Annotated in this window: 58 protein-coding genes, 3 tRNA genes and 1 pseudogene (2 of these 62 only partly in view); 36 read left to right on the top strand and 26 right to left on the bottom strand. The window is 67.8% G+C overall.

Annotated elements, in window-relative coordinates:
• Both ACLM5J_RS10525 and ACLM5J_RS10520 read right to left on the bottom strand, forming a co-directional pair.
• Window positions 1-157: the beginning of a crotonase/enoyl-CoA hydratase family protein gene (locus ACLM5J_RS10525; RefSeq protein ID WP_413656362.1), read on the bottom strand. Its footprint begins 755 nt before the window's first position; only the first 157 of its 912 coding nucleotides appear in the window; it begins with the start codon at window positions 155-157; the stop codon falls past the left edge of the window.
• Window positions 158-162: 5 nt separating this feature from the next.
• Entirely contained in the window at window positions 163-969 is an 807-nt protein-coding gene (locus ACLM5J_RS10520; protein ID WP_413656361.1) for an enoyl-CoA hydratase/isomerase family protein, read from the bottom strand.
• 128 nt (window positions 970-1097) lie between these two features.
• On the opposite strand from ACLM5J_RS10520, the gene ACLM5J_RS10515 reads away from it, so the two are divergent.
• From ACLM5J_RS10515 to recO, 5 genes are all read left to right on the top strand, one after another.
• Entirely contained in the window at window positions 1098-1736 is a 639-nt protein-coding gene (locus tag ACLM5J_RS10515) for a TetR/AcrR family transcriptional regulator (protein ID WP_413656360.1), read from the top strand.
• A gap of 78 nt (window positions 1737-1814) precedes the next feature.
• Complete coding sequence (locus ACLM5J_RS10510) at window positions 1815-2885, top strand: phosphotransferase family protein (RefSeq protein WP_413656359.1); 1071 nt, start codon at window positions 1815-1817, stop codon at window positions 2883-2885.
• A gap of 13 nt (window positions 2886-2898) precedes the next feature.
• Entirely contained in the window at window positions 2899-4158 is a 1260-nt protein-coding gene (locus ACLM5J_RS10505) for an acyl-CoA dehydrogenase family protein (RefSeq protein WP_413656358.1), read from the top strand.
• Complete coding sequence (locus ACLM5J_RS10500) at window positions 4155-4910, top strand: SDR family NAD(P)-dependent oxidoreductase (protein ID WP_413656357.1); 756 nt, start codon at window positions 4155-4157, stop codon at window positions 4908-4910. The genes ACLM5J_RS10505 and ACLM5J_RS10500 overlap by 4 nt, the downstream gene beginning before the upstream one ends.
• A gap of 35 nt (window positions 4911-4945) precedes the next feature.
• Entirely contained in the window at window positions 4946-5686 is a 741-nt protein-coding gene (gene recO, locus ACLM5J_RS10495) for a DNA repair protein RecO (RefSeq protein WP_413656356.1), read from the top strand.
• Window positions 5687-5689: 3 nt separating this feature from the next.
• Here the strand turns inward: recO and ACLM5J_RS10490 are convergent, their stop codons facing one another.
• Window positions 5690-6154, bottom strand: a complete 465-nt coding sequence (locus ACLM5J_RS10490) for a MarR family winged helix-turn-helix transcriptional regulator (RefSeq protein WP_413656355.1) — start codon at window positions 6152-6154, stop codon at window positions 5690-5692.
• A gap of 47 nt (window positions 6155-6201) precedes the next feature.
• On the opposite strand from ACLM5J_RS10490, the gene ACLM5J_RS10485 reads away from it, so the two are divergent.
• Window positions 6202-6966, top strand: a complete 765-nt coding sequence (locus tag ACLM5J_RS10485; protein WP_413656354.1) for an isoprenyl transferase — start codon at window positions 6202-6204, stop codon at window positions 6964-6966.
• A 22-nt stretch (window positions 6967-6988) separates the two neighbouring features.
• Here ACLM5J_RS10485 and ACLM5J_RS10480 read toward each other — a convergent pair whose 3' ends face one another.
• Genes ACLM5J_RS10480 through ACLM5J_RS10465 form a run of 4 tightly spaced genes read right to left on the bottom strand, consistent with a single transcriptional unit; the run spans window position 6989 to window position 10203 of the window.
• Complete coding sequence (locus ACLM5J_RS10480) at window positions 6989-7405, bottom strand: Fur family transcriptional regulator (protein ID WP_413656353.1); 417 nt, start codon at window positions 7403-7405, stop codon at window positions 6989-6991.
• Window positions 7392-8393, bottom strand: coding sequence for a metal ABC transporter permease (locus tag ACLM5J_RS10475; protein ID WP_413656352.1), 1002 nt, complete (start codon window positions 8391-8393; stop codon window positions 7392-7394). The genes ACLM5J_RS10480 and ACLM5J_RS10475 overlap by 14 nt, the downstream gene beginning before the upstream one ends.
• A complete protein-coding gene (locus ACLM5J_RS10470; RefSeq protein ID WP_413656351.1) occupies window positions 8390-9214 on the bottom strand; it encodes a metal ABC transporter ATP-binding protein in 825 nt (274 codons plus the stop codon). The genes ACLM5J_RS10475 and ACLM5J_RS10470 overlap by 4 nt, the downstream gene beginning before the upstream one ends.
• Window positions 9208-10203: a metal ABC transporter substrate-binding protein gene (locus tag ACLM5J_RS10465; protein ID WP_413656350.1), complete on the bottom strand. Its 996-nt coding sequence runs from the start codon at window positions 10201-10203 to the stop codon at window positions 9208-9210. Before ACLM5J_RS10465 ends, ACLM5J_RS10470 begins: the two co-directional genes overlap by 7 nt.
• Window positions 10204-10395: 192 nt before the next feature.
• On the opposite strand from ACLM5J_RS10465, the gene ACLM5J_RS10460 reads away from it, so the two are divergent.
• From ACLM5J_RS10460 to ACLM5J_RS10435, 6 genes are all read left to right on the top strand, one after another.
• The gene (locus tag ACLM5J_RS10460; RefSeq protein WP_413656349.1) at window positions 10396-10710 is read left to right on the top strand and encodes a DMT family transporter; all 315 of its coding nucleotides are present in this window, start codon (window positions 10396-10398) and stop codon (window positions 10708-10710) included.
• Between the two features lie 69 nt (window positions 10711-10779).
• Entirely contained in the window at window positions 10780-12192 is a 1413-nt protein-coding gene (locus ACLM5J_RS10455; protein ID WP_413656348.1) for a glycine--tRNA ligase, read from the top strand.
• 34 nt (window positions 12193-12226) lie between these two features.
• The gene (locus ACLM5J_RS10450) at window positions 12227-12901 is read left to right on the top strand and encodes a hypothetical protein (RefSeq protein WP_413656347.1); all 675 of its coding nucleotides are present in this window, start codon (window positions 12227-12229) and stop codon (window positions 12899-12901) included.
• 57 nt (window positions 12902-12958) lie between these two features.
• Window positions 12959-14089, top strand: a complete 1131-nt coding sequence (gene dusB / locus ACLM5J_RS10445; protein WP_413656346.1) for a tRNA dihydrouridine synthase DusB — start codon at window positions 12959-12961, stop codon at window positions 14087-14089.
• A 124-nt stretch (window positions 14090-14213) separates the two neighbouring features.
• A complete protein-coding gene (locus ACLM5J_RS10440; protein WP_413656345.1) occupies window positions 14214-15077 on the top strand; it encodes a hypothetical protein in 864 nt (287 codons plus the stop codon).
• Between the two features lie 64 nt (window positions 15078-15141).
• Window positions 15142-15372, top strand: a complete 231-nt coding sequence (locus ACLM5J_RS10435; RefSeq protein ID WP_413656344.1) for a FitA-like ribbon-helix-helix domain-containing protein — start codon at window positions 15142-15144, stop codon at window positions 15370-15372.
• 281 nt (window positions 15373-15653) lie between these two features.
• On the opposite strand, the gene ACLM5J_RS10430 is transcribed toward ACLM5J_RS10435, so the two are convergent.
• Complete coding sequence (locus ACLM5J_RS10430; protein ID WP_413656343.1) at window positions 15654-16835, bottom strand: acyltransferase family protein; 1182 nt, start codon at window positions 16833-16835, stop codon at window positions 15654-15656.
• A gap of 84 nt (window positions 16836-16919) precedes the next feature.
• Between ACLM5J_RS10430 and ACLM5J_RS10425 the strand changes: the two genes are divergently transcribed.
• From ACLM5J_RS10425 to ACLM5J_RS10400, 6 genes are all read left to right on the top strand, one after another.
• Window positions 16920-18164: a deoxyguanosinetriphosphate triphosphohydrolase gene (locus tag ACLM5J_RS10425; protein WP_413656342.1), complete on the top strand. Its 1245-nt coding sequence runs from the start codon at window positions 16920-16922 to the stop codon at window positions 18162-18164.
• A 9-nt stretch (window positions 18165-18173) separates the two neighbouring features.
• Entirely contained in the window at window positions 18174-20093 is a 1920-nt protein-coding gene (dnaG, locus tag ACLM5J_RS10420) for a DNA primase (protein WP_413656341.1), read from the top strand.
• A complete protein-coding gene (locus tag ACLM5J_RS10415; protein ID WP_413656340.1) occupies window positions 20090-20614 on the top strand; it encodes a hypothetical protein in 525 nt (174 codons plus the stop codon). The genes dnaG and ACLM5J_RS10415 overlap by 4 nt, the downstream gene beginning before the upstream one ends.
• A 68-nt stretch (window positions 20615-20682) precedes the next feature.
• Window positions 20683-20755: transfer RNA gene (locus tag ACLM5J_RS10410), tRNA-Asn, on the top strand.
• A gap of 173 nt (window positions 20756-20928) precedes the next feature.
• A complete protein-coding gene (locus ACLM5J_RS10405; protein ID WP_413656339.1) occupies window positions 20929-21249 on the top strand; it encodes a nucleotide pyrophosphohydrolase in 321 nt (106 codons plus the stop codon).
• Complete coding sequence (locus tag ACLM5J_RS10400; RefSeq protein ID WP_413656338.1) at window positions 21236-22993, top strand: DNA/RNA helicase domain-containing protein; 1758 nt, start codon at window positions 21236-21238, stop codon at window positions 22991-22993. The genes ACLM5J_RS10405 and ACLM5J_RS10400 overlap by 14 nt, the downstream gene beginning before the upstream one ends.
• A gap of 72 nt (window positions 22994-23065) precedes the next feature.
• Here ACLM5J_RS10400 and ACLM5J_RS10395 read toward each other — a convergent pair whose 3' ends face one another.
• Window positions 23066-23794 (bottom strand): alpha/beta fold hydrolase, encoded by a 729-nt coding sequence (locus ACLM5J_RS10395; protein WP_413656337.1) that lies wholly within the window; start codon window positions 23792-23794, stop codon window positions 23066-23068.
• Between the two features lie 73 nt (window positions 23795-23867).
• Between ACLM5J_RS10395 and ACLM5J_RS10390 the strand changes: the two are divergent.
• From ACLM5J_RS10390 to ACLM5J_RS10370, 5 genes and pseudogenes are all read left to right on the top strand, one after another.
• Window positions 23868-24041 (top strand): annotated as a pseudogene (locus tag ACLM5J_RS10390) (helix-turn-helix transcriptional regulator); the annotation flags it as partial.
• Window positions 24042-24406: 365 nt separating this feature from the next.
• Window positions 24407-24562, top strand: a complete 156-nt coding sequence (locus ACLM5J_RS10385) for a hypothetical protein (protein ID WP_413656439.1) — start codon at window positions 24407-24409, stop codon at window positions 24560-24562.
• An 83-nt stretch (window positions 24563-24645) separates the two neighbouring features.
• Window positions 24646-25167: a helix-turn-helix transcriptional regulator gene (locus ACLM5J_RS10380; RefSeq protein ID WP_413656336.1), complete on the top strand. Its 522-nt coding sequence runs from the start codon at window positions 24646-24648 to the stop codon at window positions 25165-25167.
• Window positions 25167-25811, top strand: a complete 645-nt coding sequence (locus ACLM5J_RS10375; protein WP_413656335.1) for a nucleotidyl transferase AbiEii/AbiGii toxin family protein — start codon at window positions 25167-25169, stop codon at window positions 25809-25811. The genes ACLM5J_RS10380 and ACLM5J_RS10375 overlap by 1 nt, the downstream gene beginning before the upstream one ends.
• Window positions 25812-25919: 108 nt before the next feature.
• Complete coding sequence (locus ACLM5J_RS10370) at window positions 25920-26678, top strand: class I SAM-dependent methyltransferase (protein WP_413656334.1); 759 nt, start codon at window positions 25920-25922, stop codon at window positions 26676-26678.
• Window position 26679: 1 nt separating this feature from the next.
• Here the strand turns inward: ACLM5J_RS10370 and ACLM5J_RS10365 are convergent, their stop codons facing one another.
• Window positions 26680-27681: a hypothetical protein gene (locus tag ACLM5J_RS10365; protein WP_413656333.1), complete on the bottom strand. Its 1002-nt coding sequence runs from the start codon at window positions 27679-27681 to the stop codon at window positions 26680-26682.
• Entirely contained in the window at window positions 27678-28169 is a 492-nt protein-coding gene (locus ACLM5J_RS10360) for a sigma-70 family RNA polymerase sigma factor (protein WP_413656332.1), read from the bottom strand. The genes ACLM5J_RS10365 and ACLM5J_RS10360 overlap by 4 nt, the downstream gene beginning before the upstream one ends.
• Window positions 28170-28328: 159 nt before the next feature.
• Here ACLM5J_RS10360 and ACLM5J_RS10355 point away from each other — a divergent pair, with 159 nt between their 5' ends.
• A complete protein-coding gene (locus tag ACLM5J_RS10355; protein ID WP_413656331.1) occupies window positions 28329-28859 on the top strand; it encodes a hypothetical protein in 531 nt (176 codons plus the stop codon).
• Complete coding sequence (locus ACLM5J_RS10350) at window positions 28859-30037, top strand: hypothetical protein (protein ID WP_413656330.1); 1179 nt, start codon at window positions 28859-28861, stop codon at window positions 30035-30037. The genes ACLM5J_RS10355 and ACLM5J_RS10350 overlap by 1 nt, the downstream gene beginning before the upstream one ends.
• Window positions 30038-30303: 266 nt before the next feature.
• On the opposite strand, the gene ACLM5J_RS10345 is transcribed toward ACLM5J_RS10350, so the two are convergent.
• Complete coding sequence (locus ACLM5J_RS10345; protein ID WP_413656329.1) at window positions 30304-30603, bottom strand: GIY-YIG nuclease family protein; 300 nt, start codon at window positions 30601-30603, stop codon at window positions 30304-30306.
• Between the two features lie 93 nt (window positions 30604-30696).
• Window positions 30697-31353, bottom strand: coding sequence for a hypothetical protein (locus tag ACLM5J_RS10340; protein WP_413656328.1), 657 nt, complete (start codon window positions 31351-31353; stop codon window positions 30697-30699).
• Between the two features lie 269 nt (window positions 31354-31622).
• On the opposite strand from ACLM5J_RS10340, the gene ACLM5J_RS10335 reads away from it, so the two are divergent.
• Both ACLM5J_RS10335 and ACLM5J_RS10330 read left to right on the top strand, forming a co-directional pair.
• Window positions 31623-32366, top strand: a complete 744-nt coding sequence (locus ACLM5J_RS10335) for a PIG-L deacetylase family protein (protein WP_413656327.1) — start codon at window positions 31623-31625, stop codon at window positions 32364-32366.
• Between the two features lie 90 nt (window positions 32367-32456).
• Complete coding sequence (locus tag ACLM5J_RS10330; RefSeq protein WP_413656326.1) at window positions 32457-32915, top strand: pyridoxamine 5'-phosphate oxidase family protein; 459 nt, start codon at window positions 32457-32459, stop codon at window positions 32913-32915.
• 8 nt (window positions 32916-32923) lie between these two features.
• On the opposite strand, the gene ACLM5J_RS10325 is transcribed toward ACLM5J_RS10330, so the two are convergent.
• A tRNA-Ile gene (locus tag ACLM5J_RS10325) sits at window positions 32924-32997 on the bottom strand.
• A 127-nt stretch (window positions 32998-33124) separates the two neighbouring features.
• On the opposite strand from ACLM5J_RS10325, the gene ACLM5J_RS10320 reads away from it, so the two are divergent.
• Window positions 33125-33376, top strand: a complete 252-nt coding sequence (locus ACLM5J_RS10320; protein ID WP_413656325.1) for a GlsB/YeaQ/YmgE family stress response membrane protein — start codon at window positions 33125-33127, stop codon at window positions 33374-33376.
• 20 nt (window positions 33377-33396) lie between these two features.
• Here ACLM5J_RS10320 and ACLM5J_RS10315 read toward each other — a convergent pair whose 3' ends face one another.
• Together ACLM5J_RS10315 and ACLM5J_RS10310 are read right to left on the bottom strand one after the other, a co-directional pair.
• Window positions 33397-34773 carry a protein kinase domain-containing protein gene (locus ACLM5J_RS10315; protein WP_413656324.1) on the bottom strand — a complete coding sequence of 459 codons (1377 nt, stop codon included), beginning with the start codon at window positions 34771-34773 and terminating at the stop codon, window positions 33397-33399.
• A gap of 58 nt (window positions 34774-34831) precedes the next feature.
• The gene (locus ACLM5J_RS10310) at window positions 34832-35359 is read right to left on the bottom strand and encodes a hypothetical protein (protein WP_413656323.1); all 528 of its coding nucleotides are present in this window, start codon (window positions 35357-35359) and stop codon (window positions 34832-34834) included.
• Between the two features lie 48 nt (window positions 35360-35407).
• Here ACLM5J_RS10310 and ACLM5J_RS10305 point away from each other — a divergent pair, with 48 nt between their 5' ends.
• From ACLM5J_RS10305 to ACLM5J_RS10295, 3 genes are all read left to right on the top strand, one after another.
• Window positions 35408-36214, top strand: a complete 807-nt coding sequence (locus ACLM5J_RS10305; protein ID WP_413656322.1) for a PP2C family protein-serine/threonine phosphatase — start codon at window positions 35408-35410, stop codon at window positions 36212-36214.
• 238 nt (window positions 36215-36452) lie between these two features.
• Window positions 36453-36980 carry a DUF3145 domain-containing protein gene (locus ACLM5J_RS10300; RefSeq protein ID WP_413656321.1) on the top strand — a complete coding sequence of 176 codons (528 nt, stop codon included), beginning with the start codon at window positions 36453-36455 and terminating at the stop codon, window positions 36978-36980.
• Between the two features lie 89 nt (window positions 36981-37069).
• A complete protein-coding gene (locus ACLM5J_RS10295) occupies window positions 37070-38119 on the top strand; it encodes an alpha/beta hydrolase family protein (protein ID WP_413656320.1) in 1050 nt (349 codons plus the stop codon).
• A 9-nt stretch (window positions 38120-38128) separates the two neighbouring features.
• On the opposite strand, the gene ACLM5J_RS10290 is transcribed toward ACLM5J_RS10295, so the two are convergent.
• The 8 genes from ACLM5J_RS10290 to aceE all read right to left on the bottom strand — a co-directional run bounded on the left by ACLM5J_RS10290 (window position 38129) and on the right by aceE (window position 48631).
• Window positions 38129-39013, bottom strand: coding sequence for a crotonase/enoyl-CoA hydratase family protein (locus ACLM5J_RS10290; protein ID WP_413656319.1), 885 nt, complete (start codon window positions 39011-39013; stop codon window positions 38129-38131).
• Window positions 39014-39191: 178 nt separating this feature from the next.
• Complete coding sequence (locus tag ACLM5J_RS10285; RefSeq protein WP_413656318.1) at window positions 39192-40607, bottom strand: acyl-CoA carboxylase subunit beta; 1416 nt, start codon at window positions 40605-40607, stop codon at window positions 39192-39194.
• Entirely contained in the window at window positions 40607-41860 is a 1254-nt protein-coding gene (locus tag ACLM5J_RS10280) for a beta-ketoacyl-[acyl-carrier-protein] synthase family protein (RefSeq protein WP_413656317.1), read from the bottom strand. Before ACLM5J_RS10280 ends, ACLM5J_RS10285 begins: the two co-directional genes overlap by 1 nt.
• A gap of 55 nt (window positions 41861-41915) precedes the next feature.
• Window positions 41916-42161 carry an acyl carrier protein gene (locus ACLM5J_RS10275; protein ID WP_413656316.1) on the bottom strand — a complete coding sequence of 82 codons (246 nt, stop codon included), beginning with the start codon at window positions 42159-42161 and terminating at the stop codon, window positions 41916-41918.
• A 53-nt stretch (window positions 42162-42214) separates the two neighbouring features.
• Window positions 42215-43198: a beta-ketoacyl-ACP synthase III gene (locus tag ACLM5J_RS10270; protein WP_413656315.1), complete on the bottom strand. Its 984-nt coding sequence runs from the start codon at window positions 43196-43198 to the stop codon at window positions 42215-42217.
• Entirely contained in the window at window positions 43195-44382 is a 1188-nt protein-coding gene (locus tag ACLM5J_RS10265) for an acyltransferase domain-containing protein (RefSeq protein WP_413656314.1), read from the bottom strand. The genes ACLM5J_RS10270 and ACLM5J_RS10265 overlap by 4 nt, the downstream gene beginning before the upstream one ends.
• Window positions 44383-44475: 93 nt before the next feature.
• On the bottom strand, window positions 44476-45714 hold the full coding sequence (locus tag ACLM5J_RS10260) for a PucR family transcriptional regulator (RefSeq protein ID WP_413656313.1): 1239 nt from the start codon (window positions 45712-45714) through the stop codon (window positions 44476-44478).
• A gap of 151 nt (window positions 45715-45865) precedes the next feature.
• Window positions 45866-48631, bottom strand: a complete 2766-nt coding sequence (aceE, locus tag ACLM5J_RS10255) for a pyruvate dehydrogenase (acetyl-transferring), homodimeric type (RefSeq protein ID WP_413656312.1) — start codon at window positions 48629-48631, stop codon at window positions 45866-45868.
• A gap of 141 nt (window positions 48632-48772) precedes the next feature.
• Between aceE and ACLM5J_RS10250 the strand changes: the two genes are divergently transcribed.
• Both ACLM5J_RS10250 and ACLM5J_RS10245 read left to right on the top strand, forming a co-directional pair.
• Window positions 48773-49204 (top strand): DUF3052 domain-containing protein, encoded by a 432-nt coding sequence (locus ACLM5J_RS10250; protein WP_413656311.1) that lies wholly within the window; start codon window positions 48773-48775, stop codon window positions 49202-49204.
• 42 nt (window positions 49205-49246) lie between these two features.
• Window positions 49247-50857: an AMP-binding protein gene (locus tag ACLM5J_RS10245; protein ID WP_413656310.1), complete on the top strand. Its 1611-nt coding sequence runs from the start codon at window positions 49247-49249 to the stop codon at window positions 50855-50857.
• Window positions 50858-50874: 17 nt separating this feature from the next.
• Here the strand turns inward: ACLM5J_RS10245 and ACLM5J_RS10240 are convergent, their stop codons facing one another.
• Complete coding sequence (locus tag ACLM5J_RS10240; RefSeq protein WP_413656309.1) at window positions 50875-51693, bottom strand: septum formation family protein; 819 nt, start codon at window positions 51691-51693, stop codon at window positions 50875-50877.
• 49 nt (window positions 51694-51742) lie between these two features.
• Here ACLM5J_RS10240 and ACLM5J_RS10235 point away from each other — a divergent pair, with 49 nt between their 5' ends.
• On the top strand, window positions 51743-52207 hold the full coding sequence (locus tag ACLM5J_RS10235) for a peroxiredoxin (RefSeq protein WP_413656308.1): 465 nt from the start codon (window positions 51743-51745) through the stop codon (window positions 52205-52207).
• Window positions 52208-52543: 336 nt separating this feature from the next.
• Here the strand turns inward: ACLM5J_RS10235 and ACLM5J_RS10230 are convergent.
• Window positions 52544-52615: transfer RNA gene (locus ACLM5J_RS10230), tRNA-Val, on the bottom strand.
• A 204-nt stretch (window positions 52616-52819) separates the two neighbouring features.
• Between ACLM5J_RS10230 and ACLM5J_RS10225 the strand changes: the two genes are divergently transcribed.
• Window positions 52820-54352, top strand: a complete 1533-nt coding sequence (locus tag ACLM5J_RS10225; protein WP_413656307.1) for an AMP-binding protein — start codon at window positions 52820-52822, stop codon at window positions 54350-54352.
• Between the two features lie 134 nt (window positions 54353-54486).
• A protein-coding gene (locus ACLM5J_RS10220; protein WP_413656306.1) for a hypothetical protein crosses the window boundary here: on the top strand, window positions 54487-54772 show its 5' portion. 119 nt of this gene lie beyond the right edge of the window; 286 of the gene's 405 nt are visible here — the first part of the coding sequence; it begins with the start codon at window positions 54487-54489; its stop codon lies beyond the right edge, outside the window.

The raw sequence follows: 54772 nt of genomic DNA, 5'->3' as shown, positions 1-54772 counted from the left end.
TCAGCAGCACGACGCGGACGTCGTCGTCGGCGTCGGCGAGGTCGAACGCCTCGATCAGTTCGGCCTCCATCTCGTCGGTGAAGGCGTTGAGTCGGTCGGGGCGGTTGAGCGTGATGGTGGCGATGCCGTCGGCGACGGCGTAGCGCAGGGTTTCCACGGTGATCACCTGTGTCTGTAGTCGGGAGCGCGCTTCTCGAGGAAGGCGCGCATGGCCTCGGGCTGGTCCTCGGTGAGCGCGGTCAGCACCTGCTGGCGGTTCTCGAACTCGATCGCCGTCTTCAAGCTGGGGATCTCCAGCGCCATCCACATGCCCTCCTTGGTGAGGGCCACCGATGCGGGTGGGTTGGCGACGATCTCGGCCGCCTTGGCGAGCGCGACGTCGAGCAGCGAGTCGGCCGCGACGACCTGGGTCAGCAGGCCGATCCGGTGCGCCTCGTCGGCGGTGAAGCGACGTCCGGTCAGCATCAGTTCATGGGCGTTGCCGGCGCCGACGATGCGGGGCAGCAGCCAGGAGAGGCCGATGTCGCAGGCGGAGTAGCCGGCCCGGATGAATCCGACCGCGAAGACCGCCGGGTCTGCGGCGATCCGGATGTCGCTGGCGCAGACCAGCGCCAGGCCGCCACCGGCTGCGGGTCCGTTGACGGCGGCGATCACCGGCTGGGGGAGGGAGTGGATCCGTTCCACCAGACGTGCGATCTCGCGTTGCCGATCGAGGGTGCCGAGGGTGAAGCCCTGTTCCTCGATCCGTTCGGGGTCGCCGTAGCCGTTGAGGTCCAGCCCGGCGCAGAACGCCCGTCCGGCCCCGGTCAGGACGACCACGCGCGCCTCGCGGTCGGCCGCGATCTGGGTCAACGCGTCGTGGAGCGCGGCCACCAGGTCGCCGTTCAGGCTGTTGAGCTCGGCGGGGCGGGACAAGGTGAGCTGCCGGACGCCTGGTGCCGGCTCACTGATCACCACGGGCAAGGACATCGGATCTCCTGATCTCTCCGGATCGACGTCCTATCTAAACAAACGATCGGATAGTTGGCTAGTGTTTGAATGTCTCTGGCCGCCGTACGGCGTGCCGTGGGTCCAGAGCTGAGGAAGTAGGAGTCGCGATGGCCAAGGGTGTCCAGGGCAAGCCGCGCCAGGGCAAGGCGCCGGTACTGCGGGCAGCGATCGAGAACTTCAACGAGGTCGGATATCACGCCACCTCGATGCGCGACATTGCTCGTGGGGCCGACGTCACTGTGGCGTCGATCTACCACCACTTCCCCTCCAAGCAGGAGGTGCTGCAGGAGATCATGGTCGGCACGATGAGCGACGTCATCTCGGCGACGCGGACCGCGCTGTTGGCTGCCGGGCGCACGCCGCGGGAGCAGCTCTCTGCCCTGGTTCGCGCCTGGATCCTCTTCCATACTGGCCGCCAGGAGGAGGCGCTGATCGGCGCCTCCGAACTCCGCAGTCTGGATGCGGTCGGTCGCAAGATCGTGGTCACGCTCCGTGATGAGCAGCAACGGATGTTCGACGACGTGATCACCCGCGGGGTGGAGATGGGCGACTTTGCCACGTCGCATCCGCGCGAGGCGGCGCGCGCGGTGATCAACATGGGCTACTCGGTGGCCAGTTGGTACCGCGCAGACGGCGAGGCCTCGGCCGAGGAGATGGCGCAGCGCTACATCGAGTTGGCGCTCGGCACGGTGGGCTACCGGGGGTCGGTCGATCAGGGTGCGGAACCGAAAGGCCTGGACGGCTAGTTTCCGCCGACTCCTTGCGGAGTGGGCCTCCGATCCCTACTGTCTATCCAAACAAGCGTTTAGATAGGAGTGAGTGTCGTGACCCCTGTGACCGCCTCGACCGAACCGACCGAGAGCCTCGGCGCCGACGGCCTGCTCGACCTGCCCGCCCTGGAGCGGTACCTGAGCGCCGAGCTGGACGGCGGCCTGGCCGGACCGCTCACCGCTCGGCTGATCGCCGGCGGCCGCAGCAACCCCACTTACGAGGTCTCCGACGGCACGACGCACTGGATCCTGCGCCGTCCGCCGTACGGCGAGGTGCTCCAGTCGGCGCACGACATGTCGCGCGAGGCTCGCGTGATGAGCGCGCTGGCCGGCTCCGCGGTGCCGGTGCCGGATGTGGTGCTGGAGTGCGACGACCCCTCCGTGCTGGGGGCCGGCTTCTATCTGATGGTCAAGCTGGAAGGCCGGACCTACCGCACTCACGACGACACCGCCACGCTCACGGTCGACGAGCGGCGCCAGCTCACCGAGCGGATGGTGGAGACCCTGGTGGAGCTGCACTCCAACGACCCGGCTCAGGTCGGTCTCGCGGACTGGGGGCGCGCTGAGGGCTACCTCGAACGCCAGGTTGCCCGCTGGGCGCGACAGTGGCACCGGATCAAGACCTCCGAACGGCCCGAGGTCGACGAACTCGCCGAGCGGCTCACCCGCTCGATGCCGCCGCTCCGGTTCCCGGGGATCGTGCACGGCGACTTCAAGATCGACAACCTGATGGTCGCCGTCGACGACCCGAGTCGGATCCTGGGTGTTCTCGACTGGGAGATGTCGACCCTCGGCGACACGCTCGCCGACCTGGGCGTGCTGATCAGCTTCTGGGACGAGATCGGCCAACTGCACAACCCGATCACCGCCGGCGCCACCGCCCATGAAGGCTTCCCGACCGGTGCGGAGGTGATCGCCCTCTACGCCGATCGCCGCGGCATCAGCGTCGACGATCTCGAGTGGTACGTCGCCTTCGCCGACTTCAAGATCGCGGTGATCCTGGAGCAGATCCACCACCGTCACCTGCAAGGCACCACGGTGGGCGACTGGTTCGACGACATCGGCGGCATGGTCGGTCCGTTGCTGACCCGCGCCCGCGACCGCGCGGACCGCGCCGAACTCTGAACAGGAGCATGTGATGACCCTCCCTCTCGACCGCGGCGGACTTGACCACGATGGGCTCGGCCTCGACCTGTCGCCCTCGCCGAAGGCGCGTGAGCTGCGCACTGAGCTCATCGACTTCATGAACACGTCGGTCTTTCCGGCCGAGCACGCGTACCACGCCTACCGCAAGGCCGCTGGGCCCGACGATCACACGGTGCCCCCGGTGATCGAAGAGTTGAAGCAGGAGGCGCAGCGGCGGGGGTTGTGGAACCTCTTCCTGCCCGATGTCTCGGGGATCTCGCAGCTGGACTACTCGGGGCTGGCCGAGATCACCGGGTGGAGCCTGGAGCTCGCGCCGGAGGCGTTGAACTGTCAGGCACCCGACACCGGGAACATGGAGCTGTTGCACCTCTTCGGTGCCCCGGAGCAGAAGAAGCAGTGGCTGGAGCCGCTGATGGCCGGCACGATCCGGTCGGCGTTCGCGATGACCGAGCGGGACGTCGCCTCCTCGGACGCGACCAATATCGAGACCAGCATCGTGCGCAACGGTGACGAGTATGTGATCAACGGCCGCAAGTGGTGGACCAGTGGCGCAGCGGACGAACGGTGCCAGTTCTTCGTGGTGATGGGTAAGACCGACCCCACGCTCGCTCGACACCGCCAGCAGTCGATGGTGATCGTGCCCCGGGACACTCCTGGCGTGGAGATCGTCCGCGACGTCCCGGTCTTCGGGCGCCACGACCAGCACGGTCACTGTGAGGTTCTGTTCACCGACGTCCGGGTGCCGGTCGCGAACATCCTGGGGGAGGAGGGCGCGGGCTTCGCGCTCGCGCAGGCTCGGCTCGGCCCTGGTCGGATCCATCACTGCATGCGGGCCCTCGGTGCTGCCGAGCGGGCGATGCAGCTGATGACGGAGCGGGTCCAGAGTCGGGTCGCGTTCGGCAAACCCCTTGCTGAGCAGGGGATGGTGCAGCAGCAGATCGCCGAGTCGCGGCTCGCGATCGAGCAGGCCCGCCTGCTCTGCCAGCACGCTTCCGCCGTCATCGACAGGTGCGGCAACAAAGCGGCAGCGCCTTACGTATCGATGGCGAAGGTCTCGGTGCCGCGGGTTGCGCTCGATGTGATCGACCGGGCGATCCAGGTCCACGGTGGCGCCGGCGTCAGCGACGACGTGCCGCTGACCGCGATGTACGGCTGGCACCGGGCGATGCGGATCTTCGACGGTCCCGACGAGGTCCACCTGCGGACCATCGCCAAGAACGAACTGGGCCGTCACCAGGAGTTGGCTCCATGAGCAGGCCCGATCTGAGCAACCAGGTAGCCCTGGTCACCGGTGCCACGTCGGGGTTGGGTCGCCGGTTCGCCCACGTGCTTGCCGCGGCGGGGGCGACGGTGGCAGTGGCCGGACGCCGGGAGGGCCGGATCGCCGAGGTGGCCGCCGAGATCGAGGCGGCCGGTGGGACGGCGCTGGGCGTTCGACTCGACGTCGGTGACGCCGCGTCGATCAGCACGGTGGTGCAGGAGTTGAGCGACGAGGTCGGCGTCCCGCAGATCCTGGTCAACAACGCTGGCATCCCGGACGCCGCCCGCGCCCATCGGATGCCGCTCGACCTCGTCGACCGGGTGCTGGGCACGAATCTGCGCGGGCCGTGGTTGCTGAGTACCGAGATCGCTGCCCGGCTGATCGAGGCCGAGCTTCCGGGCCGGATCGTCAACGTCTCCTCGATGAGTGCCTTTCACTACGCCGGTGAAGGGGCTGCGCTCTACTCGGTCACCAAGGCCGCGGTGAACCGGATGACGGAGGCGCTCGCCGTCGAGTGGGCCCGGCACCGGATCAACGTCAACGCCATCGCCCCCGGTGCGTTCTCCACCGAGATGATGGACGGCATGATCGAACGGATCGGGGACCCCAGCGCCGACTTCCCACGCCGCCGACTCGGCGAACCGTCCCAGTTGGATTCCACCCTGCTCTACCTGGTCGCCCCGGAGTCCGAGTTCGTCACCGGAACGGTGGTCAAGGTCGACGACGGCCAGACCCATCGCTGATCGTTTCTGTCGTCGGGGCAGGGCACAATGGACCTGTGCCTCTCTACCGTGCTGAAGCCGTCGTGCTCCGCACCCACAAGTTGGGTGAAGCCGACCGCATCATCACTCTGCTGACCCGCTCCCAAGGACTCGTCCGTGGTGTGGCGAAGGGTGTCCGCCGGACCACCTCGCGTTGGGGTTCCCGGCTGGAGCCCTTCACCCACGTCGATCTGCAGTTGGCGGAGGGGCGCAACCTCGACACGATCACCCAAGCCGTGACGCTGACCCCGTTCCAGGCCCGGCTCGGGCTCGACTATGACCGCTACACCGCAGGCACCGCGATGCTGGAGACTGCGGAACGGCTGATCGCTGAGGAGCGTCAGCCGTCACCGCAGCAGTTCCTCCTGCTGGTCGGCGGCCTTCGAGCGCTGACCAGTGACGACCCGGACGAGGTGCGAGCCCCAGGGCAGATCCTGGACTCGTTCCTGCTGCGCTCGCTGGCGGTGGCGGGCTATGCACCGTCGTTCGACGGTTGCGCCCGCTGCGATACACCGGGACCACACCGCTGGTTCAACCCTGCGGCGGGTGGCATCCTCTGCGCGGCTTGCCGATTGCCAGGTTCTGCGAACCCGGCGGCCGAGACGGTGAACGTGCTGAGTGCGTTACTCACGGGTGACTGGGCTGAGATTGCGGCCTCGGAAGGGCGGCATCTACGTGAGGCGACTGGCCTAGTGGCTGCCTACCTGCAGTGGCACCTGGAGCGCGGGCTACGTTCGCTGGCCTACGTCGAGCGGTGAGGCTCAGTCGGCCGAACTGATGGGATCGTCGGGTTCGATCCACCCGTCGACCGTGTTGTTGAACCGCCGCAGCGCGGCGAGGAACTCCCAGCGCTGGGTCTCGCTCCAATTTCCGAGAATGGAGTAGAGCACCTGGCGGCGGTGGGCGCGGGCCTGCGCGATCGTCTCTTCGCCGAGCGGAGTCAGGTTGAGGATCGCTGCTCGGCGATCCGTGGGATCAACGCGTTTCGCGGCTAGTCCGAGGCGGATGACAGCCTGCACCTGGCGCGTGATCGTGGAGGGGTCGAGCCGGAACCGATGTGCAATAGCACCGAGTCGCATAGGCCCTTCGTCATCGAGGAGGCAGAGAATGCCGTAGATCGAGCGGTCCAGTTCAAAATCCCCCGATTTTGTCGAAACATGGATGGCCTGACTTCGTCGGAAGAGGATGAAGAGCTGCTGCTCGATCTCTTCATTGGTGTACACCATGCGGGGACTATAAACCTGCCGTCGGTGCTACCGCTTATCTTTGTCCTGTGAGATTTGTGCCCCGCGCTCCCCGTCCCCATCCCTCCGGTGCAACGCCGCCGAACATCCCCGCTGAGCTGGTCCCGCGCCACGTCGCGATCGTCATGGACGGCAACGGTCGCTGGGCGAAGGAGCGGGGTCTACCGCGCACCGCGGGCCACGAACAAGGAGAGAGTTCCCTCTTCGACGTCGTCGAAGGCGCGATCGAGATCGGCGTGAAGGCGGTCTCCGCCTACGCCTTCTCCACCGAGAACTGGGCGCGGTCGCCCGACGAGGTGCGCTTCTTGATGGGCTTCAACCGCGATGTCATCCGGCGCCGTCGCGACGAGATGCACGAGCTGGGCGTCCGGGTGCGCTGGGCGGGCCGCGCTCCGCGGTTGTGGAAGTCGGTGGTCAAAGAGTTGCAGGCTGCAGAAGAGTTGACCAAGAACAACACCGTGGCGACTTTAACGATGTGTGTGAACTATGGAGGTCGTGCCGAGATCGCGGATGCTGCCAAAGCATTGGCGCGAGATGTTGCATTAGGCAAGATTAATCCGGACAAGGTCGACGAAAAGGTCTTCGCGCGTTATCTGTATGTGCCAGAAGTTGCAGATGCGGACATGATCTGGCGCACCTCGGGTGAGCAACGGCTCAGCAACTTCATGTTGTGGCAAGCCGCCTATTCGGAGTTCGTCTTCTCCGACGTGTTGTGGCCCGACGTCGATCGCCGGCACCTGTGGCAGGCGATCGACACCTACGCCCGCCGGGACCGGCGTTACGGGAGCGCCTAGGGCCCGGTGCCGGCCGCAGACGTCAGCGGCAGTTCGCGCACGTGCCGAAGAGCTCCAGTGTGTGGCTGATCGCGGTGTAACCGTGCTCGGCGCTGATCGCCTCGGCCCATCGCTCCACAGCCGGACCCTCGATCTCCACCGTCGCGCCGCAGGCGCGGCAGACCAGGTGATGGTGATGGGTGGCCGAACAACGCCGATAGGCCGCCTCGCCGTCCTCGGTCCGCAGCACGTCGAGGTCCCCGGACTCCGCCATCAGTTGCAGGGTGCGGTAGACCGTGGCCAGGCCGACGGTCTCGCCGGCTGCGGTCAGCAGCGCGTGGATCTCCTGGGCGCTGCGGAAGTCGGTGAAGCTCTCCAGGATCTTGGCGACCGCCAACCGTTGCTTGGTCGGGCGCACAATGGCGGGTTTGGGGTCAAGGCGCGCCTCAGTGTTCGTCATAGTGACTCCCGTGGGATGCGTGACGGTGGCCGTCGTGGACGTAGTCGACATGGTCGCCGTGGGGGATCGCCGGGTGACCACAACCATCTCCGTGGACGTGGGGATGCTCGTCGATGGTGTGGTGGATCAACGGATCGACCTCGACGAACGGGATCCGGCGGCGCTGGCGTCGGCGTAGCCAGGCACCGAACGGCCAGGTGAGCGCGAAGATGGTCAGCGCCAGCATCACGATGGTCGGGCCGGGGCTGACGCCGTCGATGTGGAACGAGGACCAGGCGGCGAGCAGCAGGCCGCCCCACGAGGCGGCGAGGCCGAGACCCATCGCCGCGATCAGGGTGGTCCGGAAGCTCCGGGTCACCTGCTGTGCGGTGGCGACCGGAATGATCATCAGTGCGGAGACCAGAAGCAGACCGACGGTTCGCATCGCCACGGTCACGGTGACCGCGGCGAGCACCGCCAGCAGCAGGTTGTAGGCGCGCACGTTGAGTCCGGCGACCTTGGCGAACTCCTGGTCCTGGGCGACGGCGAAGAGTTGGGGGCCGAAGCCGATGCCGATGCAGATCACCGCGGCGGCCAGCGCCATCGTGATCCAGACGTCTTCGACCGAGATCGTGGTGATCGAGCCGAAGAGGAATTCCTGGAGCCGGGCTGCGGACTGCCCGGCGATGCCGGTGATCAGCACGCCGCCGGCGATGCCGCCGTAGAAGAGCAGGGCCAGCGCGACGTCGCCCCCGGAGTTGCCGCGCTCGCGGATGATCTCTATCAGCGCGGCACCGAGGATCGCGACACCGACCGCGGTCCAGGTCGGCGAACTGCCGGTCAGCAGGCCGAGCGCGACACCGGTCACGGCCACATGCCCGAGGCCGTCGCCCATCAGCGAGAGTCTGCGCTGCACCAGGTAGGTGCCGACGATCGGGGCGGCTAGCCCGGTGAAGATGGCAGCGAGCATCGCGCGGATCATGAAGTCTGCGGTGAGGACCTCGATCACGGCGTCACCTCCGGGGAGTCGACGGGGGACGAGACGTTGAGCAGGTGGTCGGTGAACTGCTCGGGATGGGTGTGGTGGTGGTCGTGCGTGCCGCCGAAGAGGGGGGTGTGCACGTCGGCGTCGGTCAGCGGGGCGCCGTCGTAGGCGATCTGGCCGTCGCGCATCACGACCGACCGGTCGATCAGCGGTGCCATCGGACCGATCTCATGGGCGACCAGGACCACCGTCGCGCCGCGCTCCTTGAGCACCTTCAACGCTTGGGCGAGCGCCTCCTGATTGGGCAGGTCGACGCCGGCCGTCGGCTCGTCCAGGAGGATCAGTTCGGGCTCGCCGGCCAACGCGCGGGCGATCAGCACCCGCTGGTGTTGGCCGCCGGACAACGTGGTGACCGCGTGCCGGGAACGGTCGGCGAGGCCGACCACCTCCAACGCGTTGGTGATCGCCGCGCGGTCCGCAGCACTCTTGGGCCGGAGTGGGCGCCGTCGGGTCAGCCGACCGGAGGCGACCACCTCCCAGACGCTGGTCGGTACACCTGCCGCGGCCGACGGGCGTTGCGGGACGTAGCCGAGCCGGTGCCACTCCCGGAAGCGGCTGAGCTCGGTACCGAAGAGCTGCACGGAGCCACGCGCCAGCGGGCGTAGGCCGGTCATGGCGCGCACCAGGGTCGACTTGCCGGATCCGTTGGCCCCCATCAGCACCACGAACTCGCCGCGGTTGATGGTCAGGTTGAGGTGACGCAGGACCGGGCGGCCGTCGATCAGGACGGAGCCGTCCTGCACCGTGATGACGGCGGGTTCGTTGCCCGGCTCCTGGTTCAGCATCCGTTGGCCTTGCTCAGCTTGGTCAGGTTGGCGCGCATCAAAGAAAGATAGTCCTCTTCGGCGGTCAGGTCCGAGAGGCCCTCGATCGGGTCGAGCACCTCGCTGGCGACGCCGGCGTCCTTGGCGACGGTGGTGGCCGCCTTGTTGCTGGAGAGCGACTCGGAGAAGACCGTGGTGATGCCCTCCTTCCGGATCAGATCGTCGAGCCGGGTGCGGTCGGCGATGGTCGGCTCGACACCGGGGGAGAGGCCGGTGATGGTCTCGAACTCCAGGCCGTAGCGGCTCAGGTAGCCGAAGGCGGCGTGGTTGACGACGACCACGTTGCGGGTGCAGCCGCGCAAGGTGCTCGTGTAGTCGGCGTCGAGCTTCTCCAGCTTCGCGCGGAAGGCGGCGGCGTTGGCGGCGTAGTCGTCGGCGTTCGCCTCGTCGAGGGTGCTGAGCTCCTCGGCGATCGCGTCGGCGAAGTCGGCCATCTTCAGCGGGTCCTGCCAGAAGTGGGAGTCGAGGTCGCCGTGGTCGTGGCCCTCGTGGCTGCCCTCGTCCGCATGCGCGGCGTGCTGTTCGTCGGTCTCGCCGAAGTGCTCGTCGCCGTGGTCGTCATGCGCCTCGTCGGCGGCGTGGTCGTCGTACGGCTCCAGGGCGACGACGTCCGCGGCGTCGAGCACGGTGCCCTTGGCGTTCTGCTTGATCGCCTTGTCGACGGCGGGCTGGAAGTCGGCGAGGTAGACGACGAGCGCGGACTCGGCGATGTCGGCGGTCGCCTTCACGCTGAGTTCGAGGTCGTGCGCCTCCTTGCCGGGCTGGGTCAGGTTCAGCACCGTGAAGTGGTCGCCGGCGACCTGTTCGGTGGCGTAGGCGAGCGGGTAGAACGCCGCCGTCACCTGGTCGCCTTCGTGGGGATCGGAGCCGCTGTTGGTGAGAGCTGAACATCCCGTCAGGGCAGGGATGCTGACGAGGGCGGTCAGGGCGAGTGCCGAGTTCAGCTTCATGAGAAGCATTCTCATTCGAAATGAGAATCGTTGTCAAACTGGGCGTGGTGAGTCCGGTCACCAACGCCCTCTTCGGCGTGCCACGGTGAGTTTCCGTTGCTAAGCTCGAGGAGAACCTGACGAGGTGCGCCGTACCAGGTCAAAGCACGACGGCGCGGATCTGTTGAATCCGACTCGAAGGAGCGTCTCGTCATGGCTTGGTTGGTTCTCGTTGTCTCCGGTGTCCTGGAAACCGTCTGGGCCTCGGCCCTCTCGGAGTCGCGGTCGTTCACCCGTCCGGTGCCCACCAGCATCTTCGCGGTCGCTCTGGTCGCCAGCATGGCTGGCCTCGGCTACGCGCTGCGGACGATCCCGGTCGGGACCGGGTACGCCGTCTGGGTCGGGATCGGCGCCGTCGGCACCGCGATCTACGGCATGGTCGCGCTCGGCGATTCGGTGAGCATGGTCCGGATCCTCTGCCTGCTGCTGCTGGTCACCGGAATCGTCGGCCTCAAGCTCGCTCACTGAGCGCGATGGGTAGGCTGGCCCGACTGTCGGTAGCCAGCCGATGGACCCGAATTCAGGAGCACAGTAAACGTGGCCAAAGCCCCCGCATCCATCGTCGACAACGTCGTCTCGCTCGCCAAGCGTCGCGGATTCGTCTTCCCCTGCGGTGAGATCTACGGCGGCACCCGCTCTGCTTGGGACTACGGCCCGCTGGGCGTGGAGCTCAAGGAGAACATCAAGCGCCAGTGGTGGAAGGCGATGGTGCAGGGCCGCGAGGACGTGGTCGGCCTGGACTCCAGCATCATCCTGCCCCGCGAGACGTGGGTCGCCAGTGGTCACGTGGCCACCTTCAATGACCCGCTGACCGAGTGTCAGTCGTGCCACAAGCGCTACCGGGCCGACCACCTGCAGGAGGCGCTCTTCGAGAAGAGCGGTGAGAAGCACCCGGAGTGGACGACGCCCGACGACGTGCCGCTGAGCGAGATCGTCTGTGTCAACTGCGGTACCCGCGGCTCGTGGACCGAGCCCAAGGAGTTCTCCGGCATGCTCAAGACCCACCTCGGTGTCACCGAGGATGAGTCGGGTCTGCACTACCTCCGTCCGGAGACCGCCCAGGGCATCTTCCTCAACTTCGCGAACGTGGTGACCTCGGCGCGTCGCAAGCCGCCGTTCGGTATCGCTCAGATCGGCAAGAGCTTCCGCAACGAGATCACCCCGGGCAACTTCATCTTCCGCACCCGCGAGTTCGAGCAGATGGAGATGGAGTTCTTCGTCAAGCCGGGTGAGGACGAGGAGTGGCACACCTACTGGATCAACGAGCGGATGCGGTGGTACACCGACCTCGGTGTCGACCCGGAGAACCTGCGTCTCTACGAGCACCCGTTGGAGAAGCTCTCGCACTACTCCAAGGGCACCATCGACATCGAGTACCGGTTCCGGTTCGCCGGCTCCGAGTGGGGCGAGCTGGAAGGCATCGCCAACCGGACCGACTTCGACCTCACCACGCACGCCCAGCACTCGGGTGCCGACCTGTCGTACTTCGACCAGGCCGCGAACGAGCGCTACACCCCGTACGTCATCGAGCCGGCAGCCGGTCTGTCGCGCAGCCTGATGGCCTTCCTGGTCGACGCGTTCCACGAGGACGAGGCGCCCAACACCAAGGGCGGCGTGGACAAGCGCACCGTGCTCCGTCTCGACCCGCGCCTGGCGCCGGTCAAGGTCGCGGTGCTGCCGCTGAGCCGCAACGCCGACCTGTCGCCCAAGGCGAAGGATCTGGCCGCGGAGCTGCGTCGTAACTGGAACGTCGACTTCGATGACTCCGGCGCGATCGGCCGTCGCTACCGTCGTCAGGACGAGATCGGCACGCCGTACTGCGTCACCGTCGACTTCGACACCCTCGAGGACAACGCGGTGACGGTCCGCGAGCGAGACTCCATGTCGCAGGAGCGGATCAGCCTCGACGGCATCTCCCGCTACTTCGCCGAGCGGCTTCTCGGAGCTTGACCCGCGAGCGCGGCGCAGCGTGCACAATGACGCCATGAGTTCTGGTCGTCTGGTGCCCGCTGCGCTCGCGCTTGTCCTGTCGTTCTCCCTCGTCGCCTGCGGTGGGGATGACAAGGAGAAGAAGGCCGAGCCGAAGGCTGAGACCAGCCAGCCGTCCGCCACCGACGGTGCGACCCCGACCCAGGACGCCTCGGGGATGACGGTCTGGGGTGCCACCCTCGCCTTCGGTGACGCGGCCCGGTTCACCTGGAAGCCGCGGCGCAAGATCGACGGCGTCGTCGAGGTCGCCGTGAGCAGCGTCAAGCAGGTCACGATGGACCAGTTCTCCGGCTTCAAGCTGGACGACGCGATGCGCAAGTCGACGCCGTACTTCGTAACGGTGAAGGCGACCAACATCGGCGACAGCGACCTGGGCGGGATCGAGCTTCCGCTCTTCTTGGACAACGGGTCCGACGTCCTGCACCCGCCGGCCAACATCGCGGGGAAGTTCAAGCCGTGCGGTAACAGTGCGCTGCCGGACGAGTTCCAGCCGAACGCCACCGCAGATCTCTGCCTGGTCTTCCTCGCGGTCCCGGAGACCAGCATGCGCGCGGTCGCGCTGCAGACCACTGAGTCGCCGCAACCGATCACCTGGACCGGCGCGATCGAGAAGCCCGCGAAGAAGGGCAAGAAGGGCGCCAAGAAGAAGGGCGCCAAGAAGAAGTCCTGAGGTCGGCCGTGGCGAGGTGATTTGTGCGAGCCAACCCCCGCTGCCGACAATGGCTGGGTGTCTTTGCAACTCGGCTCCCTGACTGTTGACGTACCGGTGGTGCTCGCTCCGATGGCGGGGATCACCAACGCCGCCTTCCGGCGACTCTGTCTGGAGCAGGGAGCCGGCCTCTACGTCTGCGAGATGATCACCTCGCGCGGACTGGTCGAGGGCGACGCCACCACCAAGTCGATGCTCGCCTTCGACGAGTTGGAGACCGTGCGCAGCGTCCAGCTGTACGGGACCGATCCGGTCTACGTCGGTAAGGCCGCCGAGATCCTCTGCGCCGACTTCGGGGTTGCGCACATCGACCTGAACTTCGGCTGCCCGGTCCCGAAGGTGACCCGCAAGGGCGGTGGCGGGGCACTGCCCTGGAAGCGTGGGCTGTTGGGGGAGATCCTGACCGCAGCCGTCAAGGCTGCGGAGCCTTACGACGTCCCGGTCACGATGAAGACCCGTAAGGGCATCGACGACGACCACATCACCTATCTGGACGCCGGCCGGATCGCCGAGGAGACCGGAGTCGCCGCGATCGCGCTGCACGGTCGCACCGTGCAGCAGGCGTACTCGGGCCAGGCCGACTGGGACGCGATCGGCGAGCTCGTGCAGCACGTGAACATCCCGGTGCTCGGTAACGGCGACATCTGGGAGGCGCGCGACGCCGTCCGGATGGTCGAGGAGACCGGTGCGGCGGGCGTCGTCGTCGGGCGTGGCTGCCTGGGCCGGCCGTGGCTCTTCCGCGATCTGGCGGCTGCGTTCACCGACGGCCTGGACGGCGTCGCCACCCTGCCGAACCTCGGTGAGGTGAGCGTGATGATGCGTCGCCACGCCGAGCTCCTCTCCCAGTACATGGGGGAGGAGAAGGGGTGCAAGGAGTTCCGCAAGCACGTCACCTGGTACCTCAAGGGCTTCCGGGCCGGCGGTGCTCTTCGTCACAGTCTGGCGCTGGTCTCGAGCCTCGCTGCGCTCGACGAATTGCTCGCCGAACTCGACCCGGCCGAGCCGTTCCCGGTGGGTGAGCTGGGCACGCCGCGGGGCCGCCAAGGCGCGCCACGTAAGAAGGTTGTGCTTCCCGAGGGGTGGCTGGACGACGCTGACGGGGCTGGTTGCGCGGTGACCGAAGAGGTCGACTCGTCGTCGGGGGGCTGATCGGTCAGATTCCGCCGTTCCGCGGACGTCGAGGGGATTTTTCACCGGACATGTGTTTGACTCGAACATCGTGTCCGCGGGGGGCGGGCACTTGCCCTGTAAGCAAGAGCAAAGGATCAGCGCTGTGGCCCAAGGACGCCACAAGCGGGAAACCAATGCCCGCAAGATGCCGTCGGTCGCCACGATCGCGGCTCCGGTCGCCTCACTGGCGACCCTCGCCACCGTCGGCGTGGGAGTTCTCGCCGCGAGCCCCCAGGTCGCGCAGCAGGTCGGTGCCGACGCCTCCAAGCCCGTAGCCGGCGCTGCCTCGGTCGCTGCCACCCGCGGCGAGCAGGCCTCGCGCAGCACGCTGCGCACCGAGGAGCTCTCCACGAGCGCGACCTTCGCCCGCAAGGCCTCGCGGGCCGGTACCCGGGACGCGATCGACGCCGCGAAGACGAAGCTGTGGGCCACCGAGGACCTCAACCTCTGGTCGGCCTCGCTCGGCGAGGGCGAGAACCTCGGCGAGATCAAGAGCGGCGACGAGGTGCTGGTCACCGGACGTCGCGCCAACGGACGCGCCGAGGTGGTCTGGAAGGGCAAGGCGCGCTGGGTCAACGCCGAGTACCTCAGCGCCGACGAGCCGCTGAGCGGAACCGACGGCGTCTGCAGCAACGGCGCCAGCATCGCGTCGGGCGTCAGCCCCAACGTGGTCAAGGTCTTCAACGCGGTCTGTGCACGTTTCCCGCAGATCAGCACCTATGGCACTCTGCGCAACGACGGCGAACACGGCCAAGGCCTTGCCGTCGACATCATGGTCAGCGGTGAACTCGGCTGGCAGGTCGCGGAGTACATCCGCGAGAACCGGGTCGCCCTCGGCGTCAGCTACCTGATCTACTCGCAGAAGATCTGGTCGGTGCAGCGCGGCGGCGAAGGCTGGCGCTCGATGTCGAACCGTGGCTCGGTCACCGCCAACCACTACGACCACGTCCACGTCACGACCTATTGATCCGTCAAGCTGCCGGCCTCTTCATCGCCGGGGTCCGCGCTAGCAGCGTTGCTAGCATCGAGACATGCCTGCTCTCCATGTTCGTGACGTCCCCGAGGACACTGTCGCTGCGCTCAAGCGCCGAGCGGCGAGGCATGGGCATTCGGTAAAGCAGGAACTTCGCGAGGTTCTCAACAGCGCAGCGCGGGAGCCCTTGTCCGCCGAGCTTCCGCGGCGGATCGACCTGCAGATGGCTGAGGTGGGGCCCGTCGCCGACTTTGATCGCGCGGAGCACTACGGCGACGACGAGCGTTGAGGAGGGCGGCCGTCGTCGTTGATACCAACGTGTGACTGGCGGCGACTGATCCTGCACGGTTGAGCCACCGTGCCGCCTTGGCGTTCTTGCGCCACGATGAGTGTGACCTGGCGATCACGCCCCAGATCGTCCGGGAGTACCTCGCAGGTGCGACGAGACCGGCTTCCGCCAACGGACTAGGGATGTCGGGCGCGCAGGCGCTTGCCCACGGGGCTGTTGCGATCGTGACGGAGAATGTTCGGCACCTCGCCCGCTTCGAGTCGCTGATCCGGATCGAGCCGCTAGGCCGGCTCGCGGACCCGAGCTGACTCCGGCATGCGCTGGCGGGGGAGTAGCGGCCGGGTGAGGACGCGGCGGGTGGGCTCCTCCCACCAGCGGTAGATCGCCATCGAGGCGAGTACCAGGACGGGGACGGCGGCGAGCTCCACCCAGATCCGTAGGTCGCGGTCGACGTGGAAGAGCGCGGTATGGGTAGTCAGGTCCCGCAGTAGTTTCAGGACCGGGCCGTGCAGGAGGTAGAGCGCGAAGGACGCGCCTCCGCCGAGCACGATCCACCGTTGCGACAGCGCATCGATGAGGGGGCCGCGCCCGACGGTCAAGCAGTAGACGAACGGCAGCCAGGCGACGACCAGGAAGCCGGCCCACCAACCGGGGAGGACTGTTTCGGTGAGCGCGATCCAGACGGCGACGGCGAGCAGGATCGCCGGCGCGGCCCGTCCGGCCGCGCGGCGATGGGCCGCGCTCACCGATACGGCGCGCAGGACCGCTGCGGTGAACATGCCCGCCACGAAGAGCGACAGGACCCGCGGCGCCCAGCCCCAGGCATAGGCGAACCGGTGGTTGAGTACCAGGCCGAGGAAGAGTGGCGTCAGGCTCAGCACGGCGGCCGTGACCAGGCCAGGGGTGTTCAATCGGCGGGTGAGGCCGAGCGCGACGACAGCGAGCAGGGGGAACAGCACGTAGGCGAGCCACTCTGCCGAGAGCGACCAGGCCGGCCCCGCCCAACTGCTGTCCTTGCCGGTGGGCTGGTCCCACATCTGTACCAGGAAGAGCTGCTGGACCAGTGAGTTCCAGGTCAGTTCGTCGACAGAGGCTGAGTTCCAGCGCCAGTGCCGGAACCAGATCGCGAAGCCGGCGAAGAGGGTGATCGCCAGGTAGGTGGGCCAGATCCGGGCGACGCGGAGCCAGAGGTAACGCGCGATGGTGCGGAGGCTGGGGTGATCGCCGATCCGTTCGAGGTAGTTGAGGGCGAGCACGAAGCCAGACAGCACGAAGAAGAGGTCGAGGGCGCGATGTGCCTGCCCGAGGACCGGATCGAGGAGTCGGACCAGGTCCGGATGGTGCTTCTCCAGCCAGCCTTGGTTGGCGCGCTTGATGTGGTACGCGACGACCCAGAGCGCGGCGAAGAACCGGACGCCGGTGAGCGCGTCGTAGCGCAGGGGGCGGATCGCAACGGAAGCCATATAAAGCATAGTAAATTACTCTGGTTTGCTCTGCTTGAATGTCCCACCCTCTGAATGTCGGGCCCGGTGAGTAGGGTCGTGGCGATGAACGAGGAGCTCTACGGTCCGCGCGACCGTGAACGGTTGGTCCCCGAGCCGCCCAAGCGGGTCGATGCGCCCACCCGCGCACCTTTCGAGCGTGACCGAGCCCGCGTCGTCCACGCGGCGGCATCGCGCCGGCTGGCCGCCAAGACGCAGGTGGTCGGCCCGCAGAGCGACGACTTCGTCCGCAATCGCCTGACGCACAGTCTGGAGGTCGCCCAGATCGCCCGCGATCTCGCCCGAGCGCTGGGCTGTCATCCGGATATCACCGAGACGGCGGCATTGGCTCATGACCTCGGCCACCCACCGTTCGGGCACAACGGTGAGGATGTGCTCGACGAGCTCGCACAGAGCTGCGGCGGATTCGAGGGCAATGCGCAGACGCTCCGGATCCTGACCCGGCTCGAGGCGAAGACCTTCCGCCCTGACGGCGACTCCGTCGGACTCAACCTGACCCGGGCCACCCTGGATGCCTGCACCAAGTACCCGTGGCCGCGACCCGCAACGGGCGGCAAGTTCGGTGTCTACGCCGACGACCAGCCGGTCTTCGAATGGTTGCGGGACGGCGCGCCCGCCCGCCGTCTCTGCGTGGAAGCCCAGGTGATGGACCTTGCCGACGACGTCGCCTACTCGGTGCACGACGTCGAAGATGCCGTTGTAGCGGGCAGCATCGACCTGACCTGGCTCGATGACGCCGAGCGGCGCCGTCCGGTCTGGGAGACCGTCCGCTCCTGGTACCTCCCGCACGCGGCCGACGACGAATTCGACGACGCGCTGCGTGGGATGCAGGCTCAGGAGAGCTGGCCGAGCACCAGTTATGACGGGACCAGGCGTTCCCTGGCTGCGTTGAAGAACCTCACCAGTGACCTCATCGGGCGCTTCTGTGGCAGCGTGCAGACGGCGATGGTCACTGAGTTCGGCGCGCAGCCCTTCGTCCGTTTCGACGCCGATCTGATGGTTCCGCGGCAGACCTTGGTCGAGATCGCGGTGCTCAAGGGGGTGGCGGCGCACTGGGTGATGAAGTCGGATCAGCGCCGCGAGATCATGGGCCGCCAGCGCGAACTCCTCGCCGCGCTGGTCGAGGCGATCGCTGATCGGCCGGAGCGGCTGGATCGCCAGTTCGCCGGGGACTACGCCCGAGCCGGCGATGACGCCGCGCGGCTGCGCGTGGTGATCGATCAGGTGGCCTCGCTCACCGATGCCTCGGCCATGCGATGGCACGAGCGCCTGATCAACCCTGGCACGTAGACTCGCCGCGTGGCCGGGCGGATCAGGGATGACGACATTGCGGAGGTCCGCAACAAGACCCGGATCGACGACGTCATCGGTGACTATGTCGCGTTGCGAAACGCTGGTGGCGGCTCGCTGAAGGGCCTCTGCCCCTTCCATGATGAGAAGTCGCCCTCGTTCAACGTGACGCCGGCCCGCCAGTTCTTCCACTGCTTCGGCTGTGGCGAAGGCGGGGACGTCTTCAGCTTCCTGATGAAGATCGACGGGATCGGGTTCACCGAGGCCGTCGAGCGCCTCGCCGAGAAGTACGGCGTCCAGTTGCGCCGTGAGGACGGCCCCGACGAGCCGCGCCGCCCGAAGGGGCCGCAGCGAAGCCGGTTGATCGAGGCGAACCGGCTGACCGAGGAGTTCTTCATCGATGCGCTCGGCTCGCCCGAGGCGTTGACCGCGCGCCAGTTCCTGGCCGAGCGCGGCTTCGACCGGGACGCCGCCGCCCGGTTCGGGGTGGGCTTCTCGCCGCGCAACGGTGACGCCGTCACCGCTCACCTGCGCCAGAAGGGGTTCAGTGACGCGGAACTCGTCGCGAGTGGTGTCGTCGGGCAGGGCAACCGGGGACTCTACGACCGGTTCCGCGGTCGGCTGATGTGGCCGATCCGCGAGTCGTCGGGCCAGACGATCGGCTTCGGCGCGCGCCGCCTCTTCGACGACGACCGGGTCGAGGCCAAGTACCTCAACACGTCGGAGACCTCGATCTACAAGAAGTCGCAGGTCCTCTACGGACTGGACCTGGCACGCACCTCGATCCGGGCCACCGGACAGGCGGTGATCGTCGAGGGGTACACCGACGTGATGGCCTGCCACCTGGCCGGCGTCGGGACGGCGGTAGCCACCTGCGGTACGGCGTTCGGCGACGACCACGCGCGGTTGCTGCGTAGGTTCGTCGAGGGGCAGGCCGACGTCCGGAGCGAGGTCATCTTCACCTTCGACGGCGACGCAGCCGGTCAGAAGGCGGCGCTCAAGGCGTTCGCCGGCGACCAGAACTTCGCCTCCCAGACCTATGTCGCCGTCGAGCCCTCGGGAATGGACCCGTGTGAGCTGCGGCTGGCCAAGGGCGACGAGGCGGTGGTCGAGCTGGTGGCCGGCCGGACGCCGCTGTACCGGTTCGTGTTGAACAACGTCCTGGGCCGCTTCGACCTCGACCGGGCCGACAGCCGGGTCGACGCGCTCCGCGAAGCGGCACAGTTGGTGAGTAGCGTGCGCGACAAGTCGAAGGTCGAGGGCTTCACGCGTGAGCTGGCGTTGAGCGTCGGCGTCGACGTGGAGCAGGCTCGGGCCGAGGTCCGCCGGGCGATCGCCAACCCCAAGGCACAGCGTCGCAGCGAGCCTGCGCCGTTGCGAGCCCCGGCGGCCAGCCAGGAGTCGACGATGACGGAGCCTCAGGCGCCGGCTCCGCCGCCCCGGCTGCCGATGCCAGACCCGCGGGACAAGCGGATCGCCGTCGAACGGGAGACCCTGAAGCTGGTCGTCCACCACCCGGAAGTGGTCGGACACTCGATGCGTTCGGTGGCGCCCGAGGACTTCATGCACCCGGTCTATCGCCTGCTGTGGCAGACGATCGTCGCCGCCGGGGGACCGGCTGCCGCGCAGCCTGGGTGGGTCGCGCAGTTGCGCGACAACCTCGCCGACCCGACCGCGATCTCGGTACTGACGGCGCTGAGTGTGGAACCGATCCTGTCGGTCAAGGAGGTGGACCTCGCCTATGTCCAGATCCATGTGCACCGACTGTTGGAGTTGACGGTGACCCGTCGGATAGCCGATCTGACCTCGCGACTGCACCGGACGAACCCGGTCGATCAGGCCGATGAGTTTACCCGGATCAACGTGGAACTCCTGGAGTTGGAGAAGCGGCGCCGAGTGTTGCGCCAACAGGTGCTGGGTGGTGCATGACCGTGGCGATGCGTTGGCCCTCTGCCCTTCCTGACGCCGTCCGTGCGGTATCGGTCGACGCCGGCGAGAAGGTGCTGGCCGGTGCGGTCGCTGCTGATGGCGCCGTGCTGGCGGGGACGGCGTTGGCGCTCTACCTCGTGGACCCGGTCGGTGAGACCCGCCGGGTCGGCTGGGAGCAGATGCAGCGAGCCGACTGGAACCCCGACGACGGCATGCTGTCGCTCAGTGAGGTCGGCGCCTTCGGAGGTAGCCGACCGGTCTACCGGTTCGCTTTCGAGTTCGAGGCACGGTTCCTCGCCTTCCTGCGTGAGCGGATCACCAGCACGCTGCTGCTACAGCGCCATGTTCCGGTGCAGGGTGCCAAGGGCCTCTTCGTGATCGCGCGCCGGGCGCCGGGTGGTGACCGCGCGGTGACGTGGCTCTATGAGTTCGAGGAGGGCGTCGACGTCGCGGACCCCGAGGTCCTGCGTGCCGCCGAGGCGGCGTTGGCCCGGGCCCGCGACGAGGTCGGCGACCTCTGATCCCGTTGCTGGACCCTCGATTTCACCTCGGTCCCCGTTCTTGCTAATCTTCACTCGCTGCCTAGCGATCCCCTGTAGCTCAATTGGCAGAGCTTCCGACTGTTAATCGGACGGTTGTTGGTTCGAGTCCAACCGGGGGAGCTGTGAAAAACGGCCTGTGACCTGCGGAAACGCAGATCACAGGCCGTTTTGTTTGTCCGTTGCATCGTCTCTGCATCGTTCAGACCGGTTTCGGCCCCTGCGCGACCTCGCCGGTCACTCCGGTTCCCAGGAGTCGGCGCCACAGACAACGGCCCGAAAGTACGATGCGGATCGTGAACACCGACGACGTCACCGCTCAGTTGAGCGCCTTCATGGCTGAGCGGGAGTGGGAGCAGTTCCACACGCCCCACACGCTGGCCAAGAGCATCGCCATCGAGGCAGGCGAACTGATGGAGCTCTTCCAGTGGACCGACGACGCCCCGGCGGCCGAGGTGACGGGGGAGCTGGCCGACGTGCTGACCTACTGCCTGTTGTTGGCTGCCAAGCTTGAGGTCGACCCGCTGCAGATCGTGCTCGACAAGCTGCAGGTGACGGGCGAGAAGTACCCGGTGGAGTTGGCGCGCGGGCGGAGCGTGCGGCATGACCAGCTCTGAGACCCCCGACCCGTTCCGCATCGAGAAGGTGCCGTTCACGTCGTCGACGGTTGCTGTCCTCAAGCGCGGCGTCGATCCCAAGCACGTGGATTGGCCCGTCGTCTACACCCTGGCTGATGCGCGGGAGATCTACGTCGGGGAATCGCTCAATGTCGGGAACCGGCTCGGGCAGCACCTCGAGACCGCTGGCCGTCGTCACTTGGGCACTGCGCGGATCGTGATCGGTGAGGACTTCAACAAGTCGGTCTGCCTCGATCTGGAATCGATGCTCATCAAGTGGTTCGCGGGTGACGGGCGATTCACTCCGCTGAACAGGAACGCCGGCGTCGTCGACGCGGACTACTACGACCGCGCGCGCTACCGGGAGACCTTCGAGGAGATCTTCGAGCAGCTCCGCGCTGAGGGGCTCTTCAGTAAGTCGATCGCCGAGATCCAGAACAGTGACCTGTTCAAGCTGTCGCCCTTCAAGGCGCTCAACGCCGACCAATCGGCCATCGTGGAGGCGATCCTCGACCAGATCTTCGATGACATCGAGGCCAACCGACCCGCCCGGATGGTGATTCAAGGCGAGCCGGGCACCGGGAAGACCGTGGTGGCGATCTACCTGCTCAAGGTGCTGGCCGACATCCGGGCCTCGGACAACACGTTGGCACACGAAGAGAACTCCCCGTTGGCCGAGTTCTTCGTGCCTGGCCATGCTGAACTCCTCACCGACTTTCGGGTGGGTTTGGTGATCCCGCAGCAGTCCCTGCGCGCGTCGGTGCGCCAGGTGTTTCGCAAGACCCCCGGACTCGATCCCAAAGTGGTGCTCAGTCCCTTCGAGGCAGTGACCTATGCCAAGCGGCACGGCCCCTTCGACTTGCTCGTCGTCGACGAGGCGCATCGACTCAACCAGCGGGCTCCGCAGGCTGCCGGCCCTCTCAACGGCATGTTCCGCGACAACAACGTGCACTTGTTCGGGCATGACGACCCCGAATACACCCAGTTCGACTGGATCAACGAGATCAGCACTCACCAGCTCTACCTGGTGGACGGGGGACAGGCAGTGCGTCCGGCCGACGTCGCACCCGAAACGCTCAACGTCGTCCTAGAGGGGGCTCGCGTCGATCAGCGCCTGTACCGCCTGAGTTCGCAGATGCGAGTCGCCGCGGGCCAGGACTACGTGGGCTACGTCCGGCAGGTGCTCGCGGGCGTGCCGATCGACCCGCAGCAGTTCGAGGGCTACGACCTTCGGTTCTTCGACGACCTCGGGGCCATGCACGACGCCATCCGCGAACGAGACGCCGACCACGGGCTCGCACGCTTGCTTGCCGGCTATTGCTGGCCCTGGGCCAGCAAGAACGACAAGTCCGCCATCGACATCGAGCTGGACGGACGGCGCCTTCAGTGGAACCAGACCGCCGTTGACTGGGTGCACTCGCCCGGTTCGCTCGAGCAGGTGGGATCCATCCACACCATTCAGGGCTACGACCTGAACGTGGCCGGCGTGGTGATCGGTCCGGACCTGTACTTCGACGCAGCCACCGGACGGGTCGCCTTCGATCGTGATGCCTACAAGGACCCGCGTGGCATGACGAGCAATCGCCAGCGAGGCATCACCTACACCGATGACGACATCGCAGTCTTCGTACGCAACATCTACGCGGTACTGCTCACCCGTGGCATGCTCGGTACCTACGTCTACGTGTGCGACCCCGGACTGCGGGAGCACTTACGGCAGTACTTCGTAAACGCGTCGTCGTGAGCGAGGGCGGCCCGCGATCTGCGAGATGCAGACCACGGGCCGTTTTGTTTGTCGCTATTGGCGATAGTGCCGTCAGGTCTGCAATGCCGCCGACTGAATGACCTTGGCGAGGTCGAGGGGTCGGCTCCACATGGGCCAGTGGCCGGTGGGGAGGTCGACGATATCGACATCGGTGAGAGGCGAGACCGCAGCAAACATCGGGTGACCTGTCCGGGCCAGCTCCACCACCTGCTCGCCGGAGATGGAGCAGCACACCAGGGTCGTCGGGATGTGGTGGCGGGCAGGGTTCGCGAGCTCCACGGGCTGGCGAAGCACGGTGGCAGGCTCCGGGACAGCCTTCGCCCGGAAACGCTCGAGTGCCTTGACGCTCAGGCCGTCGAGGCTCGCCTGCTGCCCGAGGGCATCGAACGACGGCAGAGGGAGCTCGTCGAGCCCTTCGGGGAAGTCCGGGGCGAACACGCTGCCGTGGGCCACGGGGCCGGAATCGATCCACACGACGCGGGCGACCAACTCGGGGTGCCGGTCGAGGATGAGGCTGACGGGGGCGTTGGCTCCACTGTGAGCGACCAGAACTACGGGCCTGTCGCCGTGCTGCGCGACGACGCTGCGGATCGCTGCTACTTGGTCGTCGAGGGTCTTCGCCGTGCGCCGGGGGTCGGTGTCGTCGAGGCCGGGCAGTGTCATTGCGACTGCATCGAGGTGGTCGGCGTCGAGGTGGTCGAGGACGTCGTCCCATGCCCATGCGCCCAGCCAGTGGCCGGCGATGAGAACAAGGGTCGGGCTGCTCGTAGGAGTGGTCATACGGCAACAGTCCCAGCCGCATTGGACAAGAGTGTGTCACTATTTATGTCATGAATTTCCTGGGGCCTGACCAGTGAGGCGATCCGAACGGCTTCATGCCCTGACCGAGATGTTGCGCCGGAGCGGTACGCGCGGAGTTTCGGCTGAACGGTTGGCACGGGAGTTCGGAGTTTCGGTACGGACGGTGAAACGCGACCTCGATGCGCTGGAGAACAGCGGCGCGCCGATCTGGTCTCGTCCGGGCCCGGGTGGCGGTTACGGGCTGGTCGAAGGCGGGGCGCTTCCGCCCGTCACGCTCTCCCCGACGCAGGCCGTGGCGCTCATGGCTGCGGTGTCGGCCGCGCCTGACGCTCCCTATGCGGATCTGGCTGCCGCCGGTATCCGGAAGATCATGGACGTTCTCGATCCCAGGACCCGAGCGCAAGCGGACGAGTTGGCCCACCGCATCTGGGTCAGGACGCCTCCGTCCTCCTCGCGTGCGGTCAGGTCAGCACTTGAGGAGGCGATGGCCGAGCAGCGGGTGATCCGCATCCGCTACACCGCGGGCGACGGCACCACGACCATCCGTGACGTGGAACCGGTCCTGTTCGCCTCCAGAACGGCCGTTGGTACCTGGTCGGCTGGTGTCGCCTGCGCGACGCGATGCGATGGTTCACCGTTACGCGCATCGAGCGAGCCAGCGTCACCAAGCTGGCCTGTAGTGGCCACACCGTCGATGAGGTCGGCGAACCCCCGGAGAACGCCAAGCCCGTGCGCGGGGCAGATTGAGTAGCCGACCTGCCTGACCTATCCAGTCGGTACGGCTAGCAAGGATCGTTGGCGACAGGTATCCAATCGGATACTCTCTAGGAATGACCGAGACAACTCTGATCGAGCAAGCCCGGGAGGCGGCCGGCCTTTCCCAGCGTGCTCTGGCAGATCGCGCAGGTACATCTCGGACCACACTCTCGGCCTACGAGCACGGGCGGAAGTCGCCCACTCTCGACACCGCAATCCGCATCGTGGCCGCAGCCGGATTCGAGCTGTCCCTCGGGCCCCGTATCGAGTTCCAGCAGGTTACTGAGGATCGAGGACGCCCGATCCACGTGCCGAATTTCCTTCCTTCCCTCCCCTTGGATCGCGCCTTCGCCACCGTGGAGCTTCCGCTGCATCTGAACTGGTCCGACCGCGGCCGTCGCTACCAGCTGCGCGATCGCCGCCAGCGATCCCGTGTCTATGAGCTGGTTCTTCGCGAAGGTGGTCCCCACGATGTGCTCACCTACATCGATGGCGCGTTGCTACTGGATCTGTGGGACGAACTAGTGCTTCCCGCCAAAGTTCGAGCGGCGTGGTCTGACGTTGTCACGGGCAATCGTGGTCAGAGCGACTCGTAGTGGAGCGCCCAGTAGCCCTCACCCCGTTGCAGGTAGAAGTGGCTCAAATCTTCTTCGGGCTCCGCGCCTCTAAGGGTTTCCTGGTCGCTGGGGGAGCAGCCCTTCTCGCCTCAGAACTGATCGTCCGACCGACCGAGGATCTGGATCTCTTCGCCTCTTCGCCGATTGCCTCGGTGGTGGAGGCGAAGCTGGCCCTCACCGGAGCACTGGAAGACCGCGCCTACCAGGTCGTCGTCGTTCAGGATTCTCCCACCTTCTGCCGGATCGTCGTGCGGGGCGCTGAGCAGGAGATCCTCGTCGATCTGGGCGTCGACTCGCCCCCGCTCGGGTCCCCGACGATGACCGTCCTGGGCCCGACGCTCGCGCCTCTCGAGCTCGCAAGCCGGAAGTTGCTTGCGCTCTTCGGCAGGGCTGAGGCGCGGGACTTCGCCGATGTCGCCCTCCTGGTTCGTCGTTTCGGCAAAGAGGAGCTGTTGAAGGGGGCAGCGTCGTTGGACGGCGGTTTCGACTCGTCGGTACTAGCTCAAATGATGCGGACGCTCGACCGTTTCACCGACGACGAGATCCCGCTCGATGGTGCCGGCGTCAGACAAGCCAGGGAGTTCTTCTCGGACTGGGCGGACAGCCTGCAGCACAGAGCTTGAATCGTCACGGTCCAACCGTCCTCCAGAGCCCTGACGCCGAGAAGAGCCGCTCGGTCTTTCTGCATTTCGGGGGTACGCGTACTGCGGCAGCAGGCGGATGCTGGTGGGGTGACGTTCGAGGTCCCGCGCGGTGTGTATGACCGGTTCATGGGGCGCTACACCCTGGAGTTGGCGCCGCAACTGGTCGATGCTGCCGCGATCGCCCGAGGAATGCGGGTCCTTGACGTCGGATGCGGGCCAGGGGGACTGACCGAGGTGTTGGCCGCCCAGGTCGGGGACCAGCGGCTGGTCGCCGCGATCGACCCCAGCGCGCCGTTCGTGCTCGCGTGTCGGGCCGTGGTGCCGGACGCCGATGTTCGTCAGGGAGTGGCCGAAGACCTCCCCTGGCCCGCAGACCTCTTCGACGCCGCCCTCTCCTCCCTGGTGGTCGGCTTCATGCGTGACCCGGAGCGGGGGATGGCGGAGATGGCGCGAGTGACGGCGAGCGGTGGCACCGTGACGGCCTGCTTCTGGGACGTGCCGCGACACGGGATGCTCGCCCTTGCTGAACGGGCGATCAGCACGGTCCGACCCGACCTCGAACCGCACCCACCTATGGTCGGTATGGCACGGGACGACATCCCGAACCTGATGACGGCGGCCGGGCTCACCGTCGAGGCGTCGGGCGAGCTCGAAGTGCGCGTCGACTACGCCGACTTCGGCGATTTCTGGGAGCCGGTCAGCCGCGCTCCCGGCCCGATCGGGGAGGCGCTCGCGCAGCTCAGCGAGCAGGAACAGGTGGAGGTGGAGCGGGTCGCCAGGGCCGCGTTGCCGGTCGGCCCGTTCGAACTGCCGGCCTACGCCTGGTACGCCGTCGGAAGGGTCTGAGTCAGCGGATCCTGCCCGGCAGGTCGACCGGCCGTTCCTCGGGCACCACGGTGACCCGCATACCGGCGGCTTCTTCGAGCTGGGCGGCGAGGTTCGCGTCGGCGGCGCGCTTCGGCACCACGCCCACCTTGAGCCCGGTCCCATCTCCACACCCACTGGCCGAGGAGAGCAGCCGAGTAGCGTGGTTCGCCTTCGCCCAGGCGAAGACCGCACGCGCGGCACGCAGGGTGTCCGCGTCGGAGTAGGTGACCTCGCGGAGCTCGACCCGAACCCGATCCGCGCGAACACCTTGCAGGGCGACGACCTCCGGCGGCGCGGGCCGCTTCCAGTTCAGAACAAGGGCGCCCGCCTCCTGCCACAGGACCAACCCTGCTGACCCGGTCAGCCCCCTGATCCGGGCCCGGACGTCAGAGATCGCGTCCTGGAGGGACCACTGGATCGCCTGGCGCACCTGCTCCTTGGCGGAGCCACCCTCTTCGCCTCGTGGAATCCATTCGTAGACCACCCCGACGCCGAGTTGCTTCAAGCGCTGGGCCACCGTCGGTTCGGCGAAGTAGTCCTGATCGCCGGTCTCGTCGGCGACCAACGCCACCACCCCGAGCGGAGTCGGCTCGGCGTGCACCACCAGCACCGAGCTCAATGTGTGCAGGGTGAAGATCAGTTCTTTCTGCTCGGCCAGGTCGTCGATCGGCGGGGGAGTACCCAGTGCGTCCAGGGGATCGGGGCAGGCCGACGCCGGCAAGGTGGCCGGCGTTGCAGCGGGGGAGTTCGGGGCAGCGAGATCGACGTCGCGGCGCGGCTCCTGCTGCTGGTTCAACGCCACTGCGACGCCGCAGATCCCCAACGCAGCAACGGTTCCGGCCGCCAACGTCGCCGTACGCCGCCGGCGCCGCCGGGTCACCGCACCTCGGAGTCGGGGAATCGCCGCGGGCAGCGGCTCGGCCTGGGTGGCATGCGCACGGAGTCGGGCCGTGGTCTCTTCCAACCAGCGATCGTCGGTCATGGCCGTGCCTCCTGGTGTTCTGGGGTGTCAGCGAGGGCGATCCGCATCCGGTCCAACCCGCGGGAGAGGTGCGAACGTGCGGTCGGCACCGAGCAGCCCATCAGCTCAGCGATCGTGGCGTGGTCGAGATCCTCGACAGTGCGCAGCACTACGGCTGCGCGTTGTTTCGGGGTCAAGGTGGCGAGCGCCTGCTGCAGTGAGTCGTCGAGTTCGCCACTGAGCTGGACGGGGGCGTCGGCGTCCGGAACCGCAGGCCCGAGCAGTTCGCGCCGCAGCCGCCGGATCCGGTCGATGTTGAGCCGCACCAGCACGGTCCGGGCGTAGCCGCCTGGATTCTGGCTCGCCAACCGAGACCACCGGACGCCGACTCGCACCAGCGCCTCCTGGGTCAGGTCCCACGCGTCATGGGAGTTCGCGGTCAGCGCGCGGGCCAACGCGAGCAGCCGCGGTAGCTCGCTCGCGGCGAACTCCTCAAACCCGTTCTCCATAAGGCCTCTCTTGCCGTCGTCACCCTGTCAACGGCCAACGGTGCGAAAACGTTGAGATCAGTCTGCCGGGAAGCTGAGGGTTTTGGGGCGGCCTCTGCTGGGCAGGAATGACTGCGAGACGAGCGTCATCGGGGCGTTCGACGGCACGCGAGGTGGGCGATGGGTTTCGAGACCGATATCGAGCGGATGTACCGCGCGGGGAAGACCGACATCCCCAACGCCGCCGACCGGCTCTCCGGCATCAGCGTCACGTTCTACGACGCGCTGCAGACCCTCGATCAGCAGGCCGCGCTGGCCGGCGATCCGCGGTTCCTGCGGACGATGTTGCGGGTGGGCGGCGATCTCTACGACGTGTTGCGGGGCGGCGTCGACTCGCTCAACAACTGCGCCGTCGCGGTGGTGAAGACCGCCGACGACTACGTGAAGGTCGACGACGACGCCCGCGCCGACTTCGCTGCGATGGACGACGGACTGCGCGACAAGCAACAGCCCGGCGCCTCCGATGTGCCCCCGGAGATCAAGAACCCCGAGTCACCCGGTTCCACCAACGAGTACCCGAACGGCAGCACCGTGACGACGCCCTCCACGCCTGACCCCGACTCGCTGGCCGACGACGCCGAGCAGCGGGAGACCAACGAGTACAACAGCGAGTGGGGCCACAACATCGAGAAGCACCGGGGTGACTACTGATGGCTTTCAGCCGAGAGAACTTCCACCGCCTGCTCAAGGACATCGAGGAGCGGCTCGGGTATCTGCGCGGCAACGAGAACGCCTGGAAGTACCTGCGCGAGGTGCAGCTCTACCCGATCGAGAATCCGACCGAGGGCGGCATGCTGATGGTGTTGCGTACCGAACCGGACTACAAGTTCCCCTGCCCGGACCCGCGGTTCGCCGTCGAGCCGTACCCGTGGTGGTGCGACATGTACATCCTGCCCGGGGTGAAGTTCGACCAGTACGAGTACATGAAGATGGTGCAGAGGCACACCGACATGGCGTTCGAGGACGGCGTCGCCTGGGCCCGAGGGATCGCCGACTACGCCCGCAGCATCTGCGATCAGTTCCTCGCTCCCGATGTGCCCACGATGGTCGATGCGATCCTCAGCCTGCAGCGCAACGTCGCCACCCCGCTGGTCGACGCACCCAACGACGACTGGGCGAACCTGGGCAACCTCAACGCACGTTGGACCGGTGACGCCGCCGCCAGCTTCAACGAGTTCTACCTGAACTACAACGAGTCCCTGGCTCGCTCCGGGCTCTACACGGACATGATCAACATCGGCTTCGCCTCGGCTGCCAAGGTGATCAGCGGTACCCAGTTCGGCGCGCAGTTCTTCCTCGAGGATCTCCGCGACGCGCTCGATGCCCAGCTCGACCAGTGGGTCAACTGGGGTCGGCAGCCCGACGACCCGCCGAAGACGCCGGTCTGGGTCGGCGACGTCGGCAAGATCGCCGAGGCTACTCTCAAGCTCGCCTCCCACATCCCGGTCGTGGGCGAGGTGACCGACAAGATCGACAAGGCCAAGGAGATCGGCACCGACGTCAAGGGACTGGTCACCGCGATCGAGGACGTCTCGGGCAAGGAACTGCTGCCCAAGAAGCGCGAACACACGCCGGTCCAGTACGCCGAGTCGATCTACACCGACCTGACCACCACGTTGACCAACGACTACCTGAAGGCCTACGACACAGCGTTGAACAGCCTGCAGTCCGGCTCGACCCCGGGCAGCGTCCCCGATCCGGGCAACCTCGACGAGGCGGCGTTCAGCGGGAACGGCGTCCTGGACCTGATGCGTGCGGACAAGAAGAACAACGACTGGGACCTGCCAGAAGTGCGACCCGAGAGTCTGCGCGGCAACGCCCAGTACTGATCTGAGCGACCGATCGTTGGTCGAGCTTGTCGAGACCGGGGACCCCGTTGGTCGAGCTTGTCGAGACCGGGGGGTCTCGACAAGCTCGATCATCGGAATGGTCTGTCGAGACCGGGGAGGTTGATCTCGACAGGCTCGATCACCGGGGTGGTTCGTCGAGACCGGGGACCCCGTTGGTCGAGCTTGTCGAGACCGGGGAGGTTGATCTCGACAGGCTCGATCACCGGGGTTGTTTGTCGAGACCGGGGAGTGGCTGGTCGAGAATCTCACTCATCCCCGAGGCGATCTGCATAGCTCTGCGCTAGACGTCGCAAGTCGGCCGTGCGTCCCTCGATGAGTGCTTTCCGCTTGGCCCGACCCCAGTTCTGGATCTGCTTCTCACGCGCGTAGGCGGCGTCGATGCGCGAGAAGCTCTCGTACCAGACCAACCGGACCGGCCTGCGCCGTCTGGTGTAGGCGGCCCCGAGCCCCAACTGGTGTTCCGAGATCCGGCGTTCGAGATCGACGGTGCTGCCGACGTAGTACGAGCCGTCGGTGCATTCCAGGATGTAGCAGTAGCCGTTCATCAGCCATCAGGATTGGCGGCTTGGAGACGTCTGTCGAGCGGGTGCTCAGGACCTGTGGATGGCGGGGGCTCGACAGGCTCGACCTGCGGGGAGTCAGGCCTGGGCGACGCTCCGGGCCAGTCGGCGCGCGGCGTGCTGCACGATCGGGGCCTCGTCGGGGTCTGCAGCGGCCTCCGCCGGGACAGCCCCGCCGAGCAGCGCCGCCGGGCCGGTGAGCCAGCCCCAGGCCTGCCAGGGGTCCATGCCCGCAACGAGCAGCGGCGTCAGCACGTCGGCCAACTCGGTCCGCGGCGCACCGGCCGCGTCGAACTGGAACGCGGGGATCAGCAACTTCTCCTCGAGCCGGACCAGCAGCACCCGGTGCTCGTCGGCGCCCTTGTGCACGAAGAAACGGGTCGCGTTGACCGACTCGCCGCGGAGTTCGGCGAGCGACTCATAGCTGTGGGACGGCGTCGCGGTGAGCTGTTCGCGGACCTTCGCCTGGCGGGCGACCTGCAGCAGGTTCAGCGGGACCCCGTGCTCGGGCTCGTCGCCCTGGTTGCGCAGCATCGCCTCGAGTGCGTGGAGCTGATCGGTGCTCATCGCCTTGCCGGTCGCCGGGTCACGCCACCGCGGGGTGCCGTCGGCGTCACGCTGGTAGTGGGGGAGGCCGGCGTCGGCGAGATGCCCGGCCAGGCCGAGGCTCTCCAGCCAGGAGGCCAGCTCGAACGCCAGCGGGTCGACCACGTTGTTGCCACATGCACCACTCACCGTTCCATGGTCCCATTCGCCGCCTGAAACAGCGCGGCCGGGCGGGTTTGTCACCGCGGTGAAGGTTTCTTGAAGAAGGGCCGTAACGCCCTCTGGGAGGGGTCGTTGTCCAGGCAGGGAAACGCGTCGGAGAACCTCCCTCCCTCCCTCTCCGGCGCACGGTGTCCGCCGTCCCTAGTTCGGTACTACATGGGGCGTACCGAAACCTTCGGCGGACACCGACCCAGCTCGGGGGTTGCGTGTACCCAGCAGGCTGGCATGCTCAGGGCATGACCGAGATGGAACCGCTCGAGAAGCTGTCCGAGGACTGGCAGCGTGCGCTGTGCATCGTCGCGCACCCTGATGACATGGAGTTCGGTGCGGCGGCCGCTGTCGCCCGCTGGACCGCGCAGGGCAAGGAGATCAGCTACTGCCTGGTGACCAGTGGCGAAGCCGGCATCGACCGGCTCACCCCGGACGAGTGCCGTGAGGTGCGCGAAGCCGAGCAGGTCGAGTCCTGCCGGATCGTCGGCGTCACCGATATCGACTTCCTCGGGATGGCTGACGGCGTCCTGGAGTACGGCGTCGAGCTGCGTGCGGCCCTGGCTCAGGTGGTCCGGGAGCGCCGTCCCGACATCGTGATCACCGGCAACTTCCGTGAGACCTGGGGCGGGCGCAACCTCAACCAGGCCGACCACATCGCGGTGGGGCGCGCCGTCGTGGACGCGGTCCGCGACGCCGGCAACCGGTGGATCTTCCCCGAACAGCTCACCGACGGGCTTGAGCCGTGGGGCGGCGTCCGGGAGGTCTGGGCGTTCGGTTCGCCGCAGGCGACGCACGCGGTCGACACCACCGAGACGTTCGACATCGGGGTCGCCTCGCTCGACGCGCACCGCGCCTATATCGATGGCCTGGGTTGGGAGAACTGGGACGCCGCGGAGTTCCTGGAAGGTGGCGCCCGGATCTCGGGTGCCCGGATCGGCGCGAAGTTCGGTGCGGCTTTCGAGGTCTTCCCGATGGGCTGGGGCGAGTAGCTCGCAGCTCGACGGGGCGCGCCTTGACGTTCCCGTAGGCGAGGAGGTTCACCCCTTCGCCTACGGGGCACTGCGGGCTAAGTTGGAGGCATGGCGAACCCCGATGGCTCTCACGCAGGCGAGGCGGGAACCGAGACGGTCCTGTCGGACGACGAATGCTGGCAATTCCTCCGCGAACAGGAGTTCGGGCGGCTGGCGTTCCATCTGGCTGACGAAGTCCACCTGACGCCGATCAACTATGCCGTCGACGGTCGCAGTCTGCTTTTCCGGACCGCGCCCGGTTCGAAGCTGCTCGGCATCGTGATGAACGCTGACGTCGCCTTCGAGATCGACCACTTCTCCGAGACCTCGGTCCGCAGCGTGGTGGTCCGCGGCAGTGCGCGGCTGCTTGGGGAGGACGAGGCGCACCGGGCCGAAAGCGTTCCGTTGCGCTCGTGGGTGGGCCAGGAGAAGTACAACATCGTCGAACTGGTGCCGAGCGTCGTCAGCGGACGCCGGTTCGGGCTGAACCGGCCCTGGTTCCACCAGGTGCCGGGCCACGCCGACTGAAGAACGAGTAGGCCAGGTGGGGCTTGAACCCACGACCGAACGATTATGAGTCGTTTGCTCTAACCGACTGAGCTACTGGCCCGCGACGGCACAGAATACAACCGCTTCGCGTCGGCGTGAGCGGCCGTCCGGCATGACGTTGTCGAGATGCTTGACTCCTGCAGCGTGTCGGGCGGAAGGTCGAAGCACACTACGAGAGGGAGTCTGACATGGTTGGTTTTCTCGTTGCCGGTCTGATCATCGGAGCGCTGGCCCGTTTGATCAAGCCGGGCAAGCAGAATCTCGGCATCCTGGCGACCCTGCTGCTCGGCATCGTCGGCTCGCTGATCGGTGGCACGATCGCCTGGCTGATCAACTCCGGCAGCATCTGGGAGTTGAACGTGCTCGGCTTCATCCTGGCCGTAGTCGCCGCGGTGCTGCTGATCGGTACCGCCGAAGCGGTGGCGCCGAAGCGTAAGTAGGCGCAGCCGAGGCGGTGTGATCAGCCTTCGCCGGTGATCCGGTAGGTGCCGTTGTCGTAGGCGAGGTCGAGACTGATGTCCTCGGTCCGGGTGCCGCCGTTGGCCATCGTGTAGCGGACCCGGTACTGCACCGTCATCGCCAGCGGGTCGGCGTCGACGCTGAGCAGTTGCGCCGCGCGGACCTGCTTCCACCAGCCGCGGTAGGCGGTCCAACTGTTGCTCTTCTGCTGGAACGCCGGGGTCAACATCTCCCGGTATGCGACCGCGGGGTCGGTGGTCACCTGGTCCAGGTAGTCGGCGACGAACTTCTTCATCCCCTCGGCCTCGGGGCCCGGCGTGGTGGCTGACTCGGTCGGCGTGCTGGCGCTGGGTGTGGTCGCCTGGGCCGGATCGCCGTCACTCTCGCCGTTCTGGCTGACCACCCAACCGGTGGCGATCGCCGCGCCCAGGATCACCGCAGCGAGGGCCAGCAGGGCCGGGGAGCGTCGACGTCGGGCGGGCGTCACGACGGGTAGGACGCCGGTCGGACGGTCCGGAACCGACGGGCTGCCGGCGGTCGGCGACGTCGGCGGGAGAGGCTTCGGCACGGAGCGGGCCAGCCGAGCCCGGGCGCTGGGGTCGTTGAGCCACGACGCCACCTGCGCGGAGCTCCAGCGCCGCGCTGGGTCGCGCTCCATCGTCGCCAGCAGCAGCGGCGCGAGCCAACCGGCGCGCTCGGTGCGGGGCGGCTCCTCGTGCACCAAGCGGTAGAGGGTGCCCATCAGGTTCTCGGTGGTGTCGTACGGCGGGTTGCCCGTGACGGCGTGGAAGACGGAGGCACCCAGTGACCAGACGTCGCTGGCCGGCGTCGCCGACGCGCCGGCGGCCACCTCGGGGGCCAGATAACCGGGGGAGCCGGTCACCAACCCGGTCTGAGTGAGGCCGACATCGGTGCCGGTGCGAGCGATCCCGAAGTCGCCCAACTTCACCAGCCCGGTCGGGGTGACCAGCATGTTGCCGGGCTTCACGTCGCGGTGCACCACCCCGGCCTCGTGGGCGGCGGCCAGCGCCAGCGCGGCCTGGGCCAGCAGCGGGGCCGCGGCGTCCGGCGTCAGCGGGCCCTGTTCGCGCAGCAGCGCGGAGAGGTTCCGGGACTCGACGTACTCCATCACCAACCATCGGTCGGTGCCGTCGGAGACCAGGTCGAAGACGGTCACCACGTGCGGGTGATTGAGCATCGCGGAGAGCCGCGCTTCGCGGGTCATCCGGGCTGCGGCGTCGCCTGTGGGGTCGACCGCGACCCGCTTCAATGCGACCTCGCGACCGAGCATCTCGTCCTGTGCGAGCCAGACGGCGCCCATCCCGCCACGACCGATCTCCGCAATGAGCCGGTACCGACCAGCAACCCGAGAATCCATGCCACCTCCTAGGCGATGGTAGGCCGCAGGGCCTGAACCGGGGGAGTCGGCGACGACCTCAGCCGAGGACGTTGACGGTGAGCGGGGCCCCGATCCGGCTCGAACCGCGCTGCAGCCCGTCGCTGAAATCCAGGGTGATCCGGTCCACGGTGACCGTGCCCGGTTGGTCGGCCCGGACCCCCACGACGAGGACGTCGCCGCCACCGAGGTTGGCGGTGGCTCCCTCGGCCTTGCGCCAGGAGTCGCAGAACCGTTCCGGGGTGGTGGTCTGGCCGATCGAACCGCCGCGGCAGACCCACAAGGAGACCTCGGCGGACTGCCCCGGCGTGTTGCTGACCTTCAATGCCACGTCGTCGATGGTGATCTCGCGGGAGCGGTGCGGGTCGTCGGCCGCGCGCAGATAGAGGGTCTGGCCTGCTTTGATCTCGCCGCTCGTCTGCGAGCTTGCATTCGGCAGATCGGCAGGGTGGATCCGCCACCACCAGCCTGCCCCGAGGGCGATCAGGAGGACCGGGACCCAGAGCCACCGGGTCCAGCGCCGACGGCGCACCTGCAAGGCATCGGGGTCGATATCGGGCTGGCTCATGGCGGTCAGAGTAGTGCTGAGCGGCCCGTAGAACGGTACGTTTGGCGAATGCTGCGATTCGCCGGAGCCGGGATCACCGACGTCGGGCTCGTCCGCGAACACAACGAGGACGCCGGCTTCGTCGGTCCGTACCTGGTTCTGGTCGCCGATGGGGTCGGCGGCGCCGCGGCCGGTGAGGTCGCCTCGGCGACCGTCGCCCACGCCGTCGCCAGTCGTGCGCTGGCGCACCCGGACGATCCGCCGTTGGACCTGCTGGTGCAGGCGGTCGACGTGGCCCGTGAGGAGGTGGTGGCAGGCGCCCAGGCGGACGCCACCCGGACCGGGATGGCGACGACGCTGACCGCGCTCGCGACCGACGGGACGGTTGTCGCGCTCGCTCATATCGGAGACTCCCGGGCCTATGCGCTGACCGACCAGGGCCTGGTCCGGCTGACCCGTGACCACACCTGGGTCCAGCAGATGGTGGAGGAGGGCCGGATCTCGGCCGAACAGGCGGCCGGTCATGCGTGGCGCAACGTGGTGCTCCGGTCGTTGCCGGGGGAGGGCGAGTCCGGCGTCGCGGATGCGGTGATGCTGGAGTTGGCGCCCGGGACTCGGTTGCTGCTGTGCAGCGACGGGCTCACCGATCTGGTCGCCGACCAGCAGATCGCCGACCTGCTCACCGAGCCCGCTGCCGAGGCGGCTGCCTCGGCGCTGGTGCAGGCCGCGTTGGCGGCCGGCGGGCACGACAACGTCACCTGCATCGTGGTCGACCTCATCGACGACGACCACCGGCTGTGCGGGGACGGCGACCTGCTCGGCTCGCTGCGCGACTTCCGCAACATCGTGGACCCCGCCTCGCCGCACGTCCGCTGACCCCCGAGGGCGCACCAATAGCCGCCGACGGCGCACAAAAAGGCCGCCGAGGGGGCGGCTGCCGAGGCCAGGATGAGACGCGACTCACAGCGACACGGCCGGGGGTGCTGGCTTGCGCTGGAGCGATAGGTCACAATGGGCAGGACAACTACAGATGTGTCATTCGGGGATTTGTCCAGATCCACGCGAGGTCGCTGGGGAAGGCGTGTCTCGACGCCGGAGATGGAGGAACTCACCGATGACCACGAATACCAACCGCACTGCCGGTAACGCGGCGACCCGGGGGATGTTCTACGTCCACTCCGCGCCGTCCGCGTTGTGCCCTCACATTGAGTGGGCGCTCGGTGGTGTGCTGGGCACTGCCGTCAGCTTGGACTGGACTCCCCAGTCCGCGCAGGCGGGTACTTACCGTGCTGAGTTCTCCTGGACCGGAGGAGTCGGCACGGCTGCCGCTGTCGCCTCAGCCCTCCGTGGCTGGAACCACCTGCGCTTCGAGATCACCGAGGAGCAGACGTCCGCGGCAGAGGGCTCGCGCTACTCCTACACCCCCGAGCTCGGCATCTTCCACGCTGTCACGGGCCTCCACGGCGACATCATGATCCCCGAGGACCGGCTCAAGGCGGCAGTGGTCAAGTCCGCACTCGGCGACACCACCCTGCCGATCGAGATCGACAAGCTTCTCGGCAAGCCGTGGGACGACGAGCTGGAGACCTTCCGCTACGCCGGCGACGGCGCTCCCGTGCGCTGGCTGCACCAGGTCGTCTAGCCGAACCGTCAGGCATACGCGCCGAACCGTCAGTGGTACGCGCCGAACCGTCACTGGTACGTGGCGGTGTCGGCGCGCACACTGGAACGGTGAGACTCCTCGCGGGAGTCGCGGCCGGTCTTCTGGTGCTCTGCTCGTGCACCGGAACGCCGACCGACGACGAGTTGTCCCTGGCGCCCTCCGAGCCGACGTCGAGCGCGCCGTCAGATTCCGGCGAGAACACGGAATCTGAGCCCGAGACAACGGCACCGTCGACTCCGTCCACGCCTGCGCAGGTCGATCCGGTCTCGCTGCCGGCGTTGATGACCAAGGAGTACGACGGCCGCGGGCTTCGGCTGGGGGAGGTGCGGGAACAGACCGCCAGCTACACCAGCTACCAGACCACCTACCGCGGTGACGGGCTGACCCTCTCCGGTGTCCTCAACGTGCCGCGTGGCAAGGGCCCGTTCCCGGCCGTGGTGCTGGCCCACGGGTACATCGATCCGGCCGTCTATCGCAGCGGCCAGGGGATGACCCGGGAACGGGGCGTACTGGCCGACGCCGGCTACATCGCCTTCCACGTCGACTACCGCAACCATGGAACCTCCGACCGGGATCCGGACGCCGACCTGGACATGCGCCTCGGCTACACCACCGACGTGATCAATGCAGTCGCCGCGCTACGCCGCTGGGACGGCCCGGTCGACGTCGACCGGATCGGGCTGGTCGGACGCTCGATGGGCGGTGGCGTCGTCTACAACGTGCTCACCGTGATGCCCGGACTGGTCCGGGCCGGAGTGGTCTTCGCGCCGGTGAGTTCCCGCGCCGTCGACAGCTACAACCGTTGGGTCAAGGTCGACCGCCCCGAGGTCGCGGCGGCGATCGTCAAGGAGCATGGCGAACCGGGGCCGGGCAACGGGTTCTGGCGCGGGGTCAGCGCCCGTACCTACTTCGACCGCATCGCCGAACCACTGATGATCCACCATGGCACGCTCGACGACACCTGCCCGATCCGCTGGTCGGAGGAGACCGTCAACGCCTTGCGGCGCGCAGGGAAGACGGTGCGCTACCACGTCTATCCGGGGGAGCAGCATGCCTTCGGGCCGCAGTTCAACCGTGCGATGCAGCGCACCATCGCCTTCCTCGACCGCAACCTCTGACGCCGTCGCTCACTGCCAGGGGTAGAACCCGGGCAGCTCGGAGGCCTTGCCGGTGAACTCCGGCGCGCGCTTCTCCAGGAAGGAGGCGACCCCTTCCTTGCCGTCGGCGAGCGAGGCGTAGAAGATCGCCAGCGAGTCGACCTGGTGGGCGACCATCGGGTGGTCGGCCGCCGAGTTCCGGTACATCATCTGGCGGGCCAGAGCAGTCGCCACCGGCGAGCGGTTGTCGATGAACGTGTGGGCCAGCGCGTGGGCGTCGTCGAGAAGCCGATCGCCGTCGTGGATCGAACGGACCAGGCCGCCCTCCTTGGCGGCCGCCGCGGTGAGGATCTCGGCCGAGTAGACCCACTCCAGCGCCTGCGACATGCCGACGATCCGGGGCAGGAACCAGGTCGAGGTGGCCTCCGGGGTGATCCCGATCTTGCCGAAGACGAAGCCGATCCGCGCACGGTCGCTGGCCAGTCGGACGTCCATCGGCAGCGTCATCGTGGCCCCGATCCCGACCGCGGGGCCGTTGATCGCGGCGATCACGGGCTTACGGCAGTCGTAGATCGACAGGGCGACGCGGCCGCCGGTGTCGCGGACGCCGTCCTGGATCTCCGGGGTGGTGAGCCGCTCGGTCATGTCGGTCATGGTCGGCCGCTGGCTCTCGTCGAGGCCGAAGACGTTCCCCTCGGCGGTGAGGTCCATCCCGGCGCAGAACGCCCGCCCGGCGCCGGTCACGACCACCGCACCGACGGCGTCGTCGAGGCTGGCGCGATTGAAGGCGTCCTCGAGTTCGTTGGCCATCTCGACGGTGAACGAGTTGAGCTCGTCCGGTCGATCCAGAGTCAGAGTGAGGACCCGGTCCTCGACGTCGTAGCGGATGGTGGCGTAGTCGGCGCGGTGGGTCATGTGGGCAGATTAGTGGGCATCGCGGCTGTTGCGGGGGAGGTCCAGACCTCGGGCGCTCGGTCGGTGTAGTCAGCGGTAGACGCCGAGAGCCCGGCCACAGGGCCGGGCTCTCGAACTCGTTCGCTGCGCCCTCGCGGGCTATTGCTGCGCCCTGGGCTGCTATTTGTGCGCCCTCGGGTCAGAGGGGGATGTTGCCGTGCCGACCGCGACGCTGCTCGGCACCGGCGATCGCCTTGGCCAAGGTGGAGCGGGTGACGCTGGGCGAGACGATCTCGTCGACGACGCCGATCTCCACCGCCTTCTCCACGCCGCCGGCGATCCGCTCGTGCTCGGCGGCCAGTTCGGCCTCCACCTGCGGGCGGATGTCGGGGGTGACCTCGGCCAGCTTGCGGCGGTGCAGCACGCGGACCGCGGCGACCGCACCCATCACGGCGACCTCGGCTCCGGGCCAGGCGAACACCTTGGTGGCACCCAGGGAACGGGAGTTCATCGCGATGTAGGCGCCGCCGTAGGTCTTGCGGGTGACCAGGGTGACCCGCGGAACCACAGCCTCACCGAACGCGTGCAGCAGCTTGGCGCCGCGGCGGACCACGCCGTCCCACTCCTGGCCGACACCCGGCAGGTAGCCCGGCACGTCGACGACGACGACCAGCGGCACACCGAAGGCGTCACACATCCGCACGAACCGCGAGGCCTTCTCGGCCGAGAGCGAGTCCAGGCATCCACCGAGACGCAGCGGGTTGTTCGCGATCACGCCGACCGTGCGGCCACCGAGGCGGCCGAGCGAGGTGACGATGTTCGGCGCCCAGCGGGCGTGCAGCTCGAGACCTGTGCCCTCGTCGAGGATGTTGTCGACCAGCGGGTGCACGTCGTAGGCGCGCTTGCGGGCCTCGGGCAGGTGCTGCTCGAGGTCCTGGTCGCTGACCGAACCCGGGTGCATGACGCCCTGGACGCCGAGCAGCGTGGCCACGTCGCGGGCGTGCTGCAGGGCATCGGGCTCGGTGTCGGCGAGCAGGTGCACGACGCCCGAGCGGCGACCGTGCGGCTCGGGGCCGCCGAGACGGAGCATGTCCACGTCTTCACCGGTGACCGAACGGACCACGTCCGGGCCGGTCACGAAGATCCGGCCCTCGGGGCCGAGGATGACCACGTCGGTCAACGCCGGGCCGTAGGCGGCGCCACCGGCGGCGGGGCCGAGCACCACGGAGATCTGCGGGATCTTGCCGGAGGCCCGGGTCATCACGTGGAAGATCTCGCCGACCGCCTGCAGCGACAGCACGCCCTCGGCGAGGCGAGCGCCACCGGAGTGCCACAGACCGATAACCGGGACGCCGTCAGCGAGGGCGACCTCGTAGGCGGTGACGACGTGCTTGCAGCCGACTTCGCCCATCGCGCCGCCCATCACGGTGGCGTCGGAGCAGAAGGCGACCACGGGGGCGCCGTCGATGGTGCCGCGGCCGGCGAGCATGCCGGAGCCGTCGTCGGTGGTGATCAGGCGCAGCGAGCCGTCGTCGAACAGCGCGGTGAGGCGGTGCAGCGGGTTGCGCGGGTCCTCTTCGCGAGGCAGTTTGGTCTTGACCGGGGCAGTAGTCATCAGATGCTTCCGAACGCGACTGCGACGTTGGCACCGCCGAAGCCGAAGGAGTTGTTGAGGGCGACGACGCGACCGGTCGCGGGCAGGTCCCGGACGGTGGTGGCGATGTCGAGGTGGACCGCAGGGTCCAGGTTGTCGAGGTTGATCGTCGGCGGGCTCTTCCGCTCGCGGACCGCCAGCACGGTGGCCACGGCCTCCAGTGCGCCGGCCCCACCCAACAGGTGGCCGGTCATCGACTTGGTGCTGGTGACCACGACGTTCTCCACGTGCTTGCCGAGGACGGCGTGCAGCATCAGGCCTTCGGCGATGTCACCCTGCGGCGTCGAGGTGGCGTGGGCGTTGACGTGGAAGACCTCGTTCGGGTCGAAGTCGCCCGAGGAGATCGCCAACTGGATGGCACGGGTTCCGCCGCGACCCTCCGGGTCGGGCTGCGCGATGTCGTGCGCGTCGTTGCTGATCCCGGCGCCGAGCACCTCGGCGTGGATCTTTGCGCCGCGGGCACGGGCGTGCTCCTCGGACTCGAGGATCACGATGCCGGCGCCCTCACCGAGGACGAAGCCGTCGCGGCCGGTGTCCCAGGGGCGGGAGGTCGCGGTGGGGTCGCCGCCCTCTTCGCTGCCGGTCTTGGAGAGCGCCATCATCTGCGCGAAGGCAGCCATCGGGAGCGGGTGGATCGCGGCTTCGGTACCGCCGGCGATCACGACGTCGGCGCGGCCCAGACGGATCTGGTCGATCGCCATCGAGATCGCCTCGTTGCCCGAAGCACAGGCGGAGGTCGGGGCGTTGACGGCGGCGCGCGCGCCGTAGATCAGGCTGATGTTCGCGGCAGGCGCGTTGGGCATCAGCATCGGCACCGCGAGCGGGCTGACCCGGCGCGGTCCCTTCTCCTTGAGGGCGTCGTAGTTCGCCAGCAAGGTGGTGACGCCGCCGATACCGGAGGCGACGGCGACGCCGAGTCGGGTCTTGTCGATCTCGACGCCGTCGAGACCCGCGTCCGCCCAGGCTTCAGCAGCAGCGACCACGGCGAACTGCGCCGACCGGTCGAGCCGGCGGGCCTTCACCCGGTCGAGAACCTCAGACGGCTCTACCGCCACCCGGCCACCGATCTTGACCGGCAGTTCGGCAACCACGTCGTCTTCGAGACGAGCGATTCCCGACTGTCCGGCGAGCATCGCGGACCAGGTGGATGCGACGTCGCCCCCGAGGGGGTTCGTGGTACCGAGACCGGTCACGACAACGCGCTTGAGAGACATGGGGCTCCTTGGCTGAAAGTGAAAAAGGGGCGGACGCGGATCGAGGGGGCTTTGGTCAGCCCAGGGCCTTCTCGATGAAGGAGACGGCGTCGCCGACCGACTTCAGGTTCTTGACCTGGTCGTCCGGGATCGAGACACCGAACTTCTCCTCGGCAGCGACGACGACCTCGACCATCGAGAGGGAGTCAACGTCGAGGTCGTCCACGAAGGACTTCTCGAGCTGCACGTCGTCGACGGGGATACCGGCGACCTCGTTGACGATCTCGGCGAGGTCGGCGCGGATCTCTTCGGTGGTGGCCATGTTCTGGTTTCTCCTTAATTGATGGGTGTTGCTTGGGTGAATCGGGGGAGTCGTCAGGGAAGGGTGACGACCTGAGCGGCGTAGGCGAGCCCCGCGCCGAAGGCGATCAGCAGGGCTCGGTCGCCGGATTTGGCTTCGCCGGTCTCGATCATCCTGGCAAGTGCCAGCGGGACCGATGCCGCCGAGGTGTTGCCCTGGACCGCGATGTCGCGGGCGATCTTGACCCGCTCCGGCAGCTTCAGGGTGCGGGCCATCGCGCTGGTGATCCGGTCGTTGGCCTGGTGCGGGATGAAGACGTCGAGATCGTCGACGGTGAGTCCGGCCTTGGCCAGGGTCTCCTGAGCCACCTTGGCCATCTCGAAGGAGGCCCACCGGAAGACGGCAGCGCCTTCCATCACCAGGTGCGGCATCTCGCCGTCCTTGGCGTTGACGGCGTCGCGCCAGTCGGTGTTCTGCCGGATCAGGTCGGACTGGGCACCGTCCGAGCCCCAGACGACCGGCGAGATCGCGGGTTCCTCGGACGGACCGACCACGACCGCACCGGCGCCGTCGGCGAAGATGAAGGCGGTGCCGCGGTCGTTGGGGCTGGTGATGTCGGAGAGCCGCTCGACGCCGACGACCAGGACGTTGCGGGCGGAGCCGCCGCGGATCATGTCCGAGGCGAGGGCGACGCCGTGGCAGAAGCCCGCGCAGGCGGCGGAGATGTCGAACGCTGCCGGCGCACCGGCGCCGAGCTCGTGGGCGATCAACGCTGCCGCGGACGGGGTCTGCAGGAAGTGGCTGACTGTGGCGACCACTACACAGTCGATCTGGTCGGCCTCGATGCCGGCCTGGGCCAGGGCTCCCCGGCTCGCCTCGACCGACATGGCGACGACGGTCTCGTCCTCGGAGGCGAAACGGCGTTCACGGATACCGGAGCGTTGCTGGATCCACTCGTCGCTCGAGTCGATCCCGCCGACCACCTCGGAGTTCGGCACCACGCGGCGGGGACGGTAGGCACCGACCCCGAGGATGCGGGCGTGGGGCGAACCGCTCATGCGGCGCCGCCGGTCGGGTGCAGGCGGAGCAGGGGCTGACCGGGGGAGACCAGGTCGCCGTCCTCGACCAGCCACTCGACGACGGTGCCGCCGTGCGGGGCCAGGACCGGCGTCCGGTCGCGGAGGCTGGCGACCGAGCCGATGGTGGTGTTGGTGTCCAGGACGGTCGCGGCGCCGGCCGCCTCGTCGAGGTGCCAGGTGCCCTTGATCGGGCTGACCACCATCCGCCAGGTGGGGGTGGAGTCGATCGGGCTCGGGTCGCCGTGGCGCTCCACGAAGGCGCGGGCGTCGTCGAGCTGGTCGGGGGTCTTGAGCGCGAAGGTTTCGACACCCTTGAGGTTCCGCTTGGCGATACCGGTGAGCACGCCGGCCGGCGGCATCTCCAGGATGCCGGTGACGCCGAGGTCGCGCATGGTCTCCATGCAGAGGTCCCAGCGAACCGGGCGGGAGATCTGGCCGACGATCCGGGCCAGCACCTCGCGGCCGTCGTGGACGACCTTGCCGTCGGCGTTGGAGATGACCATGGTGCGCGGGTCGTGGACCGAGACCGAGCGGGCCAGTTCGGCCATCCGGTCGACGGCGGGAGCCATGTGCTGGGTGTGGAAGGCGCCGGCGACCGAGAGCGGGGTGAGCCGGGCCTTGGCCGGGGCGTCCTCGGCGAGGGCGGCGAGTTGGGCCATCGTGCCTGCGGCGACGATCTGGCCGGGGCCGTTGTCGTTGGCCGGGGTGAGGCCGTGGCGCTCGATCGTGGCGAGCACCTCTTCGCGGTCGCCGCCGAGGATGGCGGTCATCCCGGTCGGGGTTCGCTCGGCCGCGGCGGCCATCGCCAGGCCGCGTTCGCGGACCAGGACCATCGCCTGCTCGGCGGTGATCACCCGGGCGCCGGCAGCGGCGGCGAGTTCGCCCACGCTATGGCCGGCAACGGCACCGATCCGGCCGAACGCGTCGGTCGGGTGCGGGAAGAGGGCGAGGGCGGCGACGAGGCCGCTGGCGACCAGCAGCGGCTGGGCGATCTGGGTCTGCCGGATGGTCTCGGCGTCGGAGACGGTGCCGTGTTGCACCAGGTCGACACCGGCGACCGTGGAGAGCCACTCGAAGCGCGAGGCGAAGATCGGGTCTTCGAGCCAGGGCTTGAGGAAGCCGGGAGTTTGAGCACCTTGACCGGGAGCGACGATGACGAGCACAACACCAGCCTGCCTTGTCAGGTCCCCTGCACGTGAGCACGCCACGCACGAAAAGAACGGGCGATTCTTTGTAGGGTTCTAACAAAAGAGGGGTTACTCGTCGGTTTCTGGTCCCGTGCTGTTGGTGGAGAGTTGGCCCCAAGTGCCCGCCAGGCTCAATCTGCCCAGGGTCAGGGCGATCGCGAGGGTGTAGGCATCGCGCGCCTGGGTGGGGGAGAGCCCTGTGAGATCGGCCACCTGGCGGAGTCGGTAGCGGACCGTGTTGGGGTGCACGAAGAGCGACCGTCCGGTCGCCTCCACCGACGAGCCATGCGCGAAGTAGGCGTCCAGCGTCTCGATCAGGGTGCCGCGTGCGCCGACCAGGACATCGAAGACCTCGGCGATCAGACGCTCCCGGGCCAGCGAGTCCCCGGAGAGCGCCCGTTCGGGCAGCAGGTCCTCGGCCGAGACCGGGCGCGGGGCGGCCGGCCAGGCGCTTGCTACCCGGTAGGCCGCGATCGCGGCCCGAGCCGAGAGGTGGGCCCGGGGCAGGTCCGGGGCGACCGGGCCCAGGACGACCGGGCCGGGCGCGAACTGGCCGCTGATCGCCGTCGCCACCTGAGCGGCGTCCTCGACACCGCCGAGGACCACCACCATCCGGTCGCCCTGGACGGCGCAGAGTACGTCGGTGGCCCGTTCCCGGGCGAGCCTCCGGATCCGGTCGAAGGCGTCGACCTGCGGGCCGTCGCCGGCGCCGCCGAGCACGACGGCGACCGAGTTGGCGCTGCGCCAGCCGAGGGCGCTGGCCCGCGAGAGCAAGGTCTCGTCGGGTTCGGCGCGGAAGACCGAGTCGACGACGAGCGCCTCCAGGCGGGCGTCCCAGGCGCCACGCGCCTCGGCGGCGCGGGCGTAGACGTCGGCGGTGGCGAAGGCGAGTTCGCGGCTGTAGCGGAGTACCCCGGCATGGACCGGCGCTGCGCGCTCCGGGCCGAGCAGGTCGTCGAGGCTCTGCTCGACGACGTCGATGGTGAGCCGGATCAGTTCGACGGTCTGTTGCAGGTTGACCACGCCGGCCAGGTCGCGCGGCGCGGCTCCGAAGACCTCGGTGGCGATCCCGGCGTCCTTCTCGGCGGAGACCTCCCAGGAGTCCTCATGGCGTTGGTACCAGGAGATGAAAGCACGGATTCCCGCTTGGGCGACCATGCCGACCCAGGAGCGGTCCTCGGCCGAGAGTGCGTCGAACCAGTTCTTGTCGGCCTCGATCCGGGCCATCGTGGCCGAACTCAGCGGCCCGACCGCGCGCAGCAGGATGGCGCTGGCCTCGGCGCGCGAGGAATCGTTCGGCTCGGACACACCTCGAGGCTATCGCTGCGCTCCGGAGCGACGTCATGCGGAGTGTGGCAGCGGGTCCCTCGGTGTGGAAGGCGTTCGCCCGGAAATGGCCGAGGACGTCATACGAACGGTGAGAGTGGGCCCTCGGTTCGTATGACGTCCTCGGTGGTGGTCAGGCGTCGCCGCCCTCCTGGAGGATGCCGGCGACGGCCGTCGGGTCATCGATCCGCAGCTTCTTGAACGCGTCGGTGACGACGTCGCGGGAGATCTCGCCTGCGTCGGCGAGAGCCTGCAACGCCTGGACCACGATCGAGGCGGCGTCGATGTTGAAGAAGCGCCGTGCGGCCGGACGGGTGTCGGCGAAGCCGAAGCCGTCCGCACCCAGGACCCGGTAGTCGGCGGGGACCCAGCGGGCGATCTGCAGTGGGACCGCACGCTGGAAGTCCGAGACCGCCACCACGGGGCCGCTGCCACCGGCGAGCCGGTCCGCGATGTAGGCGGTCCGCGGCTCCTCGCCGGGGTTGAGCAGGTTCCACTGCTCGGCGGCGACGGCGTCGCGGGCCAACTCGTTCCACGACGTCACCGAGAAGGTGTCGGCACCGATGCCGTACTCCTCGGCCAGGATCTGCTGAGCCTCCACCACCCACGGGAACGAGATACCCGAGCCGAGCAGGCGGACCCGGGGCCCGGCGGTGTCGGTCGCGGTGACCTGGTGGATGCCGCGCAGGATGCCCTGCACGTCGACGCTCTCCGGCTCGGCCGGCTGCGAGACCGGCTCGTTGTAGACGGTTAGGTAGAAGATCACGTCTTCGGGCGTCGCGCCGTACATCCGGTTGAGGCCGGACTCCATGATGTGCGCGAGCTCGTAGGCGAATGCCGGGTCGTAGTGGACGACGGCAGGGTTGGTCGCAGCCAGCAGCGGCGAGTGGCCGTCCGCGTGCTGCAGGCCCTCACCGGTCAGCGTGGTGCGACCCGCGGTGGCACCGACCAGGAAGCCGCGGGCCAACTGGTCGGCCATCGCCCAGATCGAGTCGCCGGTCCGCTGGAACCCGAACATCGAGTAGAAGATGTAGAACGGGATCATGTGCTCGCCGTGCGTCGAGTACGCAGAGCCCGCCGCGGTGGCCGAGGCCATCGCGCCGGCCTCGGAGATGCCCTCGTGCAGCATCTGTCCCTGCTCGGACTCCTTGTAGGCAAGGAGAAGCTTGCGGTCCACCGACTCGTAGCGCTGGCCTCCCGGGTTGTAGACCTTGGCCGTCGGGAACATCGCGTCCATACCGAAGGTCCGGTACTCGTCGGGTGCGATCGGCACGATCCGCTTGCCGATCTCCGGGTCCTTCATCCAGTCCTTGAGCAGCCGGACGATCGCCATCGTGGTGGCGATCTTGTTGTTGCCCGAGCCCTGCTTGATGGAGTCGTAGACCTTGGCCGGCGGCAGGGTGAGCGGGGTGGCCCGGTCGATCCGCTGCGGCAGCGAGCCACCCAGCGAGCGACGCCGCTCCATCATGTACTCGATCTCGGGGGAGTCGGCGCCGGGGTGGAAGAACGGCGCGGTACCGGAGGTCTCGTAGGCCTCCTTGATGTCGCGGTCGCTCATCGGCAACCGGAGTCGGTCGCGGAACTTCAGCAGGTCGGGAAGCTTGAGCTTCTTCATCTGGTGGGTGGCGTTCTTGCCCTCCAGCGAGTCGATCGTCCAACCCTTGACGGTGTGCGCCAGGATCACGGTCGGCTGGCCGACGTGCTTGGAGGCGGCGTCGAAGGCGGCGTACACCTTGCGGTAGTCGTGGCCACCACGCGGCAGCTTCTCGATCTGCAGGTCGCTCATGTGCTCGACCATCTTGCGCAGCCGCGGGTCGGGCCCGAAGAAGTGCTCGCGGTTGAAGGCGCCGCCCTCGACCGAGAAGGTCTGGAACTGGCCGTCGGGGGTGGAGTTCATCTTGTTGACCAGGACGCCGTCCATGTCGCGGGCAAGGAGGTCATCCCATTCGCGGCCCCAGACGACCTTGATCACGTTCCAGCCGGCACCACGGAAGTTCGACTCCAGTTCCTGGATGATCTTGCCGTTGCCGGTCACCGGGCCGTCGAGCTGCTGCAGGTTGCAGTTGATCACCCAGGTCAGGTTGTCGAGCTCTTCGCGGGCTGCGATCCGGATCGCACCGAGCGACTCGGGCTCCGCCATCTCGCCGTCGCCGAGGAAGGCCCAGGTGCGCTGCTGGCTGGTGTCCTTGATGCCACGGTTGTGCAGGTAGCGGTTGAACCGCGCCTGATAGATCGAGTTGATCCCGGTCAGACCCATCGAGACTGTCGGGAACTCCCAGAACTCCGGCATCAATCGCGGGTGCGGGTAGGAGGAGAGCCCGGCACCGACACCGTGCTGCACCTCCTGGCGGAAGTGGATGAGCTGCTGCTCGGTGAGGCGGCCTTCCAAGAAGGCGCGGGCATAAATGCCGGGGGAGGCATGGCCCTGGATGAAGATCTGATCGCCACCTCCGGGGTGGTCCTTACCCCGGAAGAAGTGGTTGAAGCCGACTTCGTAGAGGGACGCACTCGACTGGTAGGTGGCGATATGGCCGCCCACTTCGAGTCCGGGCCGGTTGGCGTCCGAGACCATCACCGCCGCATTCCAGCGGATGAACGCCCGGATCCGGCGTTCGATGTCCTCATCGCCGGGGAACCAGGGTTCGCGTTCTGGGGGGATGGTGTTGATGAAGTCGGTGCTACGAAGAGCCGGCACGCCGACCTGACGCTGCCGTGCGCGTTCGAGCAGGCGCAGCATCACGTAGCGGGCGCGGTCACGGCCGCGCCCCTCGATCATGGCATCGAATGAGTCCAGCCAGTCCGCAGTTTCTTCCGGGTCGATGTCGGGAAGCTGGGTGGGGAGGCCCTCGTGGATGACGGGTGCCTTGGGTGGACTCGCAGGGGTGGTGGAATCGGTCACGCAAGTTATCGTCCCACGCCGAAGAAATGGAAAAAATCTACCGGTCAGTACAGCGAAACGGCCCGTGGGGTTGCGCTCAGGCATTGAGTTCTAGTGGACTACGGTCACGATTTCTTTTCCCCTTTGGACTGGAGGATTCAGTTGAGTTCCACCACGGGCGGCGCAGCCGCCCAGCAAGACGGGCCTTCGGCCCGGCTGAGCATCAAGCCAGGCATGGTCGTTCAAGAGCTCGGCTGGGACGCCGACACTGACGACGATCTACGGGTCGCCGTCGAGGACACGATCGATGCGGACATGGTCGACGACTCCTACGGGAACGTCGTTGACGCCGTGCTTCTGTGGTGGAGAGCTGACGACGGGGACCTCGTCGACGCTCTGGTCGACTCACTGGCTGATCTGGCGGAAGGCGGCCTGATCTGGCTGCTGACGCCCAAGGTTGGGCGTCCCGGAGCAGTCGACCCAGCGGAGATCGCTGAATCGGCACCGATCGCCGGACTGTCGCAGACGACGACAGCAGCGGTCAGCCGTGACTGGGTCGCCACTCGGCTCGTTGCCCCTAAGGCGGCGCGCTGACTGCTCCGCCATTGATGGCAACCGCTGGAAGGAACCAACGGCATGGGCAGGGTCAAACAGAAGTTGAGTACGGGCGCGACATCGTTGCGCGTCCTGGGCAAGGCGGGGGTGATCAGGCCCTACTCTCCCGTGACCTTGGCCAAAGTGGCGAGTGTCGTGGTGCGTTGGGGGACCGGCCCTGCCGGTGGGTTCACCAGCCTCGCGGCGCGTCACCCCGACCGGGTCGGGATCATCGATGACCTGGGCGAACTGACCTTTCGCCAGGTGCACGAGCGCAGCAACGCGCTTGCGCACCAGCTGGCTGCGCTCGGCGTCCGTGAGGGCGACGGGGTGGCCATCATGTGCCGCAACCACCGCGGATTCGTCGACGCCAGCCTGGCCACGGCGAAGCTGGGCGCGGATGCGCTCTACCTGAACACCGCCTTCGCCGGGCCCCAACTCCGCGAGGTTCTGGACCGCGAGAAGCCGCACCTGGTGATCTACGACGAGGAGTTCGCCGGGCTTCTGGCAGGCGCTCCGATCGGCCGGCACGTCATCGCCTGGACCGACTCCGACGCGGACGGCGACCGGATCACGCTGGAGCAGCTGATCAAGGCTGGTCCGGTCACCGACCTCAAGCCGGCCAAGCGGCACGGCCGGGTGGTGATCCTGACCTCGGGCACCACCGGCACCCCCAAGGGGGCGCCGCGCAGCGAGGCGGGCATCGACGCCGCGGTGGCGCTCCTGTCGCGACTGCCGTTGCAGTACGGCTGGCGCAGTCACATCGCTGCGCCGCTCTTCCACACCTGGGGTTACGGCAACCTCGCGCTCGGCATGCTGCTGGGCACGACGGCGGTGCTGACCCGGCGCTTCGACCCTGAGAGCGCGCTCGAGCTCACCGAACGGCACCGCTGTGACTCGATGGTGGTGATCCCGGTGATGCTGCAGCGGATGCTGCGCCTGCCCGAGGAGACCCTGAGCCGGTTCCGGCTCGACAGCGTGAAGCTGGTCGCCGCCTCCGGGTCCGCGATGCCGGGCGACCTGGCGCTGGCCTGGATGGACCGGTTCGGCGACAAGCTCTACAACATCTACGGCTCGACCGAGGTCGCCTATGCCTCGGTGGCCAACCCCGGCGACCTGCGCGAGGCGCCGAGCAGTGCCGGGCGCCCGCCGTGGGCGACGGTCGTCAAGATCCTCGACGACCAGGGCCGGGAGGCTCCGCCCGGCGAGTCCGGCCGGATCTTCGTCGGCAACGGGATGCTCTTCGAGGGCTACACCGGCGGCGGGAACAAGGAGCTGCACGACGGTCTGATGTCGACCGGCGACGTCGGTCGTTTCGACGTCAACGGGCGCCTCTACGTCGAGGGCCGTGACGACGAGATGATCGTCTCCGGGGGCGAGAACGTCTTCCCCAAGGAGGTCGAGGACTGCATCGCCCGCCACGACTCGGTGGTCGAGGTCGCCGCGATCGGCGTCAGCGACGACGAGTTCGGCAAGCGGCTGCGGGCCTTCGTGGTGCTGGCCGAACCGGTCAGCGAGGACGACATCAGGGCCTGGGTGAAGGCGAACCTGGCGCGCTACAAGGTGCCACGCGACATCGTCTTCATCGACGAACTGCCGCGCAACGCGACGGGCAAGGTCCTCAAGCGCGAACTCCTCGACTGGGCCAGCTGACGCTTCAGGTCAGGCGCTCACGACGTCGGGCGGTAGCAGTGCACGGTCCGGTCGCCGTTGCGCCAGGAGGCCCGGACCGGGTGGGTGAACCAGAACGCGCTGCGGCCCACGTAGCGCGGGCACCGTTCCTCCACCAGTTCGCGTAGGCCGTCGGCTCCCGGATACCGGGTGCCGGCGGCCTGGAAGCTTCCGGCCCACCGATAGTCGTGCGGCTTGTCGCAGGTGACGTACCGGGCATCGGTCGTCGAGCCCTTGGTCCGGCGCACGCAGCGGACGTAGCCGCCGGGCGCCTCGCCGTTGAAGAGCGGGGCAGCGGTACGAGGGAGAGGCTTGGTGCCGGTGCCGGTGCCGGTGTCAACCTTGGCGACGATGTCGCAGCGGAACCAGCGGGCGCCGGCCGCACGCTGGTCGGCGTTCGGACCGAACCAGTGTGCCGCGAAGATGGTGCCGGCGAGCGCCGCTTGGGTGAGTCCGGTCGTCTTCGGCAGGCGACGCGCGCAGAGCCGCTGTGCGTACTCGGGTTCGGTGAGCTTCATCGTGGTCGGGAAGAGACCGACCCGGATCGTCATCGTGTTGTGCGGATCCGTGCACGGCACCGGTGACGACGCGTTCGTGGACGCCGCCAGATCCGCGGCGCTCAACCGGTAGCAGGCGCCCATCGTCGGGGCGCCGGCACGCGGCGAGAGCGTCGGCGTCGGCTCGGCGTGGATCACCGCCGGGCCCATCACGGCGGGCTCGGGTTTCGGGGTTGCCGGGTCGGCGCCACAGGCGGCGAGGCCGAACAACGACCCCGAGAGCGCGGCGACGGCGAGGATGCGAAGATGACGGACAGCCATGGAGAACCCTTGGTCGACTAACTTCTGCGAATCCTAGGACAGGACCACCGTGACCGAACTCAAGGTCGGCGATCTCGCCCCGGACTTCACCCTGCGCGACCAGTTCGGCCAGGACGTGACGCTCTCCTCCTACCGCGGTACGAAGGCGGTGGCGCTCTTCTTCTACCCGTTCGCCTTCTCGGGGGTGTGCACCGGCGAGATGGCGGGGATCAGGGCCCGGCTCGCGGAGTTCCTCACTTTCGACAGCGAGGTCCTGGCGATCTCCTGCGACCCGACCTACGCCCTGCGCGCCTTCGCTGACAGTGACGGCCTGAACTTCCCGCTGCTCTCCGACTTCTGGCCGCACGGCGACGTGGCCCGGGCTTTCGACGTCTTCGACGAGAAGCGGGGATGCGCCCGGCGCTCCACCTACATCCTCGACAAGGAGGGCCGGATCGCCTGGGCGGTCCACAACGCGATGCCCGAGGGCCGCGACCTCGACGAGCATCTGCGGGAACTGCAGGCCCTGGTCTGAGCAACTGGTCTGGTCCAGTTGCTGCAGTTTTCTGCAAACTTTCGCGATGGCCGCTGACAACGGCCGGATCGCGTGCTTTGATTACTGACGTACGGCCGCTGGTGACCCGAGACTCCAGCGGCCGTACGTCATTTCCGGAGGTCTTCTCGCCGCTGATCGAGCTTGTCGAGACCGTCTGATAGGTGATCTCGACAAGCTCGATCAGCGGTGGTTCCGCTCGTTGTTCGAGGGTCCCGTCGGTCGAGCTTGTGTCCGTCGGTCGAGCTTGTCGAGACCATCTCGGAAGGGTGATCTCCATCGACGAGATCGGGCCGCGATCGCGGGGGCAATGCTGAGTGCGTCGGGACGGTTTCGAACCGCCGACCGCCCGGGTGTAAACCGGGTGCTCTACCGCTGAGCTACCGACGCGTGGACTAACGCGGGCAAACACTACGTGATCGGCGCCGTCGGCGCGTGATTGGCCCTGCGATGCCGATCTGCGGGCGCTGGCGCCGCTCGTCGCAACCCAGCTGCCGTTCGGCGCAAACGCACCCGCCTCCTGCCCTCCAGCTGGGGGTTGCGTGACTAAGGTCTCAGTGATCACTGTTGGTGGTACGCGACTAGGGAGACCACATGCTCGTCCCGTTCGGGATTTCTGACTTCATCAACCGCGCCGAGGCCGTCTACGGCGAGCGGGTAGGCGTGATCGACGAGCCGAATCAGCCGGCGCCGTCCTTGGGTGAACCCAGCTACGCCGAGTTGGCCGAGTTGGCGCGCCGTCAGGCAGCGAAGCTGGACGAGCTCGGGATCGGTTTCGGTGAGCGGGTTGCCGTGGTCTCCCACAACTCGGCTCGACTGCTGACCTCCTTCTTCGGCGTCGCCGGGCACGGTCGGGTACTGGTGCCGATCAACTTCCGGCTCCGTCCCGAGGAGGTCTCCTACATCGTCGAGCACTCCGGTGCTCGGGTGCTCTACGTCGATCCCGAGCTCGACGAGGAGTTGGCCGGGGTCACCGCGGAGCACCGTTTCGTGCTCGGCAACGACGATGACCTCTTCGCCACGCCCGGCGCGACGCCGAAGCAGTGGGAGCCGGACGAGAACGCCACCGCCTGCATCAACTACACCTCCGGGACGACGGCGCGGCCCAAGGGCGTGGAGATCACCCACCGCAACGTCTGGGTGAACGCGGTCACCTTCGCGCTGCATGCCGGGCTGACCGACCGCGACGTCCTGCTGCACACGCTGCCGATGTTCCACGCCAACGGCTGGGGAATGCCGTTCGCCGCCACCGGCCTGGGGATCAAGCAGGTGGTGATCCGGAAGATCGACGGCGCCGAGATCCTCCGCCGGGTCCGTGACCACGGTGTCACCTACATGTGCGCCGCGCCTGCCGTGGTGGCCGCCGTCCTCGAGGCCGCGAAGGAGTGGGACGGCGAGATCCCAGGTCGCGACAAGGTACGGATCATCGTGGCCGGTGCGCCGCCGCCCACCAAGACGGTGGCCCGGGTCGAGTCCGAGCTCGGGTGGGAGTTCATCCAGATCTACGGCCTCACCGAGACCTCGCCGCTGCTCACCATCAACCGGACCCGTGCGGAGTGGGACGACCTGGAGCCCGAGCAGCGCGCCGCCAAGCTGGTCCGCGCTGGTGCGCCCGCGCTCGGCGTCACCGTGACGACGAACGAGGAGGGCGAGGTGCTCGCCCGATCCAACGTGGTGCTCGCCGGCTACTGGGAACAGCCCGAGGAGACCGAGAAGGCGCTCGCCGGCGGCTGGTTCCACACCGGTGACGGCGGCGTCGTAGGCGACGATGGCTACCTGACGATCAGCGACCGCAAGAAGGACGTGATCATCACCGGTGGCGAGAACGTCTCCTCGATCGAGGTCGAGGACGTCCTCTTCTCGCACCCTGCGGTCGCCGAGGTCGCGGTGATCGGTGTGCCCAGCGAGAAGTGGGGCGAGACGATCAAGGCGCTGGTCGTCCTGGCTGCCGGCGTCGAGGCGACCGAGGGCGAGCTGATCGCCTGGTGCAAGGAGAAGGCCGCCGGCTACAAGGCCCCGACCTCGATCGAATTCCGTGCCGAGCTCGCCCGGACCGCCACTGGCAAGCTGCAGAAGTTCAAGCTGCGTCAGCCCTACTGGGAGGGTCAGGGCAAGCAGGTCAACTGATCGCGTCACCCGGTTGAGGTCGAGATGAGGTGACTCTCATCTCGACCTCACGGTGACCTCACCTCGCCGGACCAGGCTGGTGCTGTCAGCACAGCTGGTCGCCGCTCGGGCGGCCGCGAAGGAGAGGAAGCACCATGAAGCGCCTGATCCCCTTGGGTGGACTCGGACTCGTCGGTCTGGTCACCGCCGGCCTGATCGCCCTACAGACCCCGACCGTCTCGGTGGCCGACGAGGCCGCGAAGCGCGAGGACGACCAACCCACGCTGGTTCTGGTCGATGACGACGACGCCGACGATGACGACAGCAAGAAGTCCAAGGACACCCGCAGCCGGTTCACCAAGAACAGCCGCAACAGCAAGGTGAGCCGCGACCACACCCGCAGCAACTTCACCAAGGTCAGCCGGGACCGGGACCGCAGCC

This window comes from Nocardioides sp. Bht2, assembly GCF_047308515.1.
Lineage (GTDB): Bacteria > Actinomycetota > Actinomycetes > Propionibacteriales > Nocardioidaceae > Nocardioides.
Note: the sequence above shows the minus strand (reverse complement) of the source record. Positions and strands in the feature narration are given on the sequence as shown.

Bases quoted from the DNA above. Each gene is read 5' to 3' on its own strand.
- ACLM5J_RS10520 (WP_413656361.1), bottom strand. From the start codon at position 969: ATGTCCTTGCCCGTGGTGATCAGTGAGCCGGCACCAGGCGTCCGGCAG.
- ACLM5J_RS10515 (WP_413656360.1), top strand. From the start codon at position 1,098: ATGGCCAAGGGTGTCCAGGGCAAGCCGCGCCAGGGCAAGGCGCCGGTA.
- ACLM5J_RS10505 (WP_413656358.1), top strand. From the start codon at position 2,899: ATGACCCTCCCTCTCGACCGCGGCGGACTTGACCACGATGGGCTCGGC.
- ACLM5J_RS10500 (WP_413656357.1), top strand. From the start codon at position 4,155: ATGAGCAGGCCCGATCTGAGCAACCAGGTAGCCCTGGTCACCGGTGCC.
- ACLM5J_RS10490 (WP_413656355.1), bottom strand. From the start codon at position 6,154: ATGGTGTACACCAATGAAGAGATCGAGCAGCAGCTCTTCATCCTCTTC.
- ACLM5J_RS10480 (WP_413656353.1), bottom strand. From the start codon at position 7,405: ATGACGAACACTGAGGCGCGCCTTGACCCCAAACCCGCCATTGTGCGC.
- ACLM5J_RS10470 (WP_413656351.1), bottom strand. From the start codon at position 9,214: ATGCTGAACCAGGAGCCGGGCAACGAACCCGCCGTCATCACGGTGCAG.
- ACLM5J_RS10465 (WP_413656350.1), bottom strand. From the start codon at position 10,203: ATGAAGCTGAACTCGGCACTCGCCCTGACCGCCCTCGTCAGCATCCCT.
- ACLM5J_RS10460 (WP_413656349.1), top strand. From the start codon at position 10,396: ATGGCTTGGTTGGTTCTCGTTGTCTCCGGTGTCCTGGAAACCGTCTGG.
- ACLM5J_RS10450 (WP_413656347.1), top strand. From the start codon at position 12,227: ATGAGTTCTGGTCGTCTGGTGCCCGCTGCGCTCGCGCTTGTCCTGTCG.
- ACLM5J_RS10435 (WP_413656344.1), top strand. From the start codon at position 15,142: ATGCCTGCTCTCCATGTTCGTGACGTCCCCGAGGACACTGTCGCTGCG.
- ACLM5J_RS10430 (WP_413656343.1), bottom strand. From the start codon at position 16,835: ATGGCTTCCGTTGCGATCCGCCCCCTGCGCTACGACGCGCTCACCGGC.
- ACLM5J_RS10425 (WP_413656342.1), top strand. From the start codon at position 16,920: ATGAACGAGGAGCTCTACGGTCCGCGCGACCGTGAACGGTTGGTCCCC.
- ACLM5J_RS10415 (WP_413656340.1), top strand. From the start codon at position 20,090: ATGACCGTGGCGATGCGTTGGCCCTCTGCCCTTCCTGACGCCGTCCGT.
- ACLM5J_RS10400 (WP_413656338.1), top strand. From the start codon at position 21,236: ATGACCAGCTCTGAGACCCCCGACCCGTTCCGCATCGAGAAGGTGCCG.
- ACLM5J_RS10395 (WP_413656337.1), bottom strand. From the start codon at position 23,794: ATGACCACTCCTACGAGCAGCCCGACCCTTGTTCTCATCGCCGGCCAC.
- ACLM5J_RS10380 (WP_413656336.1), top strand. From the start codon at position 24,646: ATGACCGAGACAACTCTGATCGAGCAAGCCCGGGAGGCGGCCGGCCTT.
- ACLM5J_RS10365 (WP_413656333.1), bottom strand. From the start codon at position 27,681: ATGACCGACGATCGCTGGTTGGAAGAGACCACGGCCCGACTCCGTGCG.
- ACLM5J_RS10360 (WP_413656332.1), bottom strand. From the start codon at position 28,169: ATGGAGAACGGGTTTGAGGAGTTCGCCGCGAGCGAGCTACCGCGGCTG.
- ACLM5J_RS10355 (WP_413656331.1), top strand. From the start codon at position 28,329: ATGGGTTTCGAGACCGATATCGAGCGGATGTACCGCGCGGGGAAGACC.
- ACLM5J_RS10350 (WP_413656330.1), top strand. From the start codon at position 28,859: ATGGCTTTCAGCCGAGAGAACTTCCACCGCCTGCTCAAGGACATCGAG.
- ACLM5J_RS10345 (WP_413656329.1), bottom strand. From the start codon at position 30,603: ATGAACGGCTACTGCTACATCCTGGAATGCACCGACGGCTCGTACTAC.
- ACLM5J_RS10335 (WP_413656327.1), top strand. From the start codon at position 31,623: ATGACCGAGATGGAACCGCTCGAGAAGCTGTCCGAGGACTGGCAGCGT.
- ACLM5J_RS10330 (WP_413656326.1), top strand. From the start codon at position 32,457: ATGGCGAACCCCGATGGCTCTCACGCAGGCGAGGCGGGAACCGAGACG.
- ACLM5J_RS10320 (WP_413656325.1), top strand. From the start codon at position 33,125: ATGGTTGGTTTTCTCGTTGCCGGTCTGATCATCGGAGCGCTGGCCCGT.
- ACLM5J_RS10315 (WP_413656324.1), bottom strand. From the start codon at position 34,773: ATGGATTCTCGGGTTGCTGGTCGGTACCGGCTCATTGCGGAGATCGGT.
- ACLM5J_RS10310 (WP_413656323.1), bottom strand. From the start codon at position 35,359: ATGAGCCAGCCCGATATCGACCCCGATGCCTTGCAGGTGCGCCGTCGG.
- ACLM5J_RS10305 (WP_413656322.1), top strand. From the start codon at position 35,408: ATGCTGCGATTCGCCGGAGCCGGGATCACCGACGTCGGGCTCGTCCGC.
- ACLM5J_RS10300 (WP_413656321.1), top strand. From the start codon at position 36,453: ATGACCACGAATACCAACCGCACTGCCGGTAACGCGGCGACCCGGGGG.
- ACLM5J_RS10290 (WP_413656319.1), bottom strand. From the start codon at position 39,013: ATGACCCACCGCGCCGACTACGCCACCATCCGCTACGACGTCGAGGAC.
- ACLM5J_RS10285 (WP_413656318.1), bottom strand. From the start codon at position 40,607: ATGACTACTGCCCCGGTCAAGACCAAACTGCCTCGCGAAGAGGACCCG.
- ACLM5J_RS10280 (WP_413656317.1), bottom strand. From the start codon at position 41,860: ATGTCTCTCAAGCGCGTTGTCGTGACCGGTCTCGGTACCACGAACCCC.
- ACLM5J_RS10275 (WP_413656316.1), bottom strand. From the start codon at position 42,161: ATGGCCACCACCGAAGAGATCCGCGCCGACCTCGCCGAGATCGTCAAC.
- ACLM5J_RS10270 (WP_413656315.1), bottom strand. From the start codon at position 43,198: ATGAGCGGTTCGCCCCACGCCCGCATCCTCGGGGTCGGTGCCTACCGT.
- ACLM5J_RS10245 (WP_413656310.1), top strand. From the start codon at position 49,247: ATGGGCAGGGTCAAACAGAAGTTGAGTACGGGCGCGACATCGTTGCGC.
- ACLM5J_RS10240 (WP_413656309.1), bottom strand. From the start codon at position 51,693: ATGGCTGTCCGTCATCTTCGCATCCTCGCCGTCGCCGCGCTCTCGGGG.
- ACLM5J_RS10225 (WP_413656307.1), top strand. From the start codon at position 52,820: ATGCTCGTCCCGTTCGGGATTTCTGACTTCATCAACCGCGCCGAGGCC.